General features: G+C 60.2%; 53 protein-coding genes and 1 tRNA gene. 25 read left to right on the top strand and 29 right to left on the bottom strand.

What is annotated here, in order from left to right:
* Positions 1-759 precede the first annotated feature (759 nt).
* Positions 760-1,932 (top strand): hypothetical protein, encoded by a 1,173-nt coding sequence (locus tag AB4Z24_RS19265; protein WP_441710755.1) that lies wholly within the window; start codon positions 760-762, stop codon positions 1,930-1,932.
* A gap of 216 nt (positions 1,933-2,148) precedes the next feature.
* On the top strand, positions 2,149-2,559 hold the full coding sequence (locus AB4Z24_RS19260) for a hypothetical protein (protein WP_441710753.1): 411 nt from the start codon (positions 2,149-2,151) through the stop codon (positions 2,557-2,559).
* Between the two features lie 107 nt (positions 2,560-2,666).
* Here the strand turns inward: AB4Z24_RS19260 and AB4Z24_RS19255 are convergent, their stop codons facing one another.
* On the bottom strand, positions 2,667-2,858 hold the full coding sequence (locus tag AB4Z24_RS19255; protein ID WP_441710752.1) for a hypothetical protein: 192 nt from the start codon (positions 2,856-2,858) through the stop codon (positions 2,667-2,669).
* A 4-nt stretch (positions 2,859-2,862) separates the two neighbouring features.
* Positions 2,863-5,781, bottom strand: a complete 2,919-nt coding sequence (uvrA, locus tag AB4Z24_RS19250; protein ID WP_441710751.1) for an excinuclease ABC subunit UvrA — start codon at positions 5,779-5,781, stop codon at positions 2,863-2,865.
* A 338-nt stretch (positions 5,782-6,119) separates the two neighbouring features.
* On the opposite strand from uvrA, the gene AB4Z24_RS19245 reads away from it, so the two are divergent.
* Positions 6,120-6,737: a hypothetical protein gene (locus AB4Z24_RS19245; RefSeq protein WP_441710749.1), complete on the top strand. Its 618-nt coding sequence runs from the start codon at positions 6,120-6,122 to the stop codon at positions 6,735-6,737.
* Between the two features lie 217 nt (positions 6,738-6,954).
* On the opposite strand, the gene AB4Z24_RS19240 is transcribed toward AB4Z24_RS19245, so the two are convergent.
* From AB4Z24_RS19240 to AB4Z24_RS19230, 3 genes are all read right to left on the bottom strand, one after another.
* Positions 6,955-7,347, bottom strand: coding sequence for a GFA family protein (locus AB4Z24_RS19240; RefSeq protein ID WP_441710747.1), 393 nt, complete (start codon positions 7,345-7,347; stop codon positions 6,955-6,957).
* A gap of 561 nt (positions 7,348-7,908) precedes the next feature.
* Positions 7,909-8,757 (bottom strand): hypothetical protein, encoded by an 849-nt coding sequence (locus AB4Z24_RS19235; RefSeq protein ID WP_441710745.1) that lies wholly within the window; start codon positions 8,755-8,757, stop codon positions 7,909-7,911.
* Positions 8,758-8,866: 109 nt separating this feature from the next.
* A complete protein-coding gene (locus AB4Z24_RS19230) occupies positions 8,867-9,235 on the bottom strand; it encodes a YkgJ family cysteine cluster protein (protein ID WP_441710743.1) in 369 nt (122 codons plus the stop codon).
* A gap of 451 nt (positions 9,236-9,686) precedes the next feature.
* Here AB4Z24_RS19230 and AB4Z24_RS19225 point away from each other — a divergent pair, with 451 nt between their 5' ends.
* The gene (locus tag AB4Z24_RS19225) at positions 9,687-10,208 is read left to right on the top strand and encodes a single-stranded DNA-binding protein (RefSeq protein WP_290992435.1); all 522 of its coding nucleotides are present in this window, start codon (positions 9,687-9,689) and stop codon (positions 10,206-10,208) included.
* A 276-nt stretch (positions 10,209-10,484) separates the two neighbouring features.
* Here the strand turns inward: AB4Z24_RS19225 and AB4Z24_RS19220 are convergent, their stop codons facing one another.
* Positions 10,485-11,468, bottom strand: coding sequence for a cation diffusion facilitator family transporter (locus tag AB4Z24_RS19220; protein WP_441710741.1), 984 nt, complete (start codon positions 11,466-11,468; stop codon positions 10,485-10,487).
* 156 nt (positions 11,469-11,624) lie between these two features.
* The gene (locus tag AB4Z24_RS19215) at positions 11,625-12,305 is read right to left on the bottom strand and encodes an OmpW/AlkL family protein (protein ID WP_441710739.1); all 681 of its coding nucleotides are present in this window, start codon (positions 12,303-12,305) and stop codon (positions 11,625-11,627) included.
* Positions 12,306-12,566: 261 nt separating this feature from the next.
* On the opposite strand from AB4Z24_RS19215, the gene AB4Z24_RS19210 reads away from it, so the two are divergent.
* On the top strand, positions 12,567-13,316 hold the full coding sequence (locus AB4Z24_RS19210) for a Crp/Fnr family transcriptional regulator (RefSeq protein ID WP_441710737.1): 750 nt from the start codon (positions 12,567-12,569) through the stop codon (positions 13,314-13,316).
* Here the strand turns inward: AB4Z24_RS19210 and gyrA are convergent.
* A complete protein-coding gene (gene gyrA, locus AB4Z24_RS19205; RefSeq protein ID WP_441710735.1) occupies positions 13,306-16,050 on the bottom strand; it encodes a DNA gyrase subunit A in 2,745 nt (914 codons plus the stop codon). The genes AB4Z24_RS19210 and gyrA overlap by 11 nt on opposite strands.
* Before the next feature lie 322 nt (positions 16,051-16,372).
* Between gyrA and AB4Z24_RS19200 the strand changes: the two genes are divergently transcribed.
* The 11 genes from AB4Z24_RS19200 to tgt all read left to right on the top strand — a co-directional run bounded on the left by AB4Z24_RS19200 (position 16,373) and on the right by tgt (position 24,387).
* Positions 16,373-16,966, top strand: coding sequence for a PRC-barrel domain-containing protein (locus tag AB4Z24_RS19200; RefSeq protein WP_441710733.1), 594 nt, complete (start codon positions 16,373-16,375; stop codon positions 16,964-16,966).
* 140 nt (positions 16,967-17,106) lie between these two features.
* Positions 17,107-17,481, top strand: a complete 375-nt coding sequence (locus AB4Z24_RS19195) for a c-type cytochrome (RefSeq protein ID WP_441710731.1) — start codon at positions 17,107-17,109, stop codon at positions 17,479-17,481.
* A 124-nt stretch (positions 17,482-17,605) separates the two neighbouring features.
* Positions 17,606-18,109: a pantetheine-phosphate adenylyltransferase gene (coaD, locus tag AB4Z24_RS19190; protein ID WP_441710729.1), complete on the top strand. Its 504-nt coding sequence runs from the start codon at positions 17,606-17,608 to the stop codon at positions 18,107-18,109.
* A gap of 137 nt (positions 18,110-18,246) precedes the next feature.
* Positions 18,247-19,095 (top strand): class I SAM-dependent methyltransferase, encoded by an 849-nt coding sequence (locus AB4Z24_RS19185; protein ID WP_441710727.1) that lies wholly within the window; start codon positions 18,247-18,249, stop codon positions 19,093-19,095.
* A 164-nt stretch (positions 19,096-19,259) separates the two neighbouring features.
* A complete protein-coding gene (locus AB4Z24_RS19180) occupies positions 19,260-19,661 on the top strand; it encodes an MGMT family protein (RefSeq protein ID WP_441710725.1) in 402 nt (133 codons plus the stop codon).
* A 280-nt stretch (positions 19,662-19,941) separates the two neighbouring features.
* Positions 19,942-20,481: a peptidylprolyl isomerase gene (locus tag AB4Z24_RS19175; RefSeq protein WP_441710723.1), complete on the top strand. Its 540-nt coding sequence runs from the start codon at positions 19,942-19,944 to the stop codon at positions 20,479-20,481.
* Positions 20,482-20,587: 106 nt separating this feature from the next.
* Positions 20,588-21,064, top strand: coding sequence for a peptidylprolyl isomerase (locus tag AB4Z24_RS19170; protein WP_441710721.1), 477 nt, complete (start codon positions 20,588-20,590; stop codon positions 21,062-21,064).
* Positions 21,064-21,471: a DUF423 domain-containing protein gene (locus AB4Z24_RS19165; protein WP_441710719.1), complete on the top strand. Its 408-nt coding sequence runs from the start codon at positions 21,064-21,066 to the stop codon at positions 21,469-21,471. The genes AB4Z24_RS19170 and AB4Z24_RS19165 overlap by 1 nt, the downstream gene beginning before the upstream one ends.
* A 22-nt stretch (positions 21,472-21,493) precedes the next feature.
* On the top strand, positions 21,494-22,594 hold the full coding sequence (queA, locus tag AB4Z24_RS19160) for a tRNA preQ1(34) S-adenosylmethionine ribosyltransferase-isomerase QueA (RefSeq protein WP_441710717.1): 1,101 nt from the start codon (positions 21,494-21,496) through the stop codon (positions 22,592-22,594).
* Between the two features lie 93 nt (positions 22,595-22,687).
* Entirely contained in the window at positions 22,688-23,107 is a 420-nt protein-coding gene (locus AB4Z24_RS19155) for an energy transducer TonB family protein (RefSeq protein WP_441710715.1), read from the top strand.
* 107 nt (positions 23,108-23,214) lie between these two features.
* Positions 23,215-24,387, top strand: a complete 1,173-nt coding sequence (gene tgt, locus AB4Z24_RS19150) for a tRNA guanosine(34) transglycosylase Tgt (RefSeq protein ID WP_441710947.1) — start codon at positions 23,215-23,217, stop codon at positions 24,385-24,387.
* Here tgt and AB4Z24_RS19145 read toward each other — a convergent pair.
* Both AB4Z24_RS19145 and AB4Z24_RS19140 read right to left on the bottom strand, forming a co-directional pair.
* On the bottom strand, positions 24,362-25,258 hold the full coding sequence (locus AB4Z24_RS19145) for a DMT family transporter (RefSeq protein WP_441710713.1): 897 nt from the start codon (positions 25,256-25,258) through the stop codon (positions 24,362-24,364). The genes tgt and AB4Z24_RS19145 overlap by 26 nt on opposite strands.
* 126 nt (positions 25,259-25,384) lie before the next feature.
* Complete coding sequence (locus AB4Z24_RS19140; RefSeq protein WP_290992395.1) at positions 25,385-25,579, bottom strand: hypothetical protein; 195 nt, start codon at positions 25,577-25,579, stop codon at positions 25,385-25,387.
* 283 nt (positions 25,580-25,862) lie between these two features.
* Here AB4Z24_RS19140 and AB4Z24_RS19135 point away from each other — a divergent pair.
* Positions 25,863-25,937, top strand: a tRNA-Lys gene (locus AB4Z24_RS19135).
* An 89-nt stretch (positions 25,938-26,026) separates the two neighbouring features.
* On the opposite strand, the gene AB4Z24_RS19130 is transcribed toward AB4Z24_RS19135, so the two are convergent.
* The 7 genes from AB4Z24_RS19130 to AB4Z24_RS19100 form a co-directional block, all read right to left on the bottom strand.
* Complete coding sequence (locus AB4Z24_RS19130; RefSeq protein ID WP_441710711.1) at positions 26,027-27,229, bottom strand: succinylglutamate desuccinylase/aspartoacylase family protein; 1,203 nt, start codon at positions 27,227-27,229, stop codon at positions 26,027-26,029.
* A gap of 319 nt (positions 27,230-27,548) precedes the next feature.
* Positions 27,549-29,867, bottom strand: coding sequence for a TonB-dependent receptor plug domain-containing protein (locus tag AB4Z24_RS19125; protein ID WP_441710709.1), 2,319 nt, complete (start codon positions 29,865-29,867; stop codon positions 27,549-27,551).
* A 175-nt stretch (positions 29,868-30,042) separates the two neighbouring features.
* Positions 30,043-30,939: a PepSY domain-containing protein gene (locus AB4Z24_RS19120; RefSeq protein WP_441710707.1), complete on the bottom strand. Its 897-nt coding sequence runs from the start codon at positions 30,937-30,939 to the stop codon at positions 30,043-30,045.
* Between the two features lie 134 nt (positions 30,940-31,073).
* Complete coding sequence (locus AB4Z24_RS19115) at positions 31,074-31,295, bottom strand: hypothetical protein (RefSeq protein WP_441710705.1); 222 nt, start codon at positions 31,293-31,295, stop codon at positions 31,074-31,076.
* 33 nt (positions 31,296-31,328) lie between these two features.
* Positions 31,329-31,496, bottom strand: a complete 168-nt coding sequence (locus tag AB4Z24_RS19110) for a hypothetical protein (RefSeq protein ID WP_441710703.1) — start codon at positions 31,494-31,496, stop codon at positions 31,329-31,331.
* 462 nt (positions 31,497-31,958) lie between these two features.
* Positions 31,959-32,237 carry a hypothetical protein gene (locus AB4Z24_RS19105; protein WP_441710701.1) on the bottom strand — a complete coding sequence of 93 codons (279 nt, stop codon included), beginning with the start codon at positions 32,235-32,237 and terminating at the stop codon, positions 31,959-31,961.
* Between the two features lie 121 nt (positions 32,238-32,358).
* Positions 32,359-33,168, bottom strand: coding sequence for a slipin family protein (locus AB4Z24_RS19100; RefSeq protein WP_441710699.1), 810 nt, complete (start codon positions 33,166-33,168; stop codon positions 32,359-32,361).
* A 141-nt stretch (positions 33,169-33,309) separates the two neighbouring features.
* Here AB4Z24_RS19100 and AB4Z24_RS19095 point away from each other — a divergent pair, with 141 nt between their 5' ends.
* From AB4Z24_RS19095 to AB4Z24_RS19085, 3 genes are all read left to right on the top strand, one after another.
* Positions 33,310-33,558 carry a hypothetical protein gene (locus AB4Z24_RS19095; RefSeq protein ID WP_441710697.1) on the top strand — a complete coding sequence of 83 codons (249 nt, stop codon included), beginning with the start codon at positions 33,310-33,312 and terminating at the stop codon, positions 33,556-33,558.
* A gap of 325 nt (positions 33,559-33,883) precedes the next feature.
* Positions 33,884-34,168, top strand: a complete 285-nt coding sequence (locus AB4Z24_RS19090) for a hypothetical protein (RefSeq protein WP_441710696.1) — start codon at positions 33,884-33,886, stop codon at positions 34,166-34,168.
* A 305-nt stretch (positions 34,169-34,473) separates the two neighbouring features.
* Positions 34,474-34,827: a hypothetical protein gene (locus tag AB4Z24_RS19085; RefSeq protein ID WP_441710694.1), complete on the top strand. Its 354-nt coding sequence runs from the start codon at positions 34,474-34,476 to the stop codon at positions 34,825-34,827.
* Between the two features lie 276 nt (positions 34,828-35,103).
* Here the strand turns inward: AB4Z24_RS19085 and AB4Z24_RS19080 are convergent, their stop codons facing one another.
* Both AB4Z24_RS19080 and AB4Z24_RS19075 read right to left on the bottom strand, forming a co-directional pair.
* Complete coding sequence (locus AB4Z24_RS19080) at positions 35,104-38,097, bottom strand: bifunctional diguanylate cyclase/phosphodiesterase (RefSeq protein WP_441710692.1); 2,994 nt, start codon at positions 38,095-38,097, stop codon at positions 35,104-35,106.
* A gap of 419 nt (positions 38,098-38,516) precedes the next feature.
* On the bottom strand, positions 38,517-38,918 hold the full coding sequence (locus AB4Z24_RS19075) for a hypothetical protein (RefSeq protein ID WP_441710690.1): 402 nt from the start codon (positions 38,916-38,918) through the stop codon (positions 38,517-38,519).
* 325 nt (positions 38,919-39,243) lie between these two features.
* Here AB4Z24_RS19075 and AB4Z24_RS19070 point away from each other — a divergent pair, with 325 nt between their 5' ends.
* Positions 39,244-40,482, top strand: coding sequence for an MFS transporter (locus AB4Z24_RS19070; RefSeq protein WP_441710688.1), 1,239 nt, complete (start codon positions 39,244-39,246; stop codon positions 40,480-40,482).
* 17 nt (positions 40,483-40,499) lie between these two features.
* Here AB4Z24_RS19070 and AB4Z24_RS19065 read toward each other — a convergent pair whose 3' ends face one another.
* Together AB4Z24_RS19065 and AB4Z24_RS19060 are read right to left on the bottom strand one after the other, a co-directional pair.
* Positions 40,500-42,086, bottom strand: a complete 1,587-nt coding sequence (locus tag AB4Z24_RS19065) for a DHA2 family efflux MFS transporter permease subunit (protein WP_441710686.1) — start codon at positions 42,084-42,086, stop codon at positions 40,500-40,502.
* Positions 42,087-42,112: 26 nt separating this feature from the next.
* Positions 42,113-43,375, bottom strand: a complete 1,263-nt coding sequence (locus tag AB4Z24_RS19060) for an HlyD family secretion protein (protein WP_441710684.1) — start codon at positions 43,373-43,375, stop codon at positions 42,113-42,115.
* Positions 43,376-43,537: 162 nt separating this feature from the next.
* Here AB4Z24_RS19060 and AB4Z24_RS19055 point away from each other — a divergent pair, with 162 nt between their 5' ends.
* A complete protein-coding gene (locus tag AB4Z24_RS19055; protein ID WP_441710682.1) occupies positions 43,538-44,209 on the top strand; it encodes a TetR/AcrR family transcriptional regulator in 672 nt (223 codons plus the stop codon).
* Between the two features lie 135 nt (positions 44,210-44,344).
* Here AB4Z24_RS19055 and asnB read toward each other — a convergent pair whose 3' ends face one another.
* From asnB to AB4Z24_RS19040, 3 genes are all read right to left on the bottom strand, one after another.
* A complete protein-coding gene (gene asnB, locus AB4Z24_RS19050) occupies positions 44,345-46,384 on the bottom strand; it encodes an asparagine synthase (glutamine-hydrolyzing) (protein ID WP_441710680.1) in 2,040 nt (679 codons plus the stop codon).
* Positions 46,385-46,764: 380 nt separating this feature from the next.
* Positions 46,765-47,016, bottom strand: a complete 252-nt coding sequence (locus AB4Z24_RS19045; protein WP_441710679.1) for a hypothetical protein — start codon at positions 47,014-47,016, stop codon at positions 46,765-46,767.
* A 177-nt stretch (positions 47,017-47,193) separates the two neighbouring features.
* Positions 47,194-48,039 (bottom strand): AAA family ATPase, encoded by an 846-nt coding sequence (locus AB4Z24_RS19040; RefSeq protein WP_441710677.1) that lies wholly within the window; start codon positions 48,037-48,039, stop codon positions 47,194-47,196.
* A 289-nt stretch (positions 48,040-48,328) separates the two neighbouring features.
* On the opposite strand from AB4Z24_RS19040, the gene dksA reads away from it, so the two are divergent.
* Both dksA and AB4Z24_RS19030 read left to right on the top strand, forming a co-directional pair.
* The gene (dksA, locus tag AB4Z24_RS19035) at positions 48,329-49,090 is read left to right on the top strand and encodes an RNA polymerase-binding protein DksA (protein WP_441710675.1); all 762 of its coding nucleotides are present in this window, start codon (positions 48,329-48,331) and stop codon (positions 49,088-49,090) included.
* Between the two features lie 103 nt (positions 49,091-49,193).
* Positions 49,194-49,442 carry a hypothetical protein gene (locus tag AB4Z24_RS19030; protein ID WP_441710673.1) on the top strand — a complete coding sequence of 83 codons (249 nt, stop codon included), beginning with the start codon at positions 49,194-49,196 and terminating at the stop codon, positions 49,440-49,442.
* 6 nt (positions 49,443-49,448) lie between these two features.
* Here the strand turns inward: AB4Z24_RS19030 and AB4Z24_RS19025 are convergent, their stop codons facing one another.
* Positions 49,449-49,850, bottom strand: a complete 402-nt coding sequence (locus AB4Z24_RS19025) for a flagellar biosynthetic protein FliO (protein ID WP_441710671.1) — start codon at positions 49,848-49,850, stop codon at positions 49,449-49,451.
* A 217-nt stretch (positions 49,851-50,067) separates the two neighbouring features.
* Here AB4Z24_RS19025 and AB4Z24_RS19020 point away from each other — a divergent pair, with 217 nt between their 5' ends.
* Positions 50,068-52,626 (top strand): ATP-binding protein, encoded by a 2,559-nt coding sequence (locus AB4Z24_RS19020; protein ID WP_441710669.1) that lies wholly within the window; start codon positions 50,068-50,070, stop codon positions 52,624-52,626.
* A gap of 354 nt (positions 52,627-52,980) precedes the next feature.
* Here AB4Z24_RS19020 and AB4Z24_RS19015 read toward each other — a convergent pair whose 3' ends face one another.
* From AB4Z24_RS19015 to AB4Z24_RS19000, 4 genes are all read right to left on the bottom strand, one after another.
* Complete coding sequence (locus AB4Z24_RS19015) at positions 52,981-53,106, bottom strand: hypothetical protein (protein WP_441710667.1); 126 nt, start codon at positions 53,104-53,106, stop codon at positions 52,981-52,983.
* Positions 53,107-53,249: 143 nt separating this feature from the next.
* Positions 53,250-55,541, bottom strand: coding sequence for a nitric-oxide reductase large subunit (locus AB4Z24_RS19010; RefSeq protein ID WP_441710665.1), 2,292 nt, complete (start codon positions 55,539-55,541; stop codon positions 53,250-53,252).
* A gap of 18 nt (positions 55,542-55,559) precedes the next feature.
* Positions 55,560-56,024, bottom strand: coding sequence for a hypothetical protein (locus AB4Z24_RS19005; protein ID WP_441710663.1), 465 nt, complete (start codon positions 56,022-56,024; stop codon positions 55,560-55,562).
* Entirely contained in the window at positions 56,017-56,316 is a 300-nt protein-coding gene (locus AB4Z24_RS19000; protein ID WP_441710661.1) for a DUF1971 domain-containing protein, read from the bottom strand. Before AB4Z24_RS19000 ends, AB4Z24_RS19005 begins: the two co-directional genes overlap by 8 nt.
* Positions 56,317-56,547: the final 231 nt, after the last annotated feature.

Below are 56,547 nucleotides of genomic sequence, written 5' to 3'. Positions count from 1 at the left end.
TTTTCACGGGCCCCTTCCCTATAAGTCCTCGCCCGGCGATCGTATTCTTAAGTGCGTTTGTGGAGAACAGAACTGCCAAATCGTGGGTGACGTTATCGCCAATGGCTCCGACCCTCGTACATTCGGCTGCCTGAGCCATCGCCGAAAGTGCGCACACCATGACCGCGACCACGAAGCCTAACTTGAAAACCTGCATTGCAACCCCCCGTGCGGACAAATCTACTCGAACGCTAGTCGAGTGCTTGGGCGTTGCCAAGTAAAGGACCGTTGCCGGCTCAGATATTTTCCGCAGTGCGATTTATGAGGCGCACCCCGCACCGCACGGCCATCGATGCGTGTCCGCTAAGGGTCAGAAGCAGACAAGTAAGGGCTCGCGGGCGAGGCTACTCCCCAACCCGAGCGCCGCGAAAGCGCGGATGCGCGTGGGCATCTGAAGCGCAGTCCAAGCGCGGATGCGCGTGGGCATCTGAAGCGCCATCGAGACTTCTCGCGCGATGCCTTTGCCGGATGGGTGAGGGGATTATGCGGGAGGTGATGGGGGCGGGGATTGGTTTTTTTGGGGGGCGAGGCGACGAAGGAGGGGCGGCGGCGCATCTAAAACAGCTTCGCGCGCGGAGGCGGGGTCGCGGAAAGCTAGTCGCCTAACAATGGTTGCGCTCGGACGCATCCGCACGGGTTCTTGTGGGTGTAAATTCTAGTGTCTATGCGGAGCGCGATTCGAAATGCAAATAATATGTAACTCAGTTTGGATCGCATGTTGTGAAACAGCTCGTTGTTTATCTCGATACATCAGATCTTATCGCGATGAGGTTAGCGCAGCCGGGAGAGATTCCTGCTACTGTGTTTCGTCGCTTAATGGAATTTAAGGCCGATCGAGTAGCAATTTTTCCGATCTCATTTTTTCAATACTTCGAATATATGCAGGCCGCTGATCCGAAATTCGTGGACGATAGATATCAGCGGGCGAAATTTCTATCGGACTTTAGCGAGGGCTGGTCGTTCCCTTATTACGAAGACTTGTTAGATGGTTCGTCGCCCCGGCAAGGACCCTATTGGATACCTCAAGCGGCGTTGGACATCTTCGACGTTGAAAGACTCGCGCATGATCTGCGTACGCGCGCATTCACACTAGTCACCGAGCACAACCTAGGCAACCGACGGGACCGTCGAAAGCTTGCATCGCTTTCTGGTTTCCGAGAGTTTTTAAAAAAGAACCCGTCCACGATGAGGCATGTTCAGCGTGAACACGCTGACAAACTATGCTCAGACGTCATTGCAAGCGATGTGGTGAGAAAATATATCTTGGGCGAGATTGATCGGGGGACGGCAAACGAGATTATCCGCGCCCAGTCGCTGGGATTTGCAGCTGTGTATCACTGGTTCTTTGAACACGGTAGAAACGAAAATCCAATGACTGACAGACTTCGGGAGCTAAAACAAAGCTGGGACGGAAGATTTGAGGAATTACGTTTGGCAATGGCGCGAGCAAGGGATATTGCTCAGGAAGTTACTACACTTGAGAAATCGGTTAGGAGCGGCTCGGCGGGTAGATTGCAAAACGAACGCAGACGGGAACTTTTGATCGAGTTCAAGCGACAAAAAGCGATTGCCAAGAATTTTGCTTCGCGTCCCTTGCGATCTCCGCTTGTCGACACATTGCGAAAAGCCCCTACCGCGAGTGAGCACTTTCAGGTAATCGCGGTTGAAGTTCTAAATGCTATAGCATGTGAGAGAGTGCAATTCACGTCATCGCTGCTTGGTGATCTTCTCCATTCTGTGTATCTTCCATTCTGTGATTTGTGGCGAGGCGATAGAAGTTTCACCCACATTTTGTTTGCGGGAAAGGTGCCTAATTCACACAAGGTCGTTTCGAGATTGCAAGATTTGCCGATTGAGATTGAAAAAGCCTTGGTGAGAAACGCTGCTTCTTGATCGAGTTATTTTCGGCTGAGATCTGAGTGCCCCGCACGGGCGAGGTAATGTTTGTGCGGCTGCCCCTCACCCTGACCCTCTCCCCGCGGGCGGGGAGAGGGAATGTGGGTCACTCCGCTGCGTGCATCTTGCTCGCGGGGTTCGGCGTTCTCGCCAGCACCGGCTTCAGATACTGTCCCGCGTAGCTTTCCTTGATCTTGGAGCAGCGGAGGGGGCATGGCGTTCGCGATCAAGGCTGAGGTTGTCGATCCGCGGGCCAGGACGTTTGCGTTCACCGCGCAGAAGACGATGTACGGCGGGAAGCTCATCGCGGAAGGCGACACGATTTTCGTGTTCGCGAGCGAGAACGAGGGCGGGCAGGGGCTCATCGCGCGCGGCGTCGTTACGTCGGCTGAGGCTACTCCGAGGAAGCCCGGGATCGAGCGGCAAACACCGCGCGTGAGCGTCACGATCCGGCGCACCGCGCTCGCGAAGCAGCCGTTGGGTCGGAGCAAGCTCAAGGGTTTCAGCGATTGGGACGACGGTCGGCCCGAGACCGAGCTCAATTTCAAATTCTACCGGCAGGCAACGAACAAGATCGTCGACATCTCGGATGAGGCTGCGGCGTTTCTCGGGAAGTTTTTCTAGGGTTTTGTTTGCTGACCCCCACCCCTAATCCCTCCCCGCAAGGGGGAGGGGAATTCTGCGGGACCGCCCCTCACCCTAACCCTCTCCCCGCGGGCGGGGAGAGAGGACTATTCGAATTCTTTATCACTCTGACCGGCCAGCGCCTGCGCAGCCGCAAGCTCCGCCGCCAGTTCGCGTTTCTTTGCCCTCGAGGCAAAGCGGAGCCGAAGACGCAAGCGGTCGATGTGCTTGGCGAACTCGTCTGTTGAGAGAGCCTGAAGCTGCTCCCGCGTGTGCGGCACGCCGGAACGCCGTCCCATGACATTACTCCGCCGCCTGCTTCTTGTTCGCGGGTTTGGGTTTGCGCGCCAGCACCGGTTTCAGATACTGCCCGGTGTAGCTTTCCTTGGTCTTCGCGACGTCTTCGGGGGTGCCTGCCGCCACGATGGTGCCGCCGCCGTCGCCGCCTTCGGGGCCGAGGTCGATGACCCAGTCGGCCGTCTTGATGACTTCGAGGTTGTGCTCGATGACGACGACGGTGTTGCCCGCGTCGGCCAGTTCGTGCAGCACTTCAAGCAGCTTCGCGACGTCGTGGAAGTGGAGTCCGGTCGTCGGCTCGTCGAGGATGTAGAGGGTTCTCCCTGTCGCGCGACGGCTCAATTCCTTCGAGAGCTTGATGCGCTGCGCCTCGCCGCCCGATAGCGTCGTCGCCTGCTGGCCGATGTGGATGTAGCCGAGGCCGACGCGCGCGAGCGTTTCGAGCTTGTCGCGGATCGACGGCACGGCCTTGAAGAACTCGGCGCCTTCCTCGACGGTCATGTCGAGCACGTCGGCGATGGACTTCTCCTTGAAGGTGACGGCGAGCGTTTCGCGATTGTAGCGCTTGCCCTTGCATTCCTCGCAGGTGACGTAGACGTCGGGCAGGAAGTGCATCTCGATCTTGATGACGCCGTCGCCCTGGCAGACTTCGCAGCGTCCGCCCTTGACGTTGAACGAGAAGCGGCCCGGCTCGTAGCCGCGCGTTTTCGCTTCGGGGAGGCCGGCGAACCATTCGCGGATGGGCGTGAAGGCGCCGGTGTAGGTCGCCGGGTTCGAGCGCGGCGTGCGGCCGATCGGGCTCTGGTCGATGTCGATGATCTTGTCGAAGTGCTCGATACCGGTGATCTTGTCGTGCTCGCCGGGATGCTCCTTGGCGTTGTTGAGCTTCCTCGCGACGGCCTTGAAGAGCGTGTCGATCAGCAGCGTCGATTTTCCGCCGCCGGAGACGCCGGTGATGCAGGTGAAGAGGCCGACGGGGATCGAGGCCGAGACGTTCTTCAGGTTGTTCTCGCGCGCGCCGGTGACGGTGAGCATTTTCGATTTGTCGGGGGCGCGGCGGGTTTTCGGGATCGGCACGTAGCGGACGCCGGACAGGTATTCGCCGGTGAGGCTCGCCGGATTGTCCATGATGTCCTGCGGCGTGCCTTGAGCGACGACGCGGCCGCCGTGGATGCCGGCGCCGGGGCCGACGTCGACGACGTGGTCGGCGTGCATGATGGCATCCTCGTCATGCTCGACGACGATGACGGTGTTGCCGATGTCGCGCAGGTGCTTCAGCGTGTCGAGCAGGCGGTCGTTGTCGCGCTGGTGGAGGCCGATCGACGGCTCGTCGAGGACGTAGAGGACGCCCGTCAGGCCGGAGCCGATTTGCGAGGCGAGGCGTATGCGCTGGCTTTCGCCGCCCGACAGCGTGCCGGACGCGCGTGACATGGTGAGGTACGTCAGGCCAACGTCGTTCAGGAATTTCAGGCGGTCGCGGATTTCCTTCAGGATGCGCGTCGCGATTTCGGATTGCTGCTTGGTGAAGGTCTTCGGGATTTCGGTGAACCAGTCGTTGGCGGCCTTGATCGAGAGATCGCAGACCTCGCCGATGTGCTTGCCGCCGACCTTCACGGCGAGCGCCTGGGGCTTCAGGCGGTAGCCGCCGCAGCCTTCGCACGGATGCGCCGCCTGATAGCGGGAAAGCTCTTCGCGGACCCAGTCGCTATCCGTTTCCTTGAAGCGCCTCGCGATGTTGCCGATGACGCCTTCGAACGACTTCTCGGTCGAATAATTGCGATTGCCGTCCCAGTAGGTGAAGGTGACCTCTTCGTCGCCGGAGCCGAAGAGGATCGCGAGCTGGACGTGCTTCGGCAGCCGCTCCCACGGTGTCTTCATCGAAACCTTGTAGTGCTTCGCGAGGCTTTCGAGCGTCTGCTCGTAATAGGGGGACGAGACGCCGGTTTTTGCCCACGGATAGATCGCGCCCTTTTCGAGGGAGAGCGCTCCGTCCGGCACGACAAGGTCCGGCTCGAAGCGAAGCTCGGAGCCGAGGCCGTCGCAGACGGGGCAGGCGCCGGCTGGGGCGTTGAACGAAAAGAGCCGCGGCTCGATCTCGTCGATGGTGAAGCCGGAAACGGGGCAGGCGAAACGGGACGAGAAGAGGATGCGCTCGTGCGTATCGTTCTTCGACTTGTTCGCGCCTTCGGTCTCGGCTTTCGACAGCGGCTTGTCGACGTATTCGGCAATGGCGAGGCCGTCGGACAATTTCAGCGACTGTTCGAAGCTATCTGCGAGGCGCGTGCCGAGGTCTTTCTTGACGACGATGCGATCGACGACGACGTCGATGTCGTGCTTGAATTTCTTGTCGAGCTTTGGGGCGTCACCGATGTCGTAGACGGTGCCGTTGATTTTGACGCGCTGGTAGCCCTTCTTCTGCCACTCGGCGATTTCCTTCTTGTATTCGCCTTTGCGGCCGCGCACGACGGGCGCGAGGATGAGAAGACGGGTGCCCTCGGGCAGCGCCAGCACGCGGTCGACCATCTGCGCGACGGTCTGGCTTTCGATCGGAAGGCCGGTCGCGGGCGAATAGGGAACGCCGACGCGGGCGAACAGCAGGCGAAGGTAGTCATAAATCTCCGTCACCGTGCCGACGGTCGAGCGGGGATTTTTCGAGGTGGTTTTCTGCTCGATGGAGATGGCGGGCGACAGGCCGTCGATGTGATCGACGTCCGGCTTCTGCATCATCTCGAGGAACTGGCGGGCGTAAGCCGACAGGCTTTCGACGTAGCGCCGCTGGCCCTCGGCGTAGATCGTATCGAAGGCGAGGGACGATTTTCCCGATCCCGACAGGCCCGTGAACACGACCAGGGCGTCGCGCGGGATTTCGAGATCGACGTTTTTCAAATTGTGCTCACGCGCGCCCCGCACGTGGATGGTCTTCATCAGTTCGGATCCGGTGCGGGCGGATGGCTTTTTTGCAGGTGATTTCATGAGGTAACGTCTACCCGAGGGGCGCTGGGGCGGCAATGCGACCGGAGCAAGCGTTGACAGATGATATGCTTGCGCCGCGATTTCAAGGCTTTATCTCGCTTTCCCATAGCCGCTCGGGCGGGGTTGGCGACCTTGCCGGCCTGGCGGCGCGGGGCCGTCCGGTTTCGCCGGAAGCGCCCTTGGCGCTCTTGCCGTTCACGGGTCTGTCAGCAAGCCGTCAGCATTCAGCCTTGACGCCATTGTAAGGCTCGCCGAAATCAAGTGCGCGTCGCTATCGGGAGGGCACATCAATGAGCGAAGCTCCATCTCTGCTGAATATTGCGCATCCCGCGCATCCCCTGAGCCGGGGCCTTTCGGTCATCAAGCTGCTGGTGCTTGCGGTTTCCGTTGCGGCCGCCGTTCCGACCGCGCGCAATCTCTATTTCTCCTGGAAGAACGACGTGCCGTTCAATCAGGTCGATCACCGGCTGGCGCAAGCCAAGCTGCTGGAGAAGAATTTCGACTGCAAGATCGACTACCGGTCCCTCGCGACGCAAGGGAATGCGCGCGTCGATGTCGGGTCTTGTTCGAAGACCGGCGACATCTCGATCCGGGTGAAGAGCCCCGGCGGTCAGGTAAACTACGAGTGGATCGCGTTCGAGCAGTTGCCGCGGCCGGCTTCGAAATCGGGAAGCCTTGTCGATCTTCTGATATCGCGCGCCTTTGCCGATGAGCTGAAGCCGTCGGCCGATCGGCCGTTCGAAGTTGCGCAAGATGCTGCCGTGCTTTGCCAGAGCAAGGCGGGCGACAACATCGTCCGCGTGATTCAGTCGGGCGGGCAATGCGTGAAGGAAACCGTTTCGATCTTCCGCGGCTCGGTTGAAAAGAGCGAGCCGGTGCCTTGCGACAAGGCGTGTCCGATACGGTAGGGGACGCTGGTCGTCTCATCTACCGTCATGTCGACGGAGGTCGGCATCCAGCAAGCTTCAGCAAAGCGGTGGTCGTGGATCGCTCCGAGCGGACAGCAAGTGAGAATGCGCTGACCGTTGCCTGGATCCCGGCCTTCGCCGGGATGACGGGAGTGGTGGGGCGGCTCTGCGCTACCACTTCGGCCGGGATGACAACTGGTGGGTGGGTTTGCGTGCGTCACCATTCGTCTTTTTGCGGCAAGCCGTCGGTGATGTCGTAATAGTCGGATTTCGAGGCGACGAAGATGTGCTCGAGAATTCTGACGCCGACCGGCTTATCGATCGTGCCAGCCGTGATGTAGATGTCGGGGCTGCCGGTCTGCTTCCAAAAGAGATTGCTGCCGCAGCGCGAACAGAAGCCGCGGCTCGCTATTTCGGATGATTGAAACCAGCGCAGCGTTTCGTCCGACACCATGGTGACGTTGGCGGCAGCGGTGCTCGTCATCGCAGCGAAATTGCCGCTCGTCTTGGCGCATTGCGAGCAGTGGCATGCCAGAATGGGATTGAGCGCGCCGCCGATTTCGAAGCGCACGCCCTGGCAAAGGCAGCCGCCGGATTTTTTCGCTGTCATCAATATCGTCTTTCGCTTCTGGTATTTTTGGCGCATCCGCGCAGGCGCTCATAACAGACGAAACACACGCGGGCGATAATGTGATCGATTTCACCGTTGTGACGGGTTGACGACGCGGGAATTGAGGCACACATTTCTATTGTGACGGTGCTGCTCTCGTTGACGGTTCCGGTAAATGCGTCTCGGTCGATGGGCCGATGAGCTGCGGATTGGAAAGCGAGCCACGTCCGTTCATGAGCGCGTAAGGGCCGTGGGCTGGCATGGGAGGCGGCAGGCGTGACGGAGCAACCGAGTAAAGGAGATGAGATGACTCCACCGGGTTATCAGCGGGACCTCGGGACTGGTTCGCGAGGTCAGCAGCCTGGATGAGCGCTCTCGAGAATTGGCCGCGCTCAAATCAGCTGTCCCACCCACAATCTGAATTCTTTAGAAAGGGCGGTAGTGATACCGCACCCGCAATGAAGGTCCGGTTATAATCCGGGCAATCCATCGAAGGTCAGAACCCCGCGCGCGATCCGAGGATCCGGCGGGGTTTTCCTTTTGGGCGTTGCCAACCGATGATCATGCAATTGCAAAGCGGTCCGCATTTTCGCGGATGAATTTGGGAAGGTGGGCGATGTCGACGGTCGTCGTCGTCTCGGACAAACGGCGCTCGAACGCGTCTTCGAATTTAAAATCTTCCCAGAGCCTGCGTTCCTGATGTGAGTATGCGAGTATCTTGTTGCGATACTTGATCCAGTCGCCGATGGACGTCATGTGCCAGCCGCTGTCGGAGACGACGTAAATCCGGTTCGACATGCCGCGCCCCACGAAGTTCTGATATCTCGTGCAGAGGCGACCGATGATGGAATCGCCCAAATGGACGGACGCGCGCCTCTTCATCGATCGCAAGCGTTGTGCGCCGGGAAAATCCGAGAATTCGATCATTCGCGGACCCTTTTCCCAAATGGTGCCCGTGATGCGGCGATTGACTGAGCCGGTGTAGACCGGCATCTCGAAGATCGTCAGGTCGTGCGGGCGCCGGTTTGCGATCGCTTCCCGCAGCTTCTTCGCCGATATGATCTCGTCAACATCGCCGACGATTATGAGATCGTCCGGCGAAGCCTGCGCGAGGCCGAGTGAAATTTGTTCTCTTTGAAAATGCTCGCGGGCCCAAGTTGTGTCCCCCGGGCGCGTGGTGAGGCGGTGCCTCAGGTCGTCTTCGGGGAATTCAATGCCGACGTAAGTGATCTTATCGGCGTAGCGGCTGAAGGCGTCTCGGTTTTCTGAAAAATAGAGTGGTTTCGGATTGCCGCTGAAAGTCAGATTGGCTTCGACAATGACGAAGCGATCAACGATCTCGTAAAGTTCGTGGAGCCTGACTTCGAGAAGATCGAGTTCATTGTAAAAGGTGAAACAATCATACAGCACCGGTACTTCCCCCAGATACTACTCGCTATGAACATAGCGGGCGGGGGATTACCATTGAGACGCGCGCGGATCAATGGCGTGAAGAAGACTATCGTTATTCCTGCAACGGTCAGTCTTTATGATTGGTGATGGCGGCGAACGTCTTGTCGTTCTGGCAGCGGCGTTCGTGCATCAGGAAATCATAATATCCGCAGCGGCCGTGGCCGGGGTAATCGCGGCAGGCGTGGGGGCGCGCCTTATAGATCGTGCAGCGCCGTTCCTTGGTGTCGAAGAATTGGCAGATGCGGCCGTAGATCTTATCGCCCTTGCGACGCATCAGATATTTGTGGCCGTGGCCTTCGCGCGTGAAGCGCCGTTTCGCCGTCTCGTATTTCAGCGTGAAATGCTTGGCGAGGCGTTCGACGTCGCGCTTATTCAGTGCGATGACGGGATACGAACAGCAGTATCCCGGACAGTTGAGACAATTGTAGTGAGCCATCTGCGGGGTAGTGCTCCGAGGGCGCGTGCTCGCGCTATTATCTACAACGGCCTAGACGATGCTGACCGTCAGTCAAGACAACATTCCTCGCGCCGCAACACTATTGGGGAACTCTGAGCGCGGGTGAGGATTTGCAGTGTCACTCTTGAGACTTCGCGCGAAGCCTCTTGCGCGGGTAGGGCTGCTTCCTATATAGAACATTTGGAGAACGCGCCACTGTTTGCCGCGTGCCGGAAGTTCAGACGCTAAGGCCGTGGACAACAGTAAATGATTGGAAGAACGCCGGTTGACGAGCCTTTATTGTCCGCCGGGAGATTCCGCTTTGCAAAGCGGTGTGTCGATGCAACTCAATTGGTGCTGACGTGTAGGAACTCCGTCGGCACTGCGGTCTGGCGGCCATCGTATTTTGCGATCCGGCGGCCAATCGCATTTCATTTAAGGAGACGAACGAATGGCAGGGTCGGTCAATAAGGTCATTCTGGTTGGCAATGTCGGTAAGGACCCTGAAATCCGCCGCACGCAGGACGGCCGTCCGATCGCCAACCTCAGCATCGCGACGAGCGAGACGTGGCGGGACAAGGCAACGGGCGAGCGCAAGGAAAAGACCGAGTGGCATCGCGTCGTCGTCTTCAGCGAGCCGCTTTGCAAGGTCATCGAGCAGTACGTGAAGAAGGGCGCCAAGCTTTACATCGAAGGCGCGCTGCAGACGCGTAAGTGGACCGATCAGAGCGGCGCTGAAAAGTATTCGACCGAGGTCGTCATTCAGGGCTTCAACGGCGCGCTGACGATGCTCGATGGCGCGGGCGGAGGACGCGGCGCATCGGTCGGGATGCAGGAGAGCGGCGCGGATTACGGTTCGGACGGCGGCTTCGGGTCTTCGAGCTCAGGCGGTGGCGAGACGCGGCGCGTCGCCAAGACCGGCGGTCCGAAGGGCGGCTTCGACAAGGCCATCGACGACGAAATTCCATTTTGATTGCTCGTGACGACTCGCGTTCCGCGAGCCGGCCGCCACGAGCGGAAGTTTGGATTGCCGCCAAGTGCGGAAGTGGTTCACGAGTTGGCCGCTGCGAGCACAGGCAGGCTTTAAAGCCCGTGCTCTCTAAACTCGTTTCGGTCGTCATCCCCGCGCAAGCGGGGATACGTCCAAGCCCGAGCGTGCCCCAAGCCTGGATGGATCCCGGCCTTCGCCGGGATGACGGTTCATGTAGATAGAGGGACAGTCGTTGGTGGTATCGCGAGGTTCTGCGTATCAGTGGGCGCCGCTGCCAACGACTTGGACATGAGGCGTGTTTCTATTGGCCTCAAATGCCTGCTCGGACTGCACCTCGATGAAGAGATTATGCACTTCCGGATAGCGTGATTTGATTGCCGTCTGCAGCCGGGCCGTCACGTCCTCGACCGTCCGGGCGCTCACCCAGTTGTCGAAATCGACGCTCGCCGTGACCAGGATGTCCTGCGGTCCGAGGTGCATTGTCCGAATTTCATTGATTTTGCGGATCGGTTTGTCGGCGCCCGTTTCTGCGTCGATGATGTCGCGTAGCCCCATCTGAACCGCGCGCGACGCCGCTTCGCCCACGATCAGCGAGCGGATCTCGCTCGACATGAAGATGGCGACGAATGCGAGGACGCAGCCGATCAGGATCGATGCGACGCCATCCGCCCAGTCATAGCCGCCGAGATCGGCCGCCAGAGTTCCAAGAAGTGCAATCGTCAGGCCGGTCATCGCGGCCAAATCCTCGAGCACGATCGCGAAGAGCGTCGGATCTTTGGAAGCGCGGAGCGCGGTGATGAAGCCCTGTCCCGTCGATCGGCGCCGTCTGTTGAATTCACCGACGGCCTGTACGGTCGAATAGCCTTCAAGCAGCATCGCGACGGCGAGGACGGCGTAAATGACGGATACGTTCTGCAACGGCTGCGGATGCAGGACCTTTTCGAAGCCTTCGTAGATTGCGACCCCGGCGCCGAGAGAGAAGAGCACCATCGCGACTATGAAGCTCCAGAAGTAGATCTCCTTGCCATGGCCGAACGGATGCTGCGCATCAGGGGGAAGATTTGCGCGCCTAATGCCGAGAAGCAGCAGCAACTGGTTCGAGGTATCGACCAGCGAGTGGATCGCTTCCGACAGCATGGCCGATGAAAGCGTCCATGCCGCCGCCAAGAATTTCGCGACCGCGATGGCGAGGTTGCACGCGAAAGCGATGAAAATAACGCTCTTAGATTCGCCTGCTTCCACTCTTTTCGGTGTCCTCGTCTCGTGCCCTATCTCATCCCTAGCTGAAACGTGGCCGAGGCGTCCAGAAGGCTCAAGCGCACATAGCGAGCAGGCAAAAAAAGGGGCCCGGATTTCACCAGGCCCTAAGTCAAGCGATCGCGTCGTCGGGCGCGAGCGCTATTTCAGTGGGGCAGGTTCTGCCCGCGACCCCAGGAGGTCGCTCAAGTTGAAGCGGTAGCCGACGCCGACGGACACGATCAGCGGGTCGACGGTGACGTTGGCTTTGACGCCGGTGTCTTTCCATGACGCGTCGGTATCAAGCCAGACTTTCTTGATGTCGGCGTTGAGGTACCAGCCCCGGCCGATTTCGACGTCGACGCCGCCTTGCAGAGCGAAACCCCAGGAATCGTCGAGGCTGATTTTGGCACCGCCAAGATCGCTGCGGCCGCCGTCAAAGTAGTGAATGTACTGAACGCCCGCGCCGACGTAGGGCTTGAAGCCGCTCATCGGATCGAAATGATATTGGAGCGTCACGATCGGCGGGAAGACCCAAAAGCTGCCAAGGTCTGCACCTTTGAGATCGCCTTCGCCCTTGGCGTTGAAGCGCCCAAAGCAGCAAAATAGTTCGGCGGCAATGTTCTTGGTGAAGAAGTGGGTGAGCGTCAGGGTCGGTATCCACTCGGTGCTGACGTGGGCATCGGCACCCGGATCGATATTGACCCTCGCGCTCGAGTCCGGCGCGACGAGCGTGCCTTGCACGCGGATCAGCGTGTCACCGCTGTAGTCGGCGGCATTTGCCTTAGCCACGCTCAGCGACAGCCCAAGCGCCAGAAGTACAGCTATTCCCACTCTTCGCATCCGTCGGTTCCCCTCATAGTTCCTGCTAGCCCGCCGAGGCCGATGTCGACTCAACGGTCTCTTGTGGGGTTATCGGTGCGTCGCTGCGGAGCGCCCAGGGCCCTGAGGCGCTGCCTTCTGACCGGCATCAGATCAATGCCGCGATCTCGTTGCCTGTGACATGCGAGACACGAATTTTATTGATTTATATCAAGTGCCGTCCCGCCTGACGGGGCGATAACGGCAATTCAAAAAGCCGAACGCTCCGACATAGAGCCCTGCATGTCCATGACTCTCTACAACACCGCCTCGAGAAGTCGCGACCGCGCTGGCGAACGCGTGCGAGCCGATGCAGAATTGGCGGCGTTGATGAAACTTCACGGACGAGCGCAGTTCGTGCGTTTTGGCAATCAGTGTGCGCTTGCGGCGCTTGGCGCCGGTTTCGTCTATGTCGTTGCCAAAGGCGTGGTCGGCATCGAATGCGCAGTTGATTCCGGTGTTCGCGTCGTCACTGCGTTGCTCTATCCTGGGGACCTCATCGTTCCCAAACTTCAGGCGCCATTGCCCAGGCTAGCGCTGACGTCGCAACGGCCAGCCGAATTCTGGAAAATTACGACGACGGCGTTTGCCGAAGAAACGGCTCGCGACAATCAGCTGTGGCAGACGATTTTCGTGCGTCTCAATGCTCAGAATGCCCGACAGCAGATGCATGCGGCGGCGACGTCGGCGCTTACGTCGGAAGAGCGAGTTGCGGCGTTTTTCGTGGAGTGCGGAACACGGCTTGGATTTCCGTCCGGCCGTTCGATCTCGTTCGAGCTGCCGCTATCCCGCTACGGCATCGCAGATTATCTTGCGCTCAATGCCGATACTGTTTCGCGCACTTTTTCGGCACTCGCCGCGGCTAATATTATCGAGCGCCGGGGCCGCTTCCAAATATTGGTTCGCGACTGGCCGGCGCTCGAAGCAAGGTGTCCCCTCAGCGAGGCGATCATTAAGTTGCACGCAGCGGTAAAGCCGGCGCTTACTCGCTGACGGCTTCCTGCGCTTCGTCCTCGTCCTCAGGGATGCGCTCGACGGAAACGACCTTCTCATCGGCGTCCGTCTTGAAGATGCGAACGCCCTGGGTGTTGCGGCCGGCGATGCGAATGTCGTGCACCGGGCAGCGGATCAGCTGACCGCCATCGGTGACGAGCATGATCTGGTCGTTCTCGCCGATCGGGAACGAGGCGAGCAACCGGCCGTTGCGGTCGTTGGCGACCATTGCAACGATGCCCTTGCCGCCGCGTCCGGAGGTGCGGAACTCGAACGACGACGAGCGCTTGCCGAAGCCCTTGATCGAGACCGTCAACACGAACTGCTCGGCCGATTGCATCTCGGAGAAGCGTTCGGGGCTCAAGGTCACGGCGTCGGCGCTGACTTCCTCAGCGTCGGCATCCGGAACGGACTCGGCGTCTTCGGCCTCGTCCGAACGGCGGAGCGCGCTCGCCTGCTTCAGGTAGGCGGCCCGCTCTTCCGCTGACGCATCGAAGTGGTTGAGGATCGCCATCGAGATCACTTCATCGCCGTCAGCCAGGCGGATGCCGCGGACGCCGGTCGAGTCGCGTCCCTTGAAGAGACGGATTTCGTCGCCGATCAGGAAGCGGACGCACTGGCCTTCCGCGCTGGTCAGCAGGACGTCCTGGTCGGGCTTGGCGATGGCGACCTGGACGATGCGATCGCCCTCGTCGAGCTTCATCGCGATCTTGCCGTTGCGGTTGATGCTCTCGAAATCGGCGAGCGCGTTACGGCGCACGTTGCCCGACAACGTCGCGAAAATCAGCTCGAGGTCGCCCCAGGTGGACGAATCCTCAGGCAGCGGCAGGATAGAGGTGATGACTTCGCCCTCTGCGAGCGGCAGCAGGTTGACCAGTGCCTTGCCCGGAGACTGCGGCGCGGCCGGCGGCAGGCGCCAGACCTTCATGCGGTAGCACATGCCGCGCGACGAGAAGAAGAGCACGGGCGTGTGCGTCGACGTTACGAAGAGCTGCGTGACGAAATCCTCGTCGCGCGTCGACATGCCGGAACGTCCCTTGCCGCCGCGCTTTTGTGCGCGGTAGGCGGCGAGCGGGACGCGCTTGATGTAGCCCTTGTGGCTGACGGTGACGACGCAGTCTTCGCGCTGGATCAGGTCTTCGTCCTCGACGTCGCCGTCGAAGTCCATGATCTCGGTTTTACGCGGCGTCGCGAATTCGTCGCGGATGGCCTTCAGCTCGCCCTTGACGATATCGACGACGCGGGCGCGCGATGCGAGAATTTCCAGGTATTCGCGGATCTCGGTTGCGATCTTGTTCAATTCGTCGGCGATCTCGTCGCGGCCGAGAGCGGTGAGGCGTGCGAGACGCAATTCGAGGATGGCTTTCGCCTGCTCTTCCGAAAGGCGGTACGTGCCTTCGGGCCCCACCGTATGGCGCGGATCGGCGATGAGCAGGATCAGCGAGGTCATGTCCTTCGCCGGCCAATCGCGCGCCATCAATTGCTCTTTCGCCTCGGCGGGAGACGCCGAGTAGCGAATGAGGCGGATGACTTCGTCGATGTTGGCGACGGCAATCGCCAAGCCGACGAGGACGTGGGCGCGGTCGCGGGCCTTGTTCAACAGGTGCTTGATGCGGCGGGTCACGACTTCCTGGCGGAAGTGGGTGAAGGCCGTGATGAAGTCCTTCAGGTTCAGGCTTTCGGGACGGCCGCCGTTGATCGCCAGCATGTTGGCGCCGAACGTCGTCTGCAAATCCGAATACTTATAGAGGTTGTTCAGGACGACATCGGCCACGGCATCGCGCTTCAGCTCGATGACGATGCGGATGCCTTCGCGGTTACTCTCGTCCCAAAGGTCGGAGATGCCTTCGATCCGCTTGTCGCGGACGAGATCGGCGATCTTTTCGATGAGCGTGCGCTTGTTGACCTGATACGGGATCTCGGTGACGACGAGGGCTTCGCGATCCTTGCGGATGTTCTCGACCTTGACGCGGGAGCGCATGATGATCGAGCCGCGGCCCTTGTGATAGGCCGAGAGAATGCCGCCGCGGCCGAGGATGATGCCGGCAGTTGGGAAGTCCGGTCCCTGGATGATCTGCGCCAGTTCGTCGATCGTGATCTCGGGATTTTCGAGATCGGCGATGCAGGCATCGATGACTTCGCCCAGGTTGTGGGGCGGGATGTTCGTCGCCATGCCGACGGCGATGCCGCCTGCGCCGTTGACGAGCAGGTTCGGGAATTTTGCGGGGAGTACCGACGGCTCTTTCAGCTGGCCGTCGTAGTTGTCGCGAAAATCGACCGTATCGTTGTCGAGATCGTCGAGAAGATAGGTCGCGACCTTGGCGAGACGGGATTCAGTGTAGCGTTCGGCTGCGGGCGGGTCGCCGTCAATGGAGCCGAAGTTGCCTTGTCCATCAACGAGGGGAACGCGCACGGAGAAGTCCTGCGCGAGGCGAACGAGGGCGTCGTAGATCGCAAGGTTGCCGTGCGGATGGTATTTGCCCATCACCTCGCCGACGATGCGCGCGGACTTGACGTACTTCTTGTTCCAGTCGAGCCCGAGCTCGTTCATCGCGAAGAGGATGCGGCGGTGCACGGGCTTCAGGCCGTCGCGCACGTCAGGCAGCGCACGGCTGATGATGACGCTCATCGCATAGTCGAGATACGAGCGTTTCATTTCGTCCGAGAGGGAGATTGGACGGATATCGCTCGGCTCGCGGCCAGCCGGTTGGTCGTCGTCGCTTCTGTCGGTCAAAGTGTGATCTTTCTAGGAAAAAAGAGCGGGCGAGGTGCGCCGGACGCCGGTGCAAAAACAGCGTCTGTACTATAGCAGAATTGAATTGTGAAAGCCACTCGCGCGGCGTCGTGCCACGGGTTCGTGGCATTGAAAAAATATCTGTGAAAACAGTGTATTACAGCGGCGTCGGCTGCCGAAATCCGAACATGTGGACGACTTGCTGGCGACATATCCGGGCGGTACACCCAAAGCCTCGCACGACGGGCGGCAGATTCGCTCCCGATGCGGGTGTCGCGGAGCTTCGAGCGATCCCGCACGTCACCCGAAAAGGACATACGAAATGACATCCAGGATTGTTGTTTTGGCGTTTGGTGCGCTGATCGCGGGCGCGATGCCGGCCTTTGCCGACGACACATTTTTCGCGGAACAGAAGCCGACGGAATATCTCGTCAAAGATCGTCTCCTCGGCGCGAACGTTCACGATAAGGATGGCAAGATCATCGGCGATATCGAAGATCTCGTCGTCGATAGCGATAACAAGATCGTCGGCGTGATCATCGGTGTCGGCGGTTTGCTCGGCGTCGGCGAGAAGAAGGTTGCCGTCAGCCTGCCGTCGCTCGGCATCGAAGCGGCGGGGAACAAGATCAACGTCACGATGCCCGCGGCGACGAAGGAAGCGCTGACGGCCGCGCCCGCCTACAAGCGCGCCAATCCGCCGATCGGCTGGCTGCAGCGCGCTGCCGACAAGAGCGACGAGATTCGCGACAAGTCGGGCCCCGCTTACGAAAAGGCCAAAGAGGCGGCGAAGGAAGCCTACGAATCCGCGAAGGAAGCGGCGGGTCCGGCAATTGAAAAGGCGAAGGAAGAAGCTCGCGAAGCTCTCGACAAGGCGAAAGCCGCGGCGCAGCCCACAGATCCGCCGAAGGCAAACTGAGCGAAATCTCCCGACAATTCAAAACGGCTATTGCCTGGAACCCCGGAGCGGAACGCTACCGGGGTTTTTTGCGTTCGGAGATTAAGAACATTTGGCAAATAGCAGTGCCGCCGCCGCGGCGTGGCGGCGAGGAGAGGCATATGCGCAATTTACTCGCCGGGTTGGCCGTTGCTTTGTCTGCGGCTTGTAGTGGAGGCGCCTTTGCGGCGGACGAAGCCAGCCAAGAAGCGTTCAACAACAACTGCCGCACATGCCATTCGTGGAAGAAGGGCGACAATCGCTTGGGTCCCAGCTTGCACGGCGTCGTCGGCCGCAAGGCGGGTAGTGCGGAAGGTTTTGCTTTTTCGGAGACGCTCAAGAAATCGAGCGTCACCTGGGACGAGGGTTCGCTCGATAAGTTCATCGCTAATCCCGACGGCTTCATTCCGAGTAACAATATGAAGCCCTTCACCGGCATTGCCGATGCCGGGACCCGCAAACAGATCATCGACTTTCTGAAATCGAACCCGGAATAGCCGTTTGAGCTCGAATCGGGCGAAGCGGGCGATATTCATCCTATCCGTCGAAGTCTGCGGGATGCCTCTGGGCAAGGCTCACGGCCAACGCTATTCAGGAGCGTCCTGATTTGCGAAGGCTTTCATGATGCGCATCGGCTTCTATTCCGGTTCTTTCGATCCCGTGACGCTCGGGCATACCGACGTTATCCGGCGTGCGGCGGGGCTTTTGGACAAGCTCGTCATCGGCATCGGGATCAATCCGGGGAAAGCGCCGATGTTCGGCGACGCGGAACGTGTCGCGATGCTCGAGGAAGAAGTTGGCCCGATCGCTAAGGCGACGGGGACGGAGATTTCGGTCGTGACGTTCTCAGGGCTCGCGATCGACGCGGCGCGGACGAACGCCGCTTCGATCATCGTCCGGGGGCTGCGTGACGGCACCGACTTCGATTACGAAATGCAGATGGCCGGAATGAACGGCGAAATGGCGCCCGAGATTCAGACCGTCTACGTCGCGGCCTCGCCTTCGGTACGGCATATCGCGGCAAACCTCGTGCGCGCTGTCGCGGCAATGGGTGGCGATCCCTCGCCGTTCGTGTCGAAAGCCGTGCTGAAGCGTCTCAAGGCGAAGGCGCCAAAAACGCGATAGTGCGGGTCGCATAACCTCACGTTCAAAAGCCGACCTGCTGACGCTTCTTCGCAAAGTCCCGCTCGGACGCGTGACGGGCGTCCTCTAGGGGGGGCCTTTCCGCCAATGTTTTTCGTGCGACAGCATCGGGTAGCGAGATGACCGATTACGAAGAGCAGAACCGCAAGTCATGGAACGTCGCGACGGTTGCTCACAACAGCCACAAGGGCGATCAGGCAGCTTTTTTCAGAGATGGCGGCTCAACCCTGTTTCCAGAAGAGTTGCGATTGCTTGGGGATGTGCGGGGCCGTAACGTTCTACACCTTCAGTGCAACTCAGGGCAGGATAGTCTCAGCATCGCCGCCTTGGGTGCCCGGGTCACCGGCGTGGACATCTCCGACGAGGCGATTACCTTCGCGACCGAATTGGCTGCCCAATCTGGGATTTTTGTCACGTTCCACCGGGACGAGGTCATAAACTGGCTGCATACGGTTTCAGCCCAAGGTCAGAGATTCGAAATAGTGTTCGTCAGCTATGGGGCGCTTTGCTGGCTACCTGATATCAATGCATGGGCAAGGGGAGTCGCATCTGTCCTCTCGTCAGGGGGGCGATTGATTCTGGTCGAGTTTCACCCTTTCGCCATGTCGTTCGATGAAAGTTGGACGTTAAAATACGACTATTTCTGCCCGGATCCTATCGTCTCCCTCGATGGCGTCGGCGACTATGTAGCGGCTTCCGGCGAAGGGCTTGCCGGCGCCGGTCATCCTGAGGGGGTTCAGGATTTCGCGAATCCTCATCCCAGCGTCGAGTTCTCTTGGGGAATTGGACAAGTTGTTACGGCCTTGATCGAAGCGGACCTGCGCATTTCCAGACTAGAAGAATTGCCTTACTCGAACGGCTGGAAGGGATTCGATGGAATGGAACAGCGGGACGGACGCAGGATGTATCGGCGTGCGGGACAGCCTGCTATTCCTTTGATGTACGCGCTGGAAGCTGCAAAAGCCTGAGATTCAGACCGTCTACGTTGCGGCTTCGCCTTCGGTCCGGCACATCGCGGCAAACCTCGTGCGCGCTGTCGCGGCAATGGGTGGCGATCCCTCGCCGTTCGTGTCGAAAGCCGTGCTGAAGCGTCTCAAGGCGAAGGCGCCAAAAACGCGTTAAGGCGCGTGTCATGACTCCGAGACCCAAAGCCGACCTGCTGACGCTGCTGAGGCGCATCCCCCTCGGACGCGTGACGACGGCAGAGAGCCTTGCGGGCGAGATCGGCATTCCGGCGTCGCTCGCCGCGACGATGCTGGCGCAGCTGACGGAGGATGAACGCGATCTCGTTCCCTGGCATCGGGTGGTTGCGAAGGGCGGCGCTATCGGCCGGGGGCTGTATCGCGATCAGCAGTTCGCGCGGCTGGTCCGCGAAGGCGTGATGGTTTCTCCCGCCGGGATCGTCCAGGACATGGCGCGACATCTTCTGGTGTCGCTGGACGCTGCATCCTTAAAGAGCGCGGCGCGCGTCGAGCCGCCGTCACCGGAAGGGAGGCCGCCCGGACGGTCGCGCGGCATGAAACTCCGGCCTTAGATTGCGATCATTTTAAATAGAATGGCATAGCTAGCTCAGGTTGGTTTCCTTCTCCCCGGGGAGAAGGTGGCCGAAGGCCGGATGAGGGGAAGCCCCTCACCCCAGCCCTCTCCCCAAGGGAGAGGGAGAAGAAGTGGCGATTGCCATTAGAGCGTGGGCCGGGGTTGCGGGGCAGCCGTCAAATCGCCATAAGGGCGGCAACACTGCCCGCCGCTACAGGCCGGCGGCAGTGATCGACAGACAAAATCGCCGGCGAAATCATAAATCCACGAGGAGCGCCATGGTCAGACTGCTTTCGATTATTCTCGCGTCGTTGCTCGCAATGAGCGCGTTTGGAACACTTTCGGCGCAGGCCGCCGGCGATAAGCTCGTCATCGAGCTCAAGAACGGCAAGGTCGTCATTCAGCTCCGGCCCGAGCTTGCGCCCAAGACCGTCGCGCAGATCAAGACGCTCGCCAACCAGGGCTTCTACAACGGCATCAAATGGCATCGCGTCATGGACGACTTCATGGCGCAGACCGGCGATCCGACGGGAACGGGCGCGGGCGGCTCGAAGCTTCCCGATCTTCCGGCCGAATTCTCGAACGAGGAATTCAAGCGCGGCACCGTTGCGATGGCGCGCACGTCCGATCCGAATTCGGCGAACAGCCAGTTCTTCATCTGCTTCAACAGCATCGGCTGCGCGAGCCTCAAAGGCAGCTACACGATCTTCGGCCAGGTCGTGGAGGGCATGGAGTTCGTGGACGTGATCAAGCGCGGCGCGCCGGGCTCGGGAACGGTTACCAACCCCGACACCATGCTGAAAGTCTACGTGCAATAATTGAATCTCCCTCTCCTGATCGCCACTTGGCGATGGGGAGAGGGTTGGGGTCCCTAGCCCTCTCCCCGCCAACGGGAAGAGGGAATAACGAGAAAGGAATGRTCCCATGGCCGAATACAAAGATCCCGAAAACACGCTCATCATCGAGACGAGCAAGGGTCCCGTCGTGATTGAGCTGCGCCCGGATCTGGCGCCGAAGCACGTCGAGCGCATCAAGACGCTGGCCCGCGAAGGTTTCTATGACGGTATCGTCTTTCACCGGGTGATCGACGGTTTCATGGCGCAGACGGGTTGTCCGCAGGGCCGCGGCACGGGTGGTTCGAAGCTGCCGAACCTGCCTGCCGAGTTCAATGCCGAACCGCACGTGCGTGGCGTCTGCTCGATGGCCCGCGCGGCCAATCCCGACTCGGCGAACAGCCAATTTTTCATCGTCTTCGATGACGCGACTTTCCTGGACAAGCAGTACACGGTCTGGGGCAAGGTGATCGAAGGCATGGAAAACGTCGACAAGATCAGCAAGGGCGAGCCGCCGAAGAACCCGGACAAGATGGTCAAGGTTCGCGTCGCGGCGGATGCCGCCTGATGCGTGACACAGGCAACAACGGACAGGGCGCGCTGAGCGGCGCGCCTTTTCTCATTCTGGTGTGGGCCGGTCTCGCGGGTGCAGCGGGCGTCGGTCTTGCGGCGGCGGCTGCGCATAAGGTCGACAGTCCGGCGCTCGGAACGGCGGCGACAATGCTGACGCTGCACGCTGCAGCGGCCGTTGGAATTTTTGCCGTCGCATTGCGCGCTGTGTGGGCGAAAATCTGGAGCGCGGTGGCGCTGCTCATGCTTTTCGCCGCTTCGCTTTTCACGGGCGAGATCGCCTATCACACGTTCTCAAACGACGCCTCGTTTCAGATGCTGGCGCCTATAGGCGGCACGTTGATGATCGTGAGTTGGCTGCTTGTTGCATGTCTCGCCATCGCGGAGGCGCTCGCCAAGCGCTGAGCCGCTCATCTAAAGTCTTTTGATGCGTACCGATCTCTTCGATTTCGAATTGCCCGACAGCGCCATTGCGCTGCATCCGGCTGAGCCGCGCGACGCTGCGCGGATGCTCGTCGTGCATCCCGTGGCGGGTAGTTGTGCGCGCGATGACGCCGATCTCGCCGACAAGACGGTGCGGGATCTGCCGGGGTTGCTTGCTCCCGGCGATGCGCTCGTCTTCAACGATACGAAAGTCATCCCTGCCGCGCTTTCGGGTGTCCGCATGCGCGGCGAGACGCGGGCGAAGGTCGATTTCAATCTGACGAAGCGGGTCGATGCCAATGCGTGGCGTGCCTTCGCGCGTCCGGCGAAGCGTCTCGAACCCGGCGACCGCGTGCATTTCGGTCACGGGGACGACACCTGCATGCTCGGCGCGCTCGACGCAACGGTCGCTGCGAAGGGCGAGGCGGGGGAGGTGACGCTCGCGTTCGATCTGACTGGCGATGCGCTCGACGATGCGATCAAGGCTGTCGGGCTGATGCCGCTGCCGCCGTACATCGCGTTGAAGCGTGAGGCCGACGCGCGCGATCGCGACAGCTATCAAACGATCTACGCGAGCAAGGAAGGCGCGGTCGCGGCGCCGACGGCGGGGCTGCACTTCACGCCCGAACTGCTGGCGGCGCTGGAAGCGCGCGGGATTTCGCGGCATTTCGTGACGCTGCACGTCGGCGCCGGTACGTTCCTTCCCGTCAAGGCTGAGGATACCGATGCGCATGTGATGCATTCGGAGTGGGGCGAGGTTCCGGCGGAAACGGCGGCGGCGCTCAACGCGGTCAGGGCGCGCGGCGGGCGCATCGTTGCAGTTGGCACGACGTCGCTGCGTCTTCTCGAAAGCGCGGCGAAGGACGATGGCAGCATCTTGCCCTGGTCAGGTGAAACGGCGATCTTCATCACGCCGGGCTATCGCTTCAAGGCGATCGATATTCTGATGACCAACTTCCATCTGCCGCGTTCGACGCTCTTCATGCTCGTGTCGGCGTTTGCGGGCCTCGGGACGATGCGCGCGGCCTATGGGCATGCGATCCGCTCGGGCTATCGGTTTTATTCGTACGGAGATGCCAGCCTGCTATTTGCAGATCCCGTCTGATTTTTTCTCTGCCCCCGCAAGAAAATCATACGCTGGCGCGTCGAAGGTAGAAAGTATACAAAAATAATATAGTTTTGTTCTTTGGGGGCAGAAATGCGAGAATTTTCGACGTGCTGCTGCGCATTGTTCGTGGCGGTGTTAGCGACGGGTATGCTTGGTGGCCAGACGGCAATAGCCAAAGAGCGCGGTGGCTCTCAAGAGAAGAGCTTCAAAGAGCACCTGTCCGCGGACGACCAGCAGAAGGTTGAATATTATGCCAGGGCTGTATACGCCAAGATAGCCTCATGGAGTTGGTGGACGCGAGGCTTTGGATTTCCCCCTGGCGTGTGCATGGTCAAATTCAAAGTAGCGCCTTCGGGAGCAATCGCGACGCTGAAAATCGCCAAAAGCAGCGGCAATAGTGACCTGGACGCAGCTGCGGTGAAATTTATAAAGCTATCCAATCCGTTTCCTCCGCCTCCGAGGGTCCGCAACGTGGACTGGGTTTTTGATATACCCGTCCAGTTCCGGTAACCATTCGGATCGGAGGTGTAGCTTTTTGAGCGAGTATCCTTCATGAACTCGCATCCTCTGACATATCTCGGCTTCGTTCTCGGGAAGGAATTTTTTTGCAAGACGTATTGGCCGCTGAGGCGAAAGCGGAAGCGCCCTTTAGGTTTCGGCGCTTAGCTCAAGACGGCAAGGCGCGCCGCGGCGAGATCGTGACGCCGCGCGGGATCATCCGTACGCCGGCCTTCATGCCGGTCGGCACTGTCGCGACCGTGAAGGCGCTGTACCCGGAGCAGGTGCGCGACGCGGGCGCCGACATTCTGCTCGGCAATACGTATCATCTGATGCTGCGCCCTGGAGCGGAGCGTGTTGCGAAGCTCGGCGGCCTGCACAAATTCATGCGCTGGGAAAAGCCGATCCTGACGGACTCCGGCGGCTTCCAGGTGATGAGCCTCGGCAAGATCCGCAAGATCACCGAAGAGGGCGTGGCGTTCCAGTCGCATCTGGACGGTTCGCGGCACATGCTGTCGCCGGAACGGTCGATCGAGATTCAGTGTCTGCTTGGCGCCGATATTCAGATGCAGTTCGACGAATGCATCGAGCTTCCGGCGGAGCGCAAAGAAGTCGAACGGGCAATGGAGTTGTCGCTTCGCTGGGCCGAGCGGTCGAAGCGCGCGTTCGAGGCGCAACTGGCGGCAGGCGGCGCGCGGCCGGGACAGGCGCTGTTCGCGATCGTGCAAGGTGGTACGGACTTGGAGCTTCGCAGGCGCTCGGCGGAAGCGCTCGTGGCGATGAACTTCCCCGGGTATGCGGTTGGCGGGCTTGCGGTCGGCGAGGGCCACGAGGCCATGATTGCGACGCTTGGAGAGACGCTGCCGCATCTGCCGGCGGACAAGCCGCGCTATCTGATGGGCGTTGGCACGCCGCTGGACCTCATCGAGGCCGTGCGGCTCGGTGTCGACATGTTCGATTGCGTGATGCCGACGCGGAACGGCCGCCACGGCTATGCCTTCACCTGGAACGGACCGCTCAACATGCGCAATTCGAAGCATGCCGAGGATCCGGCGCCGCTCGACGCGCTAAGCTCGTGCCCGGCGGCGCGCGACTATTCCCGCGCCTACGTTCATCACCTGATCAAGTCGGGCGAATATCTCGGCGCGATGATCCTGTCGTGGGTCAATACCGTCTTCTATCAGGAGCTGATGGCGGCGATGCGGTCGGCGATCGAGGAGGGCCGCTTCGAAGCTTGGGCGGAAGAGACGAAGGCGCGCATCATCGCTAATCCACAGGCTCAAGAGCCATAAGGCTCTCGCGGTGGGCGATGCGCTCGCGATGGATCAGGTAGAGACCCGACGCGACGATGATGAGCGCGCCCGCGAAGCTCCAGCGATCCGGCTGATCGCCGAAGACGACGTAGCTCAGCGTGATCATGCTGATGAGCTCGAAGTAGAGGAACGGCGTCACGGCCGACACCGGCGCGAAGCGATACGCCTGGATGATGAGATAGTGACCGCCGCCGCCCAAAATGCCGAGCGCCAGCAGCAGAGCCCACGACCATACGCCCTCCGGCCACACCCATTGGCTGATCGCGAACGGGGCTGCTGCAATGCTGCCGACAACTATACCGTAGAACAGCGTCACGAGGGAGGAGTCCACCATCGTCAGGCGGCGCGTGACGATGATCAGCAGGGAATAGGCGAGCATTGAAAGAAACGCCGCGATGAAGGCCGGATGCACGGCGGAGACGCCCGGCCGGACGACGACCAGAACTCCAAGAAAGCCGACGAAAATAGCTGCAGCCCGGTGCCAGCCGATGTGCTCGCCAAGGAGAGGAACGGCGAGCGCCGCGACGATGAGAGGCGTGAGGAAGGTGATCGAAACCGTCTGATCGAGCCGCAGATATTTCACCGCGATGAAGTTGAAGATAGTGGTTGCCAGCATCAGCGACGACCGCGTCAGCTGAAGATTGAGATTGTTGGTTTTGAGGAGCTTCGGCATCGCGGCGGGCCCAAGCACGGCCACCATGCAAAGGGCCTGGCCGAGGAAGCGCAGCCATACGATCTCCGACGTCGGGATGCCTGTGTTCAGGACGAGGTACTTCGCGGAGGTATCCAAGGCGGCAAACAGCGTCACCGCCGTGCACATCAGGAGAATGGCCTTCAGCCGATCGGGCATGTTCGTGAAGCTTCAAAGGTGGTGCGCAAGCGCGCCGCCGCATGGGAGGAGCGCGGCGCGGGATGCGGATGACTGGGATGCTGAATTTGTCGTGGAGCGTACGTGGATCGAGACGAGGCGCGGGAGCTATTGCTTGAGCAACTCGTCGCGCTCTTTCAGAAGGGCGTCGAGCCGGGCCTGCTGATTTGCGATGCGGTCGGAGTTGAGCTCTTCGTCCGCGGCGCCTGAATAGCCGGCCGCCTGTTCAACGAGCTCGCGGAGGTTGTCGCGGATGATCGCGATGCGCTGCTCGATCTCGGCGAGGGCTTCTGGGTCGGGCATGGCAGTTCCTGTTTGCTGGCGGTCACGCGCGCCATTGGGCGCGGCCGCTTCTTAGCGGTGATATACCGCGCAAGCCGGGGCCGAGCCACCCACGTTTGTGCAGGGCTGCGACTATCCGTCAGAAGAGCTGGTGGAATGAGGGTTGCGGGTTCCGAGCCCCGTTTCTATAAGCTCGGTTCGGCGCGCGACACGCCGCATTCCACGAGGGGGTGCGGCAAGGCATGGGCCGGACTGGCGCCGGATGAAGTGAATTCGTCCAAGCTATTGATTTTGGTGCGTTAAAGGGCCCGTAGCTCAGCGGTAGAGCATCTGACTTTTAATCAGAGGGTCGTTGGTTCGATCCCAACCGGGCTCACCACCAATATCAATGCCTCAGTTTACGTGCCGAATGGTCCGGAAATAATTCGGGGGTGATCCCGTTTTCTCCCTTGGCGCTCCACAGGACCATTACTCGGGATATGACTTTTCGCTGTAGGTCTGCGCGCTCGCCTGCGAGGCCGAACCCGGCTGGCTGAAAAGGATGAACGCCAACACGTTACCGGGGTCCGACAACGCGTCAGTCCGATAGGCCGCCAACTTGCCATTCACCGCGGTGGTATATTCTGCGACGACCTCGCCAAACATATTTCTCTGCACGGCAATCATCTGACCGGCTTTGACTTCATCATCGAGCTTTGCGTGAAACTCAACCAAGCCGCCCTGTGTCGCGATGATGGGAAACGCGGCGTCGCCGATGAGCATGTTCGCGTCCGCCGCTGTCCGGCCAATGGGGCCGCTCATCACCCCATAGTGTTTGAGCACGTTCAACGTGCCCTCAACGAACAGAGCGATCATATCCCTATCTAGGACACGCGCCGCGCCAACTTCGGGCGTGAAGCATGGGATGCCGACATCGACAAACGCGTTGTGCAGCACCCCCGGGTAAGCGGGATCATCCCACATCAATCCGACGGGATATAGGTCCGCCATGGTCTTCACGTCCGGAAGTCGGCGATCGCCGATGACAAAGGCGGCGACTTCCAGGCCGGTCGTCCCAGTGTGGAAGTCAATCGCGAAGTCAGAGTTCGGCCTCAGAAGGCGGTTGAACAATAGGCCTGCGTGACGGCTTGTGGCGCTCGCGCCATTCTCGTCTCCGGGCCACTCCCGATTCATGTCGATGAGATCGGCACCGCGCCCCGAGTTGGGCCACCGGCGCTGCATGCTTTCTACCGCCGGGCGCGCGATATCGGGAACGGCCATGACAGTTCCGGACATCTGCGCGGGATCGAGCCGGTCGATCACAGTTTGGACCGTCTGGATCGAACTCATCTCGTCGCCGTGCACACCGCTGGTCAGGGTGAAACGCTTGCCGGGTCTATTCCCTTTGGCAACGATAACCGAAACATACAGGTGCTGACCGCTGGGTGCCTGAACGCCCTGAAAATAGAGAAAATGCTTTCGGCCAGGCTCAAGGTCGTCGACGTTCAGCCGACTGACAACTTTCTTTCCTTGGATCGTCTCGCCTGTGTAAGCGGTTGCAGTCTCTGAGCTGAGTGTCCCCGCATTCCCTTGTGAAGCCGCCGCAACAGATTCGCTGGAGAGGACCGAGGTACCGGCGGCAGCAATCGAAGTGGTCATGAAATCGCGACGATCGATCTTGTTAGTCGACATAACAGAGACCTTTCGTCAGATGGATCGGATAGCCGAAAGTGCAGGCAATTTTCGTGTGGCAGCAACAGAGCAGCTATGGACGAAGGGCGTCAAACAGTTCTTCGAGTCGAGCATTGCCAAGGTTAAGCGGATGTGAATCCGAGTGGCCCATGAACTCGCATGACAAGCTGCGCGTCCTCATCCCGGCGGCGGCACGATCGCCAACGGGCGACGATTTCGCTTATGCCTTCGTGGAAAGGCGCTGCGCAAACAAAATTTGCGCACGATCCCAAGACCGTGCGCAAATTTTTTGTGCCTCATCGTTGGCGGTCGATCGTTCTTACCAGCCGTATGACAGCCGAGCGTAGTAGACCGAAGGCGACGGCTCGATGCTGTGAGTGCGAGCCGTGATCGTACCGGCAGAATTACGCGTCGTCAGCGTGCGATCGTCGTCAGCCCGAAGCAGGTTGCTGGCCGACAGAGTCAGGACGGCGTGCTCATCGAGCGAGATGCGTACCGAACCATCCAAGCGATCGAGATTCGAGAAGCTCGTATGCTGGAAGGTGCCGTTCACCAGCTCGATGTTTTGATCGTAGGCATAAGTGCGGTTGTAACCCAGTCCGAATGTCGTCGCCCATGCTCGCACGTAATAGTCGGCGCCGACGTTCGTGATCAGATCAGGTTGCTCGGCAAAGCGGCGCGTCTGTCCCGTCTGCTGGTCGGTAAGTTCCGACTTCATCGCCGTTCCGTTGGCCCAGAGCGTCAGATCCGGGAGCCCGATCATATGCATCGGCAGCCGGCCTTCGAGTTCCACACCGTAGAGTTCGCCGTCGCCGGCATTACGCGGCGTTGAAATCCAGCGGGAACCTTCCTGGGTCAGGGTTCTCTCGATCTTGTCCTCGAAGGAACGCGCAAAGAAGTTCGCCGACAAAAGCCCCGATCGCTGGAAGAGGAAGAAATCGGTGCCGACATCCAAGCCCCAGATCTTCTCTGGCGAGGTATCGGGATTGCCCCGCAGATCCGGATCGGCAATCGTTCCGCTGCCGGTGACGACGGTCGGGGTCAGGTCACGCAAGTCGGGACGACGCAGCGTCCGGGCGACGCCGAGCCTGAAGTCGAGGTCTGGAGCGACGGCGAGTTTGTATTGGATGGACGGATTGAGATCGGCTGAATCGTTGTCGAAACTGTTCTTCGCAAAATCGATCGTTTCGGTGATGCTGTACTCGAACCTGAGGCCGAGCGTCAGCTTGTCATGGCCGAAAACCGAAAACGCGTCGCTGACGTAGGCGTGATAAATTGCTTCCCTGATCTCGTAGTTGCGCTCCGGAAGCGGGACGTTGGTCAAGCCGCGCACCTCGTTCTCGGCTCGCTGCGTTTGCGCCCAGCCAATTCCGGCTTCGAGTTCGTGGCCCCTGACGCGCGTCGTGACAGAGCCGCCGGACGCGATGCGTTCCAGGTCGATGGGTACGAAGCGCGGTGCCTGCACGACGGGCGAGCCGCCCGGCAGACTCGTTTGCGTGGATTTTCGTGTCGTGTCCTCGCGTCCGTTCTGATAGTCGAAGAAGACGCTCGAGCTCGAAACGCCGCTGAATGCGTGCTGCCATTCGAGATAGCTGCCGTATGTTTCACGGATGCGGTGACGGACTTCATGTGTGTCGCGATTGGCCGAGGCTTGATTGTTATTAAGCCGGAGCGTGTGTTGGTCGCGAGCTTCGTCTGTGCGGAGATAGCTCGGCGAGAAAACGATCGTGTTGGCGGGATCGACAGCGAGTTCGAAGCGGGACAGGAACGTATATTCGTCGAACTGGCGATGCTGGTCGACAAGGTTGCCGCCCCTGGGCGTCGTTCCGTTCGTGCTGAAAACGAACTCGTTGGAGCTTTCCTGAACCAGACGGCGCTGATATCCGCCGCCGATGAAATAGCGGAGAGCGCCGATTTGTCCGCCATTCCAGGCCGAAAATTCGCCGGGCGTGCCGTTGCCTTCGACGTAGCCTGAGCCGATCGTTATCTGTCCGCCAGATGGGCCGAAATCGCGGCGCGTGATGATGTTCACGGTGCCTGCGGCACCCTCCGAACTCATACTGGCCAACGGGCTGCGCGTTATTTCAATCCGCTCGATGAAGGTTGCGGGAATGCGATCCACTTCCATGCTGCGGCTGGAATCGCCGTCGATGAGCGGGCGCCCGTCGAGCAAGACCTGTGTGTATTCCTTGCCGATGCCGCGCAGCTTGATATCGCGCGAACGATTGACGCCGGGGAACGTCACGCCCGGAAGGCGTCGCACGGCGTCGCCAATGCTCAGATTATTATATTGTTGAAGTTGGGCGCCCTCGATCACGACGGTGGCGTTCGGGGCTGCGGAACGGAGCGCGAGCGCGTCGATTGCGGCATTGCCGACCGCGTTGCCGGAAGCAACGGGGGAAGTTGCAGACTGGGAAAAAGATGGTGGCGCTGCCTGTACTTCCGAAGAAGAAGACGGAGCGTTTTGAGGCGTCTTTGTCTTTTTGCTTGCTGCCTTCTTGGCGACCTTTGCTTGTTCTGTGGCCGTAACGGTGACCGGCGGCAGGGCGGTTCCTTCTTCTTGCGCATGGGCGACAGTGATGGAGCCTGCCAAAGCCAACGCCGCACACGCCGAGTGAACACGCACGTCCCGAGTCATTCCGTTTCCCCTCAAGATATAATTTTGAGGGGTAAACATCATGCGGAACACAAGCTTACAATATTGTATACAAAAAAATGAAAGATTCTGGCTGACGTTGACACAAAAGTGTCACACATGTGCATGTGTGCTGATCAATTGGCGAGGAAGTTTTCCGACAAAACGCGGGAGTATTTCACGCCATCACGCGCCGTCGGCGTCTCAGGCGGCGTCGCGCCCATATGAATAGTCCCGTCGAAAGCAACAGGATCAGAACGAGCGAGGTCACTGCATTGGCGGAAGCGGACCAAACGCCCGCCCAGTTGCCTTCATGAAGCAGTTTCGGCCAATTCCGCGGCTTGGCGACGAGGCCGCCTGTCGAAACGGCATAGTTGCTATATTCGCCGTCTTCGATGAAACGCGCTTCGGCACCGTTTTTTCTCAGGCGCAAAGTCAGAAGCGTCGCCAGATCGCGTTCGCGTGCAACGATGCGTAGAGCTTCAACGATCGAGCGCGGTGCTGCGTTGGCCGCCATGAGCGGTTCCGGCCCGGAGAACGTCACCTTGTAGAGCATCGCAAGTCCAGTGAGTGGCGCAATGAGGACGAGCGGCAGGGCCGTCCACGCGGCTGCCGTGTGCCAGCCGCTGATGGTGTTGCGCAACGGTCTGGTACCCATCACGATCCCGATCACAGCCAGGGCGAGCATCGCGATGGTGGAGATGGTCACGCCCCATTCGCCGTCGAGCAGCAATGTTTTGTGGATCCGGCGTGCCAGCACATACACGGCAAGCATCGTGCTTCGTTGGCTGGCTTGCTCGCCGGTTGCGAGATCGATTTCCGGACCGCCACGGTCGCCGAGAACAAGCGTGCCGAGAGGCGCATGAACGAAGATGCGGTCTAGGGCGCCGTCCGGATCATGCTTGGCGAGAGCCGCTTCGATTTGGGCCGCGTCGACAACGTTCGGTTTGAGCGTCGAAGCCACAATTGCGGGCTCGAATGACAGGATAAGGCCCGTCAAAAAGACGATCATCAAGGGCAACGCGAAAATGAGCGCCAACCATCGGTGGAGGCGGAGTGTCCAGGCTTTCAGCAACGTCAGACTCGGATTGTTTTGGTGTTGTCAGAGCGTAGGGAAAGCTCGTCAGGCGCGCTTCCGCACGCGCTTCGGGCTTGCTTCGTGTTTACTACAGCGAAACAAGCGCTTCTAGCCAGTGGTGTCTTTGCTATTTAGCTACGCGATTGGATCGCTTGCAAAGCGGCTTCGAGTGCCGCCTGGTCAGATGAATACATCTCCTGAGAGATGTCGGCGCGTCCGTTGCTATCGACCACCTCGAAGAACCAGTCGTCATCCTCGAAGGCACCTCGGAAGACACAGATAACAAGATGTTGGTTGCCGACGTCCAGTTCTCTGCTCAACGGCGAGGTGACGATAAGATCTTCCTGCTTCATCCGATTGCTCCGCGCGAGATGCGCATACGGCAGTTATTCGCGTGCGACAAAACCCAATTTGGAAAGGGCCTGTTCCCCAAGCGACCTATCTTTGCCGCCGGCCTCGACGAGCTGATCGAGATGCCGCACCGTGCGGGCGAGATTGCGGCGCATGGTGCTTTCGAAAAACATCTTGGCCAATGCGTCATCATTCAGAGACAATATTGCCTCTGCCTCCGACCGGGCTTCCTGCAAGCTATCCTCCCAACTCATACGCCACCCAAACAATTGTGCTGAAGGCACGCGGGATCAAAAAATCCCTCGTACTATTTGCGGCTTTCGATTGTCATAATCCAGCTCCGAAGGGCACGACGCTTCGTGATCAGTTAAAAAAGGGAGGGTCAGCTCAACTCACCCGCTCGACGGATGGGCGAGCAAAGGGGGCTGCTGGACGAACGTGGGAGGATCTTCAAGCATGCTGCACTCGATGATCCGCTGAGCACAGATACTCGGGATCGTCGGTTTCCTGGGTGGATTTCTCGGTCCGATGATCCTCACTCCGGAGGCTAATCAGGGACCTATGCTCGGCATCTTCATCATCGGCCCGTTGGGCGTCATCGCCGGCGCTATCGCCGGTCTCGTGCTCGTGCTCTGGAACGGCTTGTGACGGGCAGCCTCTACGGGCTAACCGCTTTCACACGTCTTGTATCGCTCCCACCATTTGAGGTCGTTGGTGTCCAAGGCCCTCTGATGGAAGTAGTCGCATTTGCCGTGCGGGATGATCGCGTGGTCTTTGTAGGTGACGAGGCCGCCGGACGCGGCTGACTCTTCCGCTTGATCTTCGGCAGACGGGGCTGTGGCTGCTTGCGGTCCGGTTTTGTCTTCTTCGGCGACGGCGGCAAAGGCGAGCAAACCGCAAATGCTCGCGCCGATGCAGAAGCCTTTCCATACATTCATTGCCATGGCTGAACCTCTCGGATGAGGGCACAACGGATGATTGCGAGATGCCGGCCGCGGCTCAATAGGCTGTTCGATCTAAGTCGCTTCCAAGCGGCTTCCAAGTCTGGGCCATTCATGAACGGCATCACAATGTCTTCGGCTTGGCATCGTCTCCGTTCGGCCTCAGAAGCACGTCCTCGGTTTTCGCATTCGCCTTGAACATCGCGAGCGCCTCCTGGACCGTGGTCAGGAATTGCGCGGGGAAAATGATCGTCGAATTCCGCTCGGTCGCGATTTCAGCCATGGTCTGCAGCGTTCGCAACTGCAGCGCCACGGGATGTTGCGTGATGATGTCGGCGGCTTCGCCGAGTTTTACGGCCGCCTGGAACTCGCCCTCGGCGGCGACGATCTTGGCGCGGCGCTCGCGTTCGGCCTCAGCCTCCTTGGCCATCGCGCGCTGCATGTTTTCGGGAAGGACGATGTCCTTGATTTCGACGGCGGTGACTTGCGTGCCCCACGGCTCGGTGTGGGTGTCGATCACCTCCTTGATCTGCTCGTTGACGTTCGCCGTTTGCGCGAGAAGCTGATCGAGCGAGAAACGGCCGACGACGTTGCGAACGGTCGTCTGGCTGATCTGATTGATCGCGTCGTAGACGTTCTCGATCGCGATGACGGCCTTCTCGGGATCGGTGATATGGTAGTAGGCGACGGCTGCGATATCGATCGAGACGTTGTCCTTGGTGATGATCTTTTGCGAGGGAATTTGCATCGTGACCGTGCGCAGCGATACGCGCACCATCGTTTGAAACGGGCTCAGAAGAAAAATGAGGCCCGGTCCTCTGACGCCGTTGAATTTGCCGAGCACGAACACGACACCGCGTTCGTATTGGCGAAGAATCCGCACGCATACGGCGGCGTACATCAGCAGGATGATTATGAGGATTGGCCAGAACATGTGTTTCGGCTCCTTCGGCGGCATGTCCGCCCTTGAAAGGTAAACGCGGTTTCGACGCTAGGCGATGATTTTGTTTCCATGCTGACGACTTGAATTCTTACTTCCGGACCCGACTTAAACTCGAAGTCTGGAGGTCAGGCGATGTCACGATTGATAGCGATAGCGGGCGCAATGGCCCTGATGGCGGCAGCGGTTCCGGCCAATGCCGGGGGAGGTGGGGAAGCCGCGGAGTTAGAGGCCGCCCGCGCCAATGCGCGCGCCGGAGGGCCGACAAATGCCCGCGACGCTGAACTGCTTCACCGTTACGGCTGCGAGAGTGGTACGAGAAGTCCTGCGTGCAGGTCCGGAAATCAATACCGGCCGTACTATGGACGATACCGCCGGTATTGAACGAAGCCTCTCTGTTCGGCAGGTTTCGACGAAGCGATGATCTGCGCACGCGCGCTCTGGAAATGAAACTTCGGAGCACTTGAGACTTCGCGTTTTGCTCTCGAAATTTCCAGCGAACGATCCCGCAATCCGAATATGAATGGCCGATGAATATCGGCGGAATTCGTTCGCATTCATCGCGGCGTAAAGCCCCCTTCAGGGCTTCAATTCTCTCCCCACATTCGAATTCGAACACGACGCAAAAGAATGTTGAAACCAAATCGACGCCTCAGGTGTTGGGTCGGTATCAGCGCGGCGGGAAGTCCCGCCAAAAAGGAGTCATGCAATGAGAAAATTTATTGGTCTTGCCGCGGCGCTGGCCTCTGCATTGCCGCTCGCAACTTTCGCAACCACGGCCGACGCGGGTCCGGGTCGTCATTACCACGGCGGCCGCCATTACGCGCACGGATATGACCGTGGTGGGTATCGCTATGGGCATCACCGCGGGCGCGGATACTGGCACAATGGCCAGTGGATCGCTCTTGGCATCGGCGCAGCGATCGTCGGTGCGGCTGCCGCAGACGCTTATGGCGACTGCTACTGGCGCCACGGCTATCGCTACTGCGACTAGAGCGTTTCCGCTTTTCTTTGAATCGCGAAAACGCTCTAGCCTTTTGTTTTGACGCAATTCCAGACGCAAAACCGTTGCACACTTTTGCTGGAATTGCTCCAGGGCCACATCAGTTTCGATGGATTGCCCGGTCTCGAAAGAGCCGGGCTTTCTTTTGCGCGCTTGTGTGCCGAGCTGTGAGAGCAACAGTGGGTTTTGCACAGCGTCCTGTGGACTATTTGTTTTGTGTGGGAATCCCGTGCACGCGCGGTTGGCGGATGCCGCTCTTCCATGCTGCTTAACGCTAGGTTCTGGGAGATTGAGTTATGTTTGGTACGACGGCCCCGAAGATCGTTGCATCCGTGGTTCTTATCGCGTCCGCCAGCGGCACGGCGGGCTTGCCGACAAAGCCTGACCATTCTTCACGTCACGAAGCGCCCGTTGCCCTCGACAGCACGTCTCTGCTCGTCGCAACGCTCGAGAACGGCGAAATCCAGACGCAGTGGATGCCGCGCGATGTCTGCGAGCATGTCGCTTCCGCCGTGCATTCGGGCGATCTCGTCGCCGGGGTGAGGGCTGATGGCGTGAAGGTTTTCATCGCACGCGCGAACTGCAGCACGCGTCGCGTTCCCGTCGATGCAAGCAAAACGGCCTTCAACGCATCACCAAAGGTTGATTGAGGCGCGTCCGTTCTGAATTGCTCAGCGTGCGCCGGCGAGCGACGGTCAATCGGATTGATTGCGGAAGACAAAGGGGCCGCCTTCGGCGCTGTCATAAAACTGTACCAAAAGCGGCCCTGTGCAATCGTACGCTAGAATACATAGGTAGATGCAATGTGATTTAGCTACCGCAGCCAACCGGCGTTGACATCCGCCGTTTGGAGGATTGACGAAAAGAAATTCGCGTCCGATGTGGAGCTTGTTTAGAGGCCTGCCCGTTGGAGTTTTGTTGGATCGTCAGGCCGCGTTCTGTTGAATATCCTGCGGGGCCGCGAAAATTTCGCGGATGGTTTCGGCAGGCTGCGGCCGGTGGAACAGGAACCCTTGCGCTAACGTGCAGCCGTAATCCTTGACGATCTCGAACTGTTCGGCGGTTTCAACACCTTCGGCCGTCGTGCGCATGCCGAGCGTGCGGGCAAGCTCGACAATCGTCGACAGAATGGCGCGCGCCTCCATCGAAATCGCGAGGTCGCGGACGAACGAGCGGTCGATCTTGATTTTCTGGAAGGGCACTTTCGTCAGGGAGCTGAGCGAGGAATAGCCCGTTCCGAAGTCGTCCATCGCGATCTCGACGCCGAGATCGCAGACCTGACGCAGAATATGGGTCGCGAGCTGGACGTCCTTCATGATCGTGGATTCTGTGACCTCGATGATGAGCCGGTGGCTTGGCAGTCCGGACTCGGCGAGTGCGATTTTCACGGTGTCGACGAAACTTTCCGCTTCGAGCTCGATAGCGCTGACGTTCACCGATATGCTCGTATGCTCCGGCCAGGACATCGCTTCCTTGCAGGCCTGACGGAGAACTTTCGCTCCGAGTTCGGCGATCATGCCGATTTCTTCCGCGATCGGGATGAAATCCGCAGGAGAGGCAAGGCCGAGACGCGGATGTTTCCAGCGAAGCAGGGCTTCGGCTCCGACTGGAATCATCGTTTGCACGCAGAAGATCGGTTGATAGTGGAGTTCGAACTGGTTGTTGTTGATGGCGTCGCGCACCTCGGTTTCGAGGAGATTGCGCGCCTTGACCTTGGCGTCGAGCTCGCGCTCGAAAAGCCGGTACGTTCCGCGCTGATCCTCCTTGGCGGCATAGAGCGCGAGATCGGCTAGGCGGAAAAGCTCGATCGGATCGCAGCTATGGTCCGGCGCCATGGCGATGCCGACGCTGCCGCCGCACACCACGTCCTTGGTGCCGATGCGCACGGGTTCGCTCAAGATGCCGATCAGTCGCTGCGCCAGTTTCGTTGCGCTCGAGGGATGATCGAGATCAACGACCAGCACGGCGAATTCGTCGCCGCCGAGCCGCGCCACGGTATCGGTTTCGCGTAGCGTTTTTGTCAGCCGGTCGGCCATGACCTGCAACAGCTCGTCGCCGGCGGCGTGACCGAGCGTGTCGTTCACGACCTTGAAATTGTCGAGGTCGACGAGCAGGAGCGCCATGCGGTCGCCGCGCTTGGCGCGTGCCATGGCAAGTTGCATGCGTTCGGCGAGCAGGTGGCGGTTCGGAAGCGACGTCAGTGCATCGTGGCGCGCCATATAGGCCGCCTTGCGATCGGCTTTTCGCCGCTCTGTCACGTCGATTGCGGCGATCAGCAGGGCGTCGCGGCCGTCATGCACGAGCGGCCGGACATAGACTTCGACCTCCATCGAGCGGCCGTCGCGGCGATAATGCTTGCAGAGCTGGGGATCGTCGGTTTGACCGGTGTTCTGGACGTTGCCTTCGAACGGCAGGAGAAGCTCGCCGTTCTGAATATCGCCGAGCGACAGGCGCGAGAAGTCCCGCCGCGTATAACCGTAGTGAGAAACGGCCGCCTTGTTGACGGCGAGGATTGCCATCCGGTCGCGGCTGACGACGAACATCGGCAACGGATTGTTCTCGAACAGAAGCCGGATCGAAGCTTCGCGCTGCTTCATCTCGGTGATGTCGATGCGCAAGCTAATGAGGCCGCCTTCGCTCGTGCGGCATTCCTCGATCAGATAGCAGCGGCCATCGTCGAGGAGCTGTTCATGCGGAGCGGCGGGAGTGCGTAGATTTTTCAGGCGTTCGGCGAGCCAGGCTTCTTCGCGCCCGAACGCTTCAGGATACATCTGGCGATCGAGGCCGATCCGCACGGCTTCTTCGAGGCTCCGGCCGACGACGATGGTATCGATGGCCCGGTGATAGATCTGGGCATACTTTTTGTTCCAGGCGACGTAACGGTTGTCGGCGTCGAGGATGACGATGCCTTCGGGAAGGATTTCGATCGCTTCTTTGAGCCGGTTGTGAGCCTTCTCAAGTTCCGATTTCTGCGTGGAAATCGCGTGTTCCTGAGCCTGCAGGTGATCGTTCAGCTCATCGCGCAGCGCGATCTCGGCGGAGAGGCGCTCCTGCAGGCGGGCCTGTGAATCGATCGTCTCGGCGAGCGGCATCACCGTCAGGAAGGCGGTGAGGATCAGCAGCTGCATCAACTGGATATCGGTCAGCACGGCGAATGCCGTGATGTGCTGGCCGCCTTCGAGACCGCCGGCCGTGCAGGCGAGGACGGCGGCCGACATCAGCAGCGTTGCCGCCGACGTCGCGTTCGGGCCGAGGCGGCATGCGATCAGCACGAGCACCGGCATGATGAGGAATGCGAGGAAGGGCTGCGGCAGCCCTACAACCAGAACCATCGTCGCCGAAAGCGCCGCGAAAAGCGCGAAGGTTTCCCATTTCGGAGCCGTCCACGAGGGCGCCAGCTGCGACTGACGGAGGCGGACGACTGCCGGTGTCACGGTCAGCAGGCCGAGCAAATCGGCAAACAGCCATGATGTGAAGACGTGCAGCGTGATGGGCTCGTACGTCGCGACGATAAAAGTCGCGATCGCGGCGGCAATGACCGAGCCCGCAATGGCGGCGATTGAAAATGATTTGAGGAAGCGAACGCTGCGGAATTCGAACGGTTCGGCTTCCATGAGCCTCAGAACGTGGAAGGCGACATAGATTTCTAACGTATTCGATAAGGCGAAACCGATATTCGCCCCGAGGCCGCGGTGCGCTAAGACATTCGCAATGATATTGGCGATGAGCGTCAGAGCCATGATCTGATGCCGGCGCCATCGCTGCCGCGCGAGGATGATAGCCGCGAGCGCTACTCCGTTGGCCGGCCAAACCGTCGCTATGCCATCGCTATTCTGCGTCAAAGCGGCCGAGAGATAGGCGACTACGCCAAAAACGACCGCGACCGCGGCGGCGCGCACGAGGCCGTCGTGATCGGCCATATAGAGCCGCCCCATTTCGGAAAATGAGCGAAAACGGGCTCCCCCACTCAACATGTCAAAATGCTTTCAATTCCGATTGGAGCCTTTCGGCGCGCCCAATATTTCCATTTCGAGATCGGCGGCGCCGGGAGCCTAATTAACGGGCATAAGTGCCAATTAATTCAGCAATCTCCGTCACTTGAGCCGACTTAGAAATAAGCTGAGGCTATTTCATTAATTTTGGGTCAAGGCAGATATTGTGGGGCAGCAATTGGATGGAATTGCCCGTTCGGATTCGGCAATTCGCAATTCGGGCAGAGAAATTCCACCAAATGGCGTTCGAGTGTTGATGGCTTTTAATCGCGCGTTGCCAATCGGTGTACGGCCGCGCCGGGTTTCCTCGGCGCGGCCGTACGATTGAGGTCGTATGCAGCGGATGCCTAGCGGATGCCTGCCGCCTGACGGAGCTTGGCGATCGCGTCCCGCATCGACGCCGATGTGAACTGCGAACGGTACGATATCGGACGGTCGGCGTAGCCGCCGAGGTCGCTGCCACTGGCCGTCGAAGCGATCGTGAGCGCTTGCTGGACCAGCGTCGGCTTGGGTGCAACCGCGGCGTTCCTCAGCTTTGCGAGTTGGCGCGCGCGCAGTTCCGCCAAGTGCTTCTTCTTGGCGAGTGCCTGTTTGGCGAGTGTCTGGGCCCGAAGTTTTGCGTTAGCGTCCATCGCGGCAACGGCGCTCTTGTTGGTCGGGCCCTCAGCAGCCCAAATGGGCTCAGCCAGCGAAACAGAAGAAAGGACTACCAAGGCGAGCGCCATGAGGTTGGATCGCATCATTTGCATTGCCGTCTCCCTGAATGACTACGAATGCGTGCCTGCGGCCGATTGGCTGCGGGCGGAATGCTCTCGTGTGAAGCGGTCTCGTCCGTCGCGCTGTCCCCAGCGGAACATGGGCGAAGCCGCGAGAGGCTTTCAGTCGCAGCCGTGGGCGAAGGTTCCCGCAATTGGGCGCGCGTGGTGCGAGCTATGAACTCGCGGCAGTTCGCAGTTGCAAAAAGGCGGGAGCTTCGGGCTCGACGTGGAACAAATTCCGTAACATAGGCAGTTAGTTACTTGTGTCGTCAGGTTCTTGCGATGCAGCGAAGCGTGACAGAGAAGAGGTCGCAATATGGATGTTCGGGCCGATGCCCTCGACAGCGTGCAGACGACGCGCGCAAAGCTGACGCCCGGTCAGGTCAATCTCGTCCACTTGGCGCTGGCGATGGGCGGTTTCGCCATCGGCACGACCGAGTTCGCGGCCATGAGCCTGTTGCCGTACTTCGCGGCGACGTTTGGAATTTCAGAGCCTGATGCCGGGTACGCCATCAGTTCATATGCGCTCGGAGTCGTCGTCGGGGCGCCGGTCATCGCGGTGCTCGCTGCGAAATGGTCAAGGCGGGCGTTGCTCATTACGCTGATGACGCTCGTTGCCGTCTTCAACGTGATGACCGCGCTGTCGCCGACCTACGGCTCGATGGTCGTCTTCCGGTTTCTGAGCGGGCTTCCGCACGGGGCTTACTTCGGCGTCGCGATGCTGGTTGCGGCTTCGCTTGTTCCGCAAAACGCCCGGGCGCAGGCGGTCGGGCGGGTGCTGATAGGGCTCACGATTGCGACCGTGGTCGGGGTTCCGGTGGCGACGTGGATCGGGCAGGCGCTCGGCTGGCGTTCGGGCTTCGGCATCGTCGGCGTGCTTGCCGGTCTGACAGTCGCACTCATCTGGAAGTTCGTCCCGCGCGATCCGCCCGTCGAAGGCGCGAGCATGCTGCGGGAGCTTGGCGCGCTGAAGCGGCCACTGGTGTGGCTGACGCTCGGCATCGGCGCTGTCGGATTCGGCGGGCTGTTCGCCGTTTACACCTATCTCGCCACGACGCTGACGGACGTGACGCATGTTCCATCTTACGTGGTGCCGATCGTGCTCATCTTCTTCGGTCTCGGCATGACGGCCGGAACCTACCTTACGGGCAAACTCGCGGACCGCGCATTGATGCCGACGGTCGGTGCGCTTCTGCTCTGGATCTTGTTCTGGCTCGCCGTTTATCCGTTTTCGGTCGGCAACATTTACGCGATCACGCTGGTCGTCTTCATGATCGGCACCGGCGGCGGTCTCGGCACGGCGCTGCAGACCCGGCTGATGGATGTCGCGGGCGAAGCGCAAACGCTCGCGGCTGCTCTCAATCACAGCGCCTTCAACATGGCGAATGCGCTTGGCCCGTGGCTTGGCGGTCTTGCCATCGCTTCCGGTTACGGCTGGGCCTCGACTGGGTGGGTCGGTGTTGTGCTGGCGATCGGCGGCCTGAGCTTCTGGGTCGTTTCGGTCTTGGCGGATCCCAAGAGCCTCACGGCACCTTCGCATCACAGTCACGAATGAGGGTGCGCGCGGCTCGCTCAGTGGCCCGCGGCCGCGCCCGGAACCTCTTGCGGCTTGCGCATCAGCACCGTGAAGAGCGCGGCTGTGGCGAAGAGGATCGTCAGCACCAGGAATAGATCGGCAAACGACAGCACGTTTGCCTGCATGCGCACCATCATCGCAAGTTTCTTCAGCGCGGCCATGTTGCCGTCGGCCTGCATCGCGTTTGAGAAGGTTTGCTGCATGCTCGAAAGCTGGTCTTCGGCAGCGGGGTGTCCCCACGCGACCTGCTCGTGCAGGCGAGCGAGATGCAGGTCGAGGCGCTTGTTCAAAAGCGTATTGATCAGCGCCAGGCCGACGGCACCGCCGAGGTTACGCGTGAGGTTGAAGAGGCCTGAGGCGTTCTTCAGCTGCTCGGGCGGCAAGGTGCCGAGCGTGAGATTGTTGATCGGCACCATGCACAGCATCAGCGACGAGCCGCGCAGGATCTGCGGGAGCAAGAGTTCCCAGAAATCCCAATCGGATGTGATGCCGCTTGCGAGGTAGGTTCCCAGTGCGAAGCCCAGGAAGCCGATCAGCATCATGACGCGGGGATCAAGCAGGCTCGAGAGGCGGCCGCTGATCGGTGCCGTCAGGAACATCGCGACGCCGGTGACGAACATCGTTTCGCCGATCATCAGGGAATCGTAACCGCGTATCTGCGCGAGGTAGACGGGGTAGACGTAGGTCAGGCCGTAGAGGCCGATGCCCATCGTAAAGCTGAATGCCGAGCCGAACGCGAAGTTGCGGTTCTTGAAGGCGCGGAGTTCGACGATCGGATCGCGTGCGGTCGCGGCGCGCCAGAAGAAGATGATGGCGCCAACCGTGGCCAGGACGGCGAATGTCGCGATCGTCTGGTCGTCGAACCAATCGTAGCGCGGGCCCTCCTCCAGCACATACTCCAGCGAGCCGAGAAACAGTGCCATGGCGAGAAGCCCGACATAGTCGAAACGGTCGAAGAGGGCATAGTTCGGCTTGTCGAAATCGACGAGGAAGTAAACGGCGATCGCGACGAGGATGCCGGGTCCGACGTTGATGAGGAACAGCCAGTGCCAGGAGAAGGCATCGGTGAGGTAGCCGCCGACCGTCGGTCCGATCGTCGGCGCCAGCGTCGCGACGAGGCCGATGATGGGCGAGACGATGTTGCGTTTCGACGGCGGGAAAAGGGAAAACGCGACGGCGAAGACGCTCGGGATCATGCCGCCGCCGATGAAACCCTGGATCGCGCGGTAGACGATCATCTGGTCGATCGTCGTGGCCGTGGCGCAGAGCGCGCTCGCGGCGGTGAAGCCGGTGGCGGCGATGAAGAAGAGGGTCCGCGTCGAGAGTGCGCGCGCGAGGAATCCCGATAGAGGGATCATCACGACTTCGGCAATGAGGTAGGCCGTCTGCACCCACGGGATTTCGTCGGAGCTGGCGGAGAGACCTGCCTGGATTTCCGTCAGCGATGCGGAGACGATCTGAATGTCGAGGATCGCCATGAACATGCCGAAGACCATGGCGAGGAAGCCCGCGAGCTGGCGCGGCGTAACGCCGATCCATTCGAGCTTTCGAGCTTCATTAGGGGATCTGGTCAGATCGGCCATGGCTTGGCGCCGCCTTTCACTGGCCGCTATCGCAACGCGGCTTGATCGTGGCCGGTGTCTTTCGGCGCCGTGCGCGTATCGACGCTCACGACAACGGAAAGGCCGGGCCGCAATTTGTCCTTTGCCTCGGACGCAGGAATCGTGATGCGCACCGGCACGCGCTGGACGATCTTCGTGAAGTTGCCCGTGGCGTTCTCAGGCGGCAGCAGCGAGAACTGCGAACCGGAAGCAGGCGAGACGCCTTCGACGGTGCCCTTCAGCGCTTCGCCGTTCAAGGCATCGACGCGGACGGTCGCGGTCTGGCCCGGAATGATCGCGGGAAGCTGCGTCTCCTTGAAGTTCGCATCGACGAACACCTTGTCGAGCGGCACGACCGCTGCGAGGCGTTTGCCGGGCGTCACGTAGTCGCCGACCTGGACGCCGCGGTTGCCGATGACGCCATCGAAGGGCGCGCGGATGACGGTGAAGGAGAGGTCGCGTGCGGCCTGGTCGACGGCAACCTGCAACTCTTTCGCCACTTTCTCCGCCTGGTCGCGCTGGGCGTGGAGGAGGGCGACGTTGGCGTCGGCCGATTCAATTGCCGCTTCGTTGGATTTGACTTGGGCAACGGCGGAATCGCGCGCGGCGATGGCAGCGTCGAGCGACGCCTTCGTTGCGTAATCCTTGGCGGTCAGTGCATCGGTGCGTTTGAAATCAGCTTCGGTTTTGACGACGTTTGCCTTGCCGGCGTCGAGCTGGGCGCGGGCTTGGGCGCGTGTCGCTTCCGCCGCGCGGATCTGCGCGTCGAACGTTTTGATCGCGGCGAGCTGCGTCGCGAGTTTCGACTGGGCCTGCTCGAGCGCCAGGCGATAGTCGCCGTCATCCAGCTTGACGAGCGTATCGCCAGCCCTCACGCGCTGATTGTCGACAACCGGAACTTCCGCGACGATGGCAGGGATCTTCGGCGAGATGATCGCCATGTAGGCGCCGACGTAGGCGTCGTCGGTCGAGACGAGGAAGCGGCCGACCGTGATGTACTGATAGCCGAAATAGGCGAGGCCCATGAGGGCGAGGGCGCCTATACCCATGACTAACGGTTTGCGGCGCGAGCCCGATTTCGAAGTGGCTTTCGCCGATGCGTCGCCTTTCGCCTCGGTCGTGTCCGGGGTCGCGGACTTTGCCACGGGCTCGGCTGTTGCCGGCTGGATCTGGCTCGGGGTGTTGACTGCGCGCGGGCTGACGCCGCCGATCGCATCTCGATCTTCGGTATCGCGCACTTTGGTGCGAAGGCTGCTCAGGTTCCCAACCATGTCGTTCGTTCCCAGTTAAACCGCGGCATTAAACCAGCTGGTTCAGATTGGTCTTGACATACAACGCGAATGGGTGAATATCAAGATGAAACTGAACCGTTCGGTTCGAAATATTTTTAGTGTGCTGAACTACGAGTTCAGATCGTGTAAGGAAAGACCACCATGGAAGCTGTCCATTTGCCCCGTATGCAGGGGAAAGAAGATCGACGCGGCGGCCGGCCCGCGGCCGGCACCGATCCGCAGAAGCGACGCCAGATCCTGGAAGGCGCCGGCCGGATATTTTCGACGGCGGGTTTCGATGCCACGAGCATGAGCGACGTCGCGCGCGAGGCGCGCGTGTCGAAGGCGACGCTCTATGTATACTTCCAGGACAAGGAGCATCTCTTCACGGCGATCTGTGCCGAGCGCCGTGATCGCAATATCACGGAGATCCTCGCGCTGCTGGATACCGCGAAGCCGCTAAAAGCGGTGATGACCGAATTCGGCACCCAGCTGATGACGATCATGTCTCAGCCGTTCGTCGTCGCCGCGCACCGGATCGTCATCGGCGTTGCGGAGCGAATGCCCGAAGTCGGCACGGAGTTCTTTGAACGCGGTCCGAAGCGGGTCGCAACGGCGCTTTCGCAATTTCTCGATTTCCACGTCGCGGAGGGGCGTCTCGATATTGCAGACACCTATCTCGCCGCCATGCAGTTCCTGGAACTGGTGCAAGCCGGCATCGTCCGCCCGCGGCTTTACGGAGCGATCACGGAGCCCGCGACGCCCGAGGAGATCGAGAACAACATCGCTTCAGCGTTCGCGATGTTCACGGCAGCCTACGGCACCGCGAAATAAATAGCGTTGGATCTTTCGCTTCCCGAGCGGGTGCTAGAGCGTTTCCGCTTTTCTTTGAATCGCGAAAACGCTCTAGCCTTTAGTTTTGACGCAATTCCGGACGCAAAACCGTTGCACACTTTTGCTGGAATTGCTCTAGCAGGCGACGCTTTCCGGCACTCTCTCGGCGAAGTCGAGATCACGCCGCTCCGGCGTGACGCCAGCGATGGTTCTCCAATCGGGGAGATTGGCGAGCGTCGGGTCGATGTAGGTCTGGTGCCAGAGCTGCGTCGCGAGCACCGCCACGAGACCGAGCTCGGCGGATTGACGCTGATAGCCCCAGGGCGACAGATCCTGATACTTCCCACGCCATTCGCGAACGGCCTTCGGATCGAAGTAGCCGGCCTTCTTGATCGAGGCGTCGCTCAATAGCTCGTCGACGTAGGGTAGGCGCTGTTGCAGGAAGAAGCCGTCGAGCGGCGCGCGGAACATTCCCTTCGGCCGCCATGCGATCGATTCCGGCAGCCATTTCTCGGCGACGCGGCGGAGGAGGTACTTCTCGGTCAGGCCCTTGAGCTTCCACTTCGGATCGATGCCGGCGAGGAAATCGAAAACGTTGTTGTCGAGGAATGGATAGCGCATCTCGACCGACTGGCTCATGGCGATGCGATCGCCCTTGAGGCTCAACAGCTGTCCCGGCAGATGGATTTTTCCCGCCCAGTAGACGGCACGGTTCACGGGATGCCAGGTTTTCGCACGTGAGACGTCCGGCTCGATGGCGGCGTAGGGATCGTGTGTCCCTAAGTTCGAGAGCATGCTGCCGCTGTAGAAGCGGAAGCGCGACGGGCCCAAAAGATCGTAGAATCTTTGGAACGGGTGCATGCCGCCAGCGGACTTCGCGCAGCGTTCGAGATAGGCGATCGCCTCATCGCTGCAGCCGAGCCAGCGGTAGAACGACTTCTGCACAATCGGCGGCAGGAGGCCGGCTGAGACCTTGCCCGACCATTCATTGATGCGATCGAACTTGTACCAGGGGTAGCCTGCGAGCCACTCGTCCGAGCCTTCGCCCGTCAGCGCGACCTTGAAGCCGGTTTCATGCACTTTTCCTGCAAGCATCATCAGCGCGGTGCAGGAGGTGTCGGTCACGGGCGCTTCCGTGGCGACGAGCAGTTTCTGGTAGTTGGCGACGATGTCGTCCGATCCGCACGGCACGATGTAGGGATCGGCCGAGAGGTGCTTCGAAATGATCGCGGCTTGCTCGGTTTCGTCGAGCTTCGGATCGCGGATCTTGACGGTGAACGTCGCGGGCGCGCGGCCGAGAATATCCTTCGCCATCGCGACGACGGTGCTCGAGTCGACGCCGCCCGACAGGTACGAGGCAACGGGAACGTCGGCGCGCAGGCGACGCTTCACGGCGTCGTAGAGAACCCGTTCGAAATCGTTGACGAGCTGCTTCTCGTTCTGTCCGCGTGTTTCCTTGCCGTGAGGCGGGAAATCCATTTCCCAATAAGTGCGCTCGTCGATCGTAGCGTCTTCGCCGATGCGTCCGCGCGAGATCGTCAAGAACTTGCCCGGCGGGAGAATGTTGATGCCTTCGAAGCAACTGTAGGGGCCCGGCACGGCCAGAAAATTGAATACGGCATCGATGCCGCGCGGATCGGGCTTCGGCTCGACCATGCCGGTCGCGAGGATCGTCTTGATCTCGGAGCCGAAGATCAGCCAGTCGGTTCCGAAGCGCGTCGTGCGCGTCCAGAAGAGCGGGCAGATGCCGAAGCGGTCGCGCGCGAGGATGAACTTCTGTTTCCGCTCGTCGAAGAGGGCGACGGCAAATTGGCCGTTGAGCTTCGCAAACATATCTTCTGCGTGCTCCTCCCACATGTGCGGGAGAATTTCCGTGTCGCAGTGTGTCGTCAAAACGTGGCCGCGGCTTTTCAGATCGCTGCGCCAGTCGTCATGATCGTAAATCTCGCCGTTGAAGACCGCTGTGATCTGCTTGTCTTCATTGAAGACCGGCTGCTGCCCGTCGGCCAGTCCGACGATGCTGAGGCGGCGCGACGCAAATCCGACACCGGGGCGCTGGAAATATCCATCCTCGTCGGGCCCGCGATGCAGCATCGCGTCCGCCGAGCGTTTCAAGACAGAGAGCGGAACTGAGCGCCTGCCTTTAAGATCGATTATTCCAAAAATACCGCACATGAAGATTGTCCAACGGTTCTCGCAGCGCCGGGGGGCCCATAACGAGTGCTGAAAATTGCGACGCCGTCTCGCTCCGCCGGATGCTGAGACACGCTCGCTTCTGTACTTACCAACCGTAATGGATTGGCGTGCCGAAACCTATATGGCCACTAGGGTTCGCAATGGTGGTTACCATTCGCGACAAATACGCGCGTCGCGCGTCATTCCAAATCATTACAAAATTTCCGGTCAAAATTTCCCGGCGTTTTCAAAGGGTGGTTTAGGGTCGCTGCGGTGCACACGACGCAGGGCTCATCGTTCCGGTAAATGCTTACGCGATGCGGACTTTGCGGATGTGCTCGCGGGGTTCGATGCCCGCGAGCTAGCTCCGCGCGCATCGATTACGGGTTGGGCTTGGCGGGCTCGGTCGCCTTGTCGGCGGCCGCTTTCGCATCGGCTGCGGCTTTATCGGCTGCGGCCTTGGCGTCTTCCGCGGCTTTATCAGCCGCCGCTTTCGTGTCGGCAGCAGCCTTGTCAGCAGCAGCCTTCGCGTCGGTAGCTGCCTTGTCCGCTTCGGCCTTTTCCTTGGAATTGTCGCAGGCGGTAAGTCCGAGAGCGCAAATCACACTCAAGGCAACGAGAACTTTCTTCATTTCAATTCTCCCTTTCATGCGTCTTCTTTTTTTATAGCAAGCATCCGTGTGCTGCGCGTTCATTGGGGCGCAACCGGAGGGAGAAATCAAGGCAATAGGAAAGGTCGTGAATCCGGCGTTAAGAGAAAACGTCCGGTGTGATGGGGAATTGAAGGCCGGTGTTCAGCTGCCGTTCATCTACTCGTTGCGGCGGCGCGTCATGAACGCAAGACGTTCGAGCAGATGCGTATCCTGCTCGTTTTTGATCAGTGCGCCGGCGAGCGGCGGCACGAGCTTTCTCGGATCGCTTTCGCGCAGGAGCGCCGGGTCGATGTCCTCGTGAAGAAGAAGCTTCAGCCAATCGAGAAGCTCCGATGTCGAGGGCTTTTTCTTGAGGCCAGGCACGTCGCGCAGTTCGTAGAAAACGCGAAGTGCATCGTTGACGAGGCGGTTCTTCAGACCCGGGAAATGCACATCGACGATCTGGCGCATCGTCTCGGCGTCGGGGAACTTGATGAAATGAAAGAAGCATCTGCGCAGAAAGGCGTCGGGCAGCTCTTTCTCGTTGTTCGATGTGATGAGTACGACGGGACGCGTCTTGGCCTTGATCGTTTCGCCCGTTTCGTAGACGAAGAATTCCATACGATCGAGCTCTTGCAATAGGTCGTTCGGGAATTCGATGTCCGCCTTGTCGATTTCATCAATTAGCAGCACGCTGCGTTGTGGCGCCTCGAAAGCATCCCACAGTTTGCCGCGCTTGATGTAGTTGGCGATATTCTTGACGCGCTCGTCGCCGAGCTGGCCATCGCGCAGGCGCGAGACGGCGTCATATTCGTAAAGGCCCTGCTGCGCTTTCGTCGTCGACTTGATGTGCCATTCGATTAGCGGCGCATCGAGTGCTTTGGCGACCTCGGTCGCGAGAACCGATTTGCCCGTGCCGGGCTCGCCCTTGATGAGGAGCGGACGCTCCAGCCTGATCGCGGCGTTGACCGCGATCTTGAGGTCGGGCGTGGCGACGTAAGAGGAGGTACCTTCGAAGCTCATGGCGGGTGTGTAGGAGGCCTCTCGAGCGGGGAGCAAGGTGACTGAAGCGCGCCCCTGCCTAAGGATCTGGATAAGGTTGAAGGCTGAGGAATGCGGCGCCCAACTATAAGCTTATGAAATCGTTTAAGTAAATGGCGATGCATCAAATTTAGTATGGCTTCGTAGCGAGCTTGACTCGGAGGGGCTCACCCATAGATAAGGTTCGGCCGAAAGAGGCCGACTCGCGGATCGACTTTTTTCGGCGGAGGACGATCGGCTCTGGCGAACGCAGCCTCTGGAGAGGCGGACGATGAGCAAGGCAACCGGAACGAAGTCGGCGAAGCCTAAAGCGGCCGCAAAGAAGGCTGCCACCAAAGCTGTTGGTTCGGGGAAGAATGACAAAGTTCTAACGAGCGCGGCAAAGGCTGCTCAGTCTAAAAAGCCCGCGCCGTCAAATACCAAAGCGGCGAAGACCGTCGCAAATGCGGCTCAGAAAAAGACTCCGACGGGGAACACGGCTCCGGCCGTTAGCAAGCCGGCGCCGCAGAAGCCGATCCAGGCAGCTGCGCCAGCAAAAACATTGGCTGCCGCAAAGCCGGCGGCGCCGAAGAAGTCAGAGGGTACAAACAGCAAGATGGCTGCACGCGTAAAGATTGCAGATATCGTTCTTCCGCCTGGCTACAAGCCTTCGGAGAATGAGCCGTTCATGAATGACATGCACAAGGCTTATTTCCGCAAGCGCCTTCTCGACTGGAAGGACGAGATCCTCCGGCAAACGCGGGAAACGCTGGCGATCTTGCACGAGGATTCCACTCAGCATGCGGATCTCGCCGACCGGGCGACGTCGGAGACGGATCGCGCCACGGAACTCAGGACACGCGATCGTCAGCGCAAGCTCATCGCCAAGATCGAGGCGGCGCTGGGCCGGATCGAGGATGGCTCCTACGGCTATTGCGAAGATACCGGTGAGCCGATCGGTCTGAAGCGTCTCGATGCGCGTCCGATTGCAACACTGTCAGTCGAAGCCCAGGAGCGTCACGAGCGGCGCGAGAAGGTCTATCGCGAGGAATAAGCGCCTCGCTTTCCGTCGCTTTTTGAAACGGCTTTTCACGTCCCGTTAAGGGATTCGGCTCACATTCGATGCTGCCGTGCAGGCGTCCGGATGAGGTTCAGTCGTGAGCGCTCGTATTTACATCGTGTTATCCGCCGTTATTGCGGTCACAATTCCGGCCCGGGCCGAGCCATTGAAGGCGCCTGTTGCCACGCATTTGGCACGCGATACGAGCCACGGCTGGAAAATTCGGGCGGCAAGCCTCACGAACACCGCCAAAGCGGGCGTCAGCCCGGTTGCGAGCGCGACGCGGCAGCTTGATCTCAGCAAGCTTACAATGGCCGATTTCGGCGACGTCGAGCAGTCGCGCTGAGCGAATTCAGAATTTAGGGTCGTCCGCCGCCGGATTGGCGGCATCGGAGCTGCGCCCGAAAAACGGTGCGCGGCGTATCGGCGGGGGCGCGGCGGCCGCCTCGCTCGAGCCCTCGGCTGTCGGATGACCAAGCGCACCTTGGCTTTTGATTCCCGTCTCGATTACGACATCCACGGGACCGCCTGTCATAATCAAATGCTCGACATCGTCGCGGCGGATGAGGATGAGCTTGCGCCGGTTATCGACGCTCGTATGATCAACAACTTCGAGGCGGCGCTCGCCTTTGGGCCGGAACAGAATCGCCGACGGTGCTGTTCCCGTTAGATAAGCACGCAGAAAAACGGCGGCTCCTACGCTGATGACGGCCAGGATGCCCAGCATGAACGTCCAGAAAATGTAGTTTTCCATATTCGCCTCGCTGAGGATCTGGCTCGCTGTATCGATATCTTTCGAAGATCAACGCTTCGATACCTCCGAGTTGACCGCCTGTTAACTCTCTTAAGCGAAGTCTTATCCAAGCGAAAAGCGCCGCACCGTTGCGGCACAGTTGCAGTTGCGTTCGAGTTCCATACCCATGCCCCAGTCCAACGTCTCGATTTTCGAGAATCAGCTAGATTCTCGGCCCATGAAGGATCGCGAGGCGTTGAGGATCGATGCCGCCCCGATCGATCCGCTGAACTCAGCGGAAGGGTTCGGCGGTTTCCTCCCCCTAATCATAGTCGCCGCTGCGGGTGGCTCAATTCTGTTCGGCCTGCTGGCAAGCGGATCGGGCGAGCCTCTGATTTTGACGGTCATTGCGCTCCTGGCGATGTTCGGCATCTTCATGCTGTTCGGCATCGCCGCCGGGCATATCCGGCTCGGTGCGCGCGTTTCGGCGGGTGACGTTCTCAAGGCTTCGATCGACGCCCGGGAGGAGCCGCAGATCATCGCTCAAACCGACGGCACGGTTCTCTATGCCAACGCGGCCGTCGAAGCGGTTCTCGGACACCACGAGGCGGGGCCGTTTTCCGCGCTCGAGGCTTTGCTGACGCACGATGCGGAAGGGACGCAGGCCTTCTTCCAACTGACGCGGGCGGCCGAGCGCGGCGAAGCGCGGCGCGAAGACGTGCGGCTCAAACCCGGCATCGAAAACCGGCCGGCTTGGGTTCGCATCATCGTGCGCCCCTTCTCGCCGCCCGAGCATGCCGGGGAGGATGTTGCGCCCCGCCAGCGGCTCGTCTCGTGGCAGATCGTCGATGTATCGCGCGAGAAGAGAGAAGAGGCTCAGCACATCGAGCGGATCGAGGCGTCTCTTGCGGCGTTCGACGTTATGCCCGCCGGTTTCATGTGGGTTGCGAGCGACGGCGGACTTCTTCATGTCAACGCGGCGTTCGAGCAATGGCTCGGCTACCCGGCAGGGACGCTGCGCGTGCGCAACCTCGGTCTCGCCGAACTCGCGGGGATGGAGGGTTTTCGGCTTCTCAAGCTGATGGCTTCCATTCCGGAACCGGATCAGCGCATCATCGATCTCGACTTGACGCGGCAGGATGGGCGCATCGTGGCGCTAACGCTGCTCGTCGAGCCCATAGGCAATCAGGCCGAGCACGGCTTCACGATCACCGCCATCAACCGGCAGACTACCGGCCTCGTCGACCGCGGGCAGCAGGACGTCCGGGCGTCGCAATTTTTCCAGTCGGCGCCGTTCGGCATCGCGGCGCTCGACGCGGAGGGCCGGATCGCGAACTGCAACACCGCCTTCATGCGGATGGTTCTCGACGGCAAGCCCGCGCAGGACGTGCTGGCCGCGGAAGCCCTCTGCCGCACGGCGGATGCCGAAGAGCGGCTGCGCATCGAAGCGGGACTCGGCGAAGCTCTCACCGGCCGCGGCAATATTCAGCCGATCGAGATTACGGCTGGCGATCAGCGGCAGTTCACGCGCCGCATTTACATGTCGCCGCTCGCTGCCGTGCAGGGTGGTGCGGCCGCCGCTCTCTATGTGATGGACGCGACCGAGCAAAAAGCGCTCGAAGGGCGTGTGGCGCAGGCGCAGAAGATGGAAGCGGTCGGCAATCTCGCCGGCGGCATCGCGCACGACTTCAACAACGTGCTGACGGCGATCATCGGCTTCTCCGATCTGCTGCTGCAGACGCACCGGCCGAGCGATGCGGCGTATCGGGACATCAAGAACATTCAGTCGGCGGCGAACCGCGCCGCGGGCCTCGTCTCCGGACTTCTCGGCTTCTCGCGCAAGCAGACGCAGCAGATTTCTGTTTTCAATGCCGGCGAGCTGACCTCCGACATGCTGCCGGTTCTCAAGACACAGTGCGGCGAGAAGATCGAACTCAAGATCCAGGCCGAGCGCGACCTCTGGTATGTGAAGGCCGATAGCGACCAACTTTATCAGGTCGTCTTGAACCTCGTCCGCAATGCGCGCGACGCGATGCCGAACGGCGGCAAGCTGACAATCAAGACCCGCAACGTGCCCGAGCGCGAAAGCCAGAAGATGAGCGGCGTTCCGGGCTTCACCACGGGCGAGTACGTCGTGATCGAAGTTGCGGACACCGGCACCGGCATGGCGCCGGAGGTCATGGAGAAGATCTTCGAGCCGTTCTTCACGACCAAGGGCGTCGGCAAGGGTACGGGTCTCGGACTGGCTTCGGTCTACGGCATCGTCAAGCAGTCGGGCGGGTACATTCTGCCCGAAAGCGAGATCGGCAAGGGCACGACGTTCAAAGTGTTCCTGCCTCGTTACTTCGTCGAAGAGGGCGAAGACGTCGAAGCCGTCCTTCCGCAGACTATCGCGGCCGCCAAGAGACAGCTCAATGCAACCGATCTCACGGGTACGGGACGCGTGCTGCTGGTCGAGGACGAGGTGGAAGTTCGCCAGTTCGCCGTCCGGGCGCTGCGCCGTCAGGGTTATCAGGTGATCGAAGCTGCCGATGGCGTCGAGGCGCTCGAAGCGATGGCCGCCAACGAAGGCGCGATCGACATCGTCGTCTCGGATGTCGTCATGCCGGAGATGGATGGTCCGGCGCTCTTCAAGGAACTCAGAAAGCGCAATCCGTCGATCAAGGTGATTTTCGTATCGGGATATCCGAACGAGGCTTTCCGCGAGACGATGGGCTCTGACGACTTCGCGTTCCTGCCGAAGCCCTTCTCACTGCCGCAGCTCGCTGCGAAGGTGAAAGAAGAGCTGGCGAAGTAGGCCGTGAACTCATGAACGCGCGGCCATAAGCGGATAGAGGCAAGCTCTACAAAGGCAGGGTCGTTGGCGGCGAACTTGTCGTCGCGGAAATTGGCTCTGCATACCGAGCCGACAGCGTCACACTCCCCATTCGCGAAAACCACTTCGGGTCCGCTTTTTTGGCCTAAGCGGACATTATCGAAAGGTGAACGTGCTCCGCTTCTGACCCAAGCCGACATTTCGAAGTTTATGAAGTCGCAGTCGGCCTTGTCCGCATTGCCGAGAGAGCGGACATCCCAAAAGCGGAAGTCAGCGGCCCCAAGATCGGCGAGGCGAATTCCGTCGCCGACCACGTCTGCTTACTGGGGTATCGCGTTAGATGGTCTTCTCCGCGATCTCGATGGCATCATCGAGATCGAGGTCGTACCGGTGATAGAGCGCGGGGCTTTCTTGCTGGTGCCGGTCTTGTAGTAGCGCGGTCCGGTCTTCTGGATACGTCAACCCGACAGTATGCTTGCGCTCCTGCGAATGTAACGGGCCGCCTCCTTCGGTGGCCGCGCGCGTTGAAGTCGGTCCAACTGGTGCAACCCTTACGCCTAAGAACCGACAACCTCGACGAGGCGATCGACGATCATCGATAAAACCTACCGCAACGAGACCGCGACGGATGCCGGCTCTTTGCCGGGCACGAATGCCCGGAACATGAATCCTGCGAACGCGAAAACGCCGAACGCGAAAACGACATCGCCGGGTACTCTTGCCCAAACCAGCGCTTGCATAACCGGACTATGGATGAACTCTGCCGAGCGGGCATAGGTATAGCCATGCTCGATACTGGCATAGGTTTGTAGGATGCCCTGCGGCAGAAGCGAGAGGAAGGTCATCATCGCTAGACCGATATTCAGCGACCAGAAGGAGATGCTGATCCATTTCCGGTTCCACTGGGTGACGTCGGTCAAGCCGCGCATGCAGTAGAGCGTCAAGCCGAGCCCGAGCATACCGTAGACGCCGAATAGCGCGGCATGACCATGGTTGGCTGTCGTGTTCAGCCCCTGCATGTAATAGAGCGCGATGGGCGGGTTGATCAGGAAGCCGAACAGGCCGGCACCCACGAGATTCCAGAACAGGACGGCCGCAAAAAACATAAACGGCCAGTGATAGATCTGCTCCCAGTCGGCCTCATGCTCGACCTTGTGCCGTGTATAGGCTTCGAAGCCGACAACCAGCAGAGGGACCACTTCCAGCGCCGAAATCATCGCGCCAACCGCGATCACCGATGTCGGTGTCCCGCTGAAATAAAGGTGGTGGAAGGTTCCCAGCACCCCGCCAAACAAAAAGATGATCGTGGCGAACAGCACCATCACGGTTGCTGTGGATTTTCGCAGGATACCCATCTGCACGAACAGCAGTGAGATGATGGCTGTTGCGAACACCTCGAAAATGCCTTCGACCCACAGATGCACCACCCACCAGCGCCAATATTCCATCACCGCGATGTTGGTGTGCTGGCCCCACATCAGGCCTGCACCATAGAGCAGCCCGATGGCGAGCGCCGATACCAGCACGAGATAAATGAGCGACTTGCTCCCCTCTCGCCGCAAGACGGGCCAAAGCGCGCGCACCACCAGCGCAACCCATAGAAGCAGGCCGACGAGTAGATAGATCTGCCAGAAGCGGCCAAGATCGACATATTCGTAGCCCTGATGCCCGAACCAGAAATTCGCCGTCAGGTCGCCAAAGAAGCGGTGGACGGCCGCCCACTGGCCGGCAAAGGAGCCGATGACAATGATAAGCAGGCTGACGAATAGGAAGTTGACACCGAGCCGCTGAAACTTCGGGTCGCGTCCTCCGAGCATCGGCGCGACATAGAGCCCGGTCGCCAGCCACGCGGTAGCGATCCACAGCACTGCCAGTTGCGTGTGCCATGTGCGGGTGATCGTGTACGGGAGATATTCGGCGAAGGGCAGGCCGTAGAGTCCTTGCCCTTCCACCGCATAATGGGCGGTGACGATGCCGAGCAACACCTGCGCCACGAACAGCGCGCAGACGATCCAGAAATATTTCGCGGTAGCGCGCATCGACGGCGTGATGAGAGCTTGCCCGAGAAGGTCGGCCGTCGCCATGCCGCCTTCGGGTAATATGTCGGCGCGCCAGACGTCAAACTGCTTGGCGTAATACGCGATGAGCGCGCCGGCGGCCGCAAGCAGCAGGATGACCGAGGCCAGGCTCCACAATAGGGTGCCGGTGGTCGGGCTGTTGCCCACCAGCGGTTCATGCGGCCAGTTGCTGGTATAGGTGATGGTCTGGCCCGGACGGTTCGTGGTCGCTCCCCAGGCCGTCCAGAAATAGAAGGCGCTGAGCTGACGAGCTTCAATAGTCGATAACCGACCATAGACGGGGAAGGCATAGTCGCGGCGGAGTTTGAGCGACTCGGCGTCACCGCCATCGTACAGGCTGACGAAATGCTGCTGCACCTGCTTGATCGCCTCGGCGCGGGCGTCGCTGACCGTTATGACGCCCGACGTCGGGTCATAGGTGTTCCTGCGCATTTCTTCCTGTAGCGCGGCCTTTCGCATGGCATCGGCCTGCGTCGCGGATATGCCCGCGGGCAGCGGCGAAGCCAGCTGGGCGAGCAGTGCTTCCGCCTCCCGGTGCAGCCAGTCGGCACTCCAGTCGGGCGCCAGATAACTGCCATGGCCCCAGATTGATCCTTGCTCCATGCCGCCGATCGACTGCCAGATATTTTGGCCGGTCTCGATGTCCGCGCGGGTGAACAATGTTTCACCACTGGCGGATTTCACCGCTTCGGGAATGGGGGGAGCCTGCTGATAAATTTGCTGGCCGAGCAGCAGCAGGATGCCGAACATGACCACCATGCCGACCGACAGGATGATCCAGAGCCTTTTGATGCTGAATGTCGTTTGATAGCTCGTCATGCCCCGAACCCTCTACGCTCAAAAAAGTCCGTGGCTACCGCCCACGGCGCCGAATATCGTTATGATGCTGACAGCAAGTAAGAGCTGATGCAGCCGCATCATTCGCAGGAAGTCTACTTCCGGCGACGTTGCATCGGCGAGGCTACGATGCAGATGCAGCGGCTCAATGACAAACAACATCAGTGCGAATATTGTCCAAAGCCCCACCATCAGGTGCATCCACCAGAAACGCACATCGAGGAAGCGACTCCACAGATCCGCGCGCATCACCAGCCACAACCCGCTTGCACCGGCGAGGACGACCCAAAGACGTGCCTGCAAGGCAAAGCGTGCTTCCAGTTGCTGAAAACGGCGGAGCCGATCCTCGGGCGCTTCCGTTGCCTTCAACGTGGGCATCACAACCCAGGTGACGAATCCGACACCGCCGACCCAGAACAGGACTGCGATCACATGCACGCTGCGAGCCAGCGCGAGATCATCCATCCGAAACGCTCCCGCGAAGGCTTGGGCGTTCCCGGTAGAATTCGACCTGCATCGTCATGTGGCCAAGCGGCACGACGTAATGGCTTGCTTGCGGCGGAATGATCCCGGGATTGTCCGGCGTCACCAGATGCTCGCTGGGTGGATCTAGGAAGATCAGCCGCACTTCGCCGTCAAGCACCCGCAGCAGGCCCCAGGTGCCCGCCTTGGTGCGGTGATCCTTGCGCAGAGCCTCGGGCAGGCTCTGCTCGTCGAAAATCGGTGACGCGCCATAGGGTGAGGGTGCCAACGTCATGACGCGGCTCTCGCGGAAATTGCGTCCAGGCCGCTCCGGTCGATCCGGATTCTTGTGCGCCGGAATCTGCTCCGCACGGTCCGACGCCACATACGCCTCGCCTCAATAAGATGCATTCAAAATGCACTATTTGCACAGCTTGGCGGGAAAATCCAGTATATGATATGCATCTTTTATGAGATTGTCGCTCCAGACCGACTATGCCCTTCGGACGCGACGCTGATGTTTTTG

The organism is Hyphomicrobium sp. 2TAF46 (assembly GCF_052114865.1).
GTDB lineage: Bacteria > Pseudomonadota > Alphaproteobacteria > Rhizobiales > Hyphomicrobiaceae > Hyphomicrobium_B.
Note: the sequence above shows the minus strand (reverse complement) of the source record. Positions and strands in the feature narration are given on the sequence as shown.

Coding starts and splice junctions, on each gene's coding strand:
- AB4Z24_RS19215 (WP_441710739.1), bottom strand. CDS start 12,305: ATGCGAAGAGTGGGAATAGCTGTACTTCTGGCGCTTGGGCTGTCGCTG.
- AB4Z24_RS19060 (WP_441710684.1), bottom strand. CDS start 43,375: ATGGTTGGGAACCTGAGCAGCCTTCGCACCAAAGTGCGCGATACCGAA.
- AB4Z24_RS19145 (WP_441710713.1), bottom strand. CDS start 25,258: ATGCCCGATCGGCTGAAGGCCATTCTCCTGATGTGCACGGCGGTGACG.
- AB4Z24_RS19055 (WP_441710682.1), top strand. CDS start 43,538: ATGGAAGCTGTCCATTTGCCCCGTATGCAGGGGAAAGAAGATCGACGC.
- coaD (WP_441710729.1), top strand. CDS start 17,606: ATGATGCGCATCGGCTTCTATTCCGGTTCTTTCGATCCCGTGACGCTC.
- AB4Z24_RS19165 (WP_441710719.1), top strand. CDS start 21,064: ATGCGTGACACAGGCAACAACGGACAGGGCGCGCTGAGCGGCGCGCCT.
- AB4Z24_RS19230 (WP_441710743.1), bottom strand. CDS start 9,235: ATGGCTCACTACAATTGTCTCAACTGTCCGGGATACTGCTGTTCGTAT.
- AB4Z24_RS19100 (WP_441710699.1), bottom strand. CDS start 33,168: ATGTTCTGGCCAATCCTCATAATCATCCTGCTGATGTACGCCGCCGTA.
- dksA (WP_441710675.1), top strand. CDS start 48,329: ATGAGCAAGGCAACCGGAACGAAGTCGGCGAAGCCTAAAGCGGCCGCA.
- AB4Z24_RS19005 (WP_441710663.1), bottom strand. CDS start 56,024: ATGGATGATCTCGCGCTGGCTCGCAGCGTGCATGTGATCGCAGTCCTG.
- AB4Z24_RS19070 (WP_441710688.1), top strand. CDS start 39,244: ATGGATGTTCGGGCCGATGCCCTCGACAGCGTGCAGACGACGCGCGCA.
- AB4Z24_RS19255 (WP_441710752.1), bottom strand. CDS start 2,858: ATGGGACGGCGTTCCGGCGTGCCGCACACGCGGGAGCAGCTTCAGGCT.
- AB4Z24_RS19080 (WP_441710692.1), bottom strand. CDS start 38,097: ATGGCCGATCACGACGGCCTCGTGCGCGCCGCCGCGGTCGCGGTCGTT.
- AB4Z24_RS19020 (WP_441710669.1), top strand. CDS start 50,068: ATGAAGGATCGCGAGGCGTTGAGGATCGATGCCGCCCCGATCGATCCG.
- AB4Z24_RS19240 (WP_441710747.1), bottom strand. CDS start 7,347: ATGACAGCGAAAAAATCCGGCGGCTGCCTTTGCCAGGGCGTGCGCTTC.
- AB4Z24_RS19180 (WP_441710725.1), top strand. CDS start 19,260: ATGACTCCGAGACCCAAAGCCGACCTGCTGACGCTGCTGAGGCGCATC.
- AB4Z24_RS19065 (WP_441710686.1), bottom strand. CDS start 42,086: ATGGCCGATCTGACCAGATCCCCTAATGAAGCTCGAAAGCTCGAATGG.
- AB4Z24_RS19115 (WP_441710705.1), bottom strand. CDS start 31,295: ATGAAGCAGGAAGATCTTATCGTCACCTCGCCGTTGAGCAGAGAACTG.
- queA (WP_441710717.1), top strand. CDS start 21,494: ATGCGTACCGATCTCTTCGATTTCGAATTGCCCGACAGCGCCATTGCG.
- AB4Z24_RS19245 (WP_441710749.1), top strand. CDS start 6,120: ATGAGCGAAGCTCCATCTCTGCTGAATATTGCGCATCCCGCGCATCCC.
- AB4Z24_RS19045 (WP_441710679.1), bottom strand. CDS start 47,016: ATGAAGAAAGTTCTCGTTGCCTTGAGTGTGATTTGCGCTCTCGGACTT.
- AB4Z24_RS19095 (WP_441710697.1), top strand. CDS start 33,310: ATGTCACGATTGATAGCGATAGCGGGCGCAATGGCCCTGATGGCGGCA.
- AB4Z24_RS19175 (WP_441710723.1), top strand. CDS start 19,942: ATGGTCAGACTGCTTTCGATTATTCTCGCGTCGTTGCTCGCAATGAGC.
- AB4Z24_RS19200 (WP_441710733.1), top strand. CDS start 16,373: ATGACATCCAGGATTGTTGTTTTGGCGTTTGGTGCGCTGATCGCGGGC.
- uvrA (WP_441710751.1), bottom strand. CDS start 5,781: ATGAAGACCATCCACGTGCGGGGCGCGCGTGAGCACAATTTGAAAAAC.
- AB4Z24_RS19090 (WP_441710696.1), top strand. CDS start 33,884: ATGAGAAAATTTATTGGTCTTGCCGCGGCGCTGGCCTCTGCATTGCCG.
- AB4Z24_RS19195 (WP_441710731.1), top strand. CDS start 17,107: ATGCGCAATTTACTCGCCGGGTTGGCCGTTGCTTTGTCTGCGGCTTGT.
- AB4Z24_RS19210 (WP_441710737.1), top strand. CDS start 12,567: ATGTCCATGACTCTCTACAACACCGCCTCGAGAAGTCGCGACCGCGCT.
- AB4Z24_RS19085 (WP_441710694.1), top strand. CDS start 34,474: ATGTTTGGTACGACGGCCCCGAAGATCGTTGCATCCGTGGTTCTTATC.
- AB4Z24_RS19040 (WP_441710677.1), bottom strand. CDS start 48,039: ATGAGCTTCGAAGGTACCTCCTCTTACGTCGCCACGCCCGACCTCAAG.
- AB4Z24_RS19025 (WP_441710671.1), bottom strand. CDS start 49,850: ATGGAAAACTACATTTTCTGGACGTTCATGCTGGGCATCCTGGCCGTC.
- AB4Z24_RS19075 (WP_441710690.1), bottom strand. CDS start 38,918: ATGCAAATGATGCGATCCAACCTCATGGCGCTCGCCTTGGTAGTCCTT.
- AB4Z24_RS19185 (WP_441710727.1), top strand. CDS start 18,247: ATGACCGATTACGAAGAGCAGAACCGCAAGTCATGGAACGTCGCGACG.
- asnB (WP_441710680.1), bottom strand. CDS start 46,384: ATGTGCGGTATTTTTGGAATAATCGATCTTAAAGGCAGGCGCTCAGTT.
- AB4Z24_RS19170 (WP_441710721.1), top strand. CDS start 20,588: ATGGCCGAATACAAAGATCCCGAAAACACGCTCATCATCGAGACGAGC.
- AB4Z24_RS19105 (WP_441710701.1), bottom strand. CDS start 32,237: ATGGCAATGAATGTATGGAAAGGCTTCTGCATCGGCGCGAGCATTTGC.
- AB4Z24_RS19000 (WP_441710661.1), bottom strand. CDS start 56,316: ATGACGTTGGCACCCTCACCCTATGGCGCGTCACCGATTTTCGACGAG.
- AB4Z24_RS19125 (WP_441710709.1), bottom strand. CDS start 29,867: ATGACTCGGGACGTGCGTGTTCACTCGGCGTGTGCGGCGTTGGCTTTG.
- AB4Z24_RS19140 (WP_290992395.1), bottom strand. CDS start 25,579: ATGCCCGACCCAGAAGCCCTCGCCGAGATCGAGCAGCGCATCGCGATC.
- AB4Z24_RS19260 (WP_441710753.1), top strand. CDS start 2,149: ATGGCGTTCGCGATCAAGGCTGAGGTTGTCGATCCGCGGGCCAGGACG.
- AB4Z24_RS19155 (WP_441710715.1), top strand. CDS start 22,688: ATGCGAGAATTTTCGACGTGCTGCTGCGCATTGTTCGTGGCGGTGTTA.
- AB4Z24_RS19225 (WP_290992435.1), top strand. CDS start 9,687: ATGGCAGGGTCGGTCAATAAGGTCATTCTGGTTGGCAATGTCGGTAAG.
- AB4Z24_RS19010 (WP_441710665.1), bottom strand. CDS start 55,541: ATGACGAGCTATCAAACGACATTCAGCATCAAAAGGCTCTGGATCATC.
- AB4Z24_RS19130 (WP_441710711.1), bottom strand. CDS start 27,229: ATGTCGACTAACAAGATCGATCGTCGCGATTTCATGACCACTTCGATT.